The organism is Allobosea eneae (assembly GCF_042657265.1).
GTDB lineage: Bacteria > Pseudomonadota > Alphaproteobacteria > Rhizobiales > Beijerinckiaceae > Allobosea > Allobosea eneae.
Map to the genome: position 1 here is coordinate 51,725 of NZ_JBHSLW010000076.1, position 53,654 is coordinate 105,378.

The following is a 53,654-nucleotide window of genomic DNA, read 5'->3' on the forward strand; positions in this document are numbered from 1 at the left end:
CCCGCAGGCCAGGCCCGTGCTGCTGGAGCCCATCCTGGCGGTCGAGATCGTCATTCCCTCGGATGCGATGTCGCGGGCCTCGGCGATCGTCTCGGCAAGGCGTGGCCAGATCCTCGGCTATGATGCGCGGCCGGGCTGGCGCGGCTGGGACCAGATCAACGCGCTGATGCCGGAGGCGGAGATGAGCGGGTTGATCGTCGAACTGCGCTCGGCGACTGCGGGTGTCGGCACCTTCAGCGCCCGCTTCGACCATCTCGCCGAACTCGCCGGCAAGCCGGCCGACGCGGTGGTCGCGGCGCAGGCGCTGGTGCAGGCACGTTGAGGCCGCGGTCCCATGGCGCTGCATGCTGGAGGGGAAAATCAGGAAAATAGACTAAAGTCTATGAACGAAAAGCGGAGAACGAATTCCGGTCAGGATGTCTCGCCCTGACCGGATCCGCTTCTGGCGATGGCGCGGCGCTTGGCCTGCCAGCTGGTGTAACGCCGCGCCACGCGCAGTTGCAGATTGAAGGTTTATATGTAAACTTTTCAGCGGCGGATGCTTGCGCCCGCCGCTAGGCTTGCGCAGTGTAGCGCAGGACAATCAGAAGGTGCGGAGCGTGATCGGCCGATGCCGAGCGTCCGCCAGCGGGACCCACACCCGGTAACAGGGCGGGCCGCAGAGGGGAGGATGAAGATGACGGCTCTTTCCGCGGTTCAGGCGACATCGGATGCACGCCCCTGGCTGGCGCATTATCCGCCAGCCGTGCCGCCGACCATCGACGAGGCGAAGGTCGGCACGCTGGCCGACCTGATCCGTGGCGCCTACGAGACCTATCCTGATCGCCAGGCCTTCGAGAGCTTCGGCAAGTCGATCACCTTCGCCGAGGTCGGGCGCACGGCGCGAGCTTTTGCCGCCTGGCTGCAGGCGCAGGGCTTCAAGAAGGGCGACCGCATCGCGCTGATGATGCCGAACATCCTCGCCAATCCGGTGACGATCTTCGGCACGCTGCTCGGCGGCTTCACCGTGGTCAACGTCAACCCGCTCTACACGGCCCGTGAGCTGACGCATCAGCTCAACGATTCCGGCGCCCGTGCCCTGGTCGTGATCGAGAACTTCGCTCATGTCGTCGAGGAGGCCCGGCCCAATCTCAAGCTGGAATCGATCATCATCGCCACGGCCGGCGACCTGATGGGCTTCAAGGGCGCGATCGTCAATTTCGTCGCCCGTAAGATCAAGAAGGTGGTCAAGCCCTACAATCTGCCGGGGGCCGTGCCGCTCAAGACCATCCTGGCGCATCCGGGGACGATGAGCCCGGTCACGATCGCGCCCGAGGATGTCGCCTTCCTGCAATACACCGGCGGCACCACCGGCGTCGCCAAGGGTGCGACGCTGACCCACCACAATGTCGCTTCAAATGTTGCGCAATGCGCGCTCTGGCTCGGCTGGGAGCTCGAGGCGCCGCATGGCCGCACCGACTATCAGCACGTCATGGTGACGGCGCTGCCGCTCTATCACATCTTCGCCTTGACCTGCTGCTGCATGTTCATGTTGCGGATCGGCGCCAAGAGCCTGCTGATCGCCAATCCGCGTGACATCGCCGGGTTCGTGAAGATCCTGAAGGGCACCCGGTTCACGCTCTTCTCCGGCGTCAACACGCTCTACAACGCACTCGCCAGCCATCCCGAGATCAAGGAGGTGGATTTCTCGGAACTGCGCTTCGCCATCGCCGGCGGCATGGCGACGCAGGCCGCCGTCGCCAAGCGCTGGAAGGACGCCACCGGCCGGCCGATCATCGAAGGTTATGGCCTGTCGGAGACCTCGCCGGTCGCCTCGGTCAACCGCACCGACATCACCGAGTTCACCGGCACGATCGGCTACCCGCTGTCCTCGACCGACTTCGCCATTCGCGACGCCGAGGGCAACGACGTGCCGGTCGGTCAGCCCGGCGAGATCTGCATCCGCGGGCCGCAGGTCATGGTCGGCTACTGGAACCGGCCGGATGAGACCGCCAAGGTGATGACGGCAGACGGCTTCTTCCGAACCGGCGATGTCGGCGTCCTCCTGCCGGACGGGCAGTTCAAGGTCGTCGACCGGATGAAGGACATGGTCATCGTCTCCGGCTTCAACGTCTACCCGAACGAGGTCGAGGACGTCCTCGCCAAGCATCCCGGCGTGCTGGAATCAGCCGTGATCGGCCTGCCGGACGAGCATTCCGGCGAGGCGGTGACGGCCTTCGTCGTCAAGCGCGATCCGGCTGTGACGGCCGACGAGTTGCGCGCCTTCTGCAAGGAGAACCTGACCGGCTACAAGGTGCCCAAGCAGATCATCTTCCGCGAGACGCTGCCGAAGACCAATGTCGGCAAGGTGTTGCGCAGGGCGCTGCGCGAGGAGGTCGCCGGGCAGAAGGTCTGACCTTTTTGGCTCCACGGCTCTCATCCTGAGAAAGGCCGCGCAAGCGGCCGTCTCACGCGATGATGGCACCGGTCCTTGAGCCACTTACTCCGGCGCGTGGATCGTCGAACGCAGCGCCTTGAACTGCGGCAGCGCAGCGGCGAGGCTCGCCTGATCGGTGACACAGATCAGCGCGGTGCGGCCCTTGGCCGTCTCCATGGTCGAGGTGAACATGCGCACGTTCTGCGCATTCGGCCCGGCCTTGGGGATCACGATCAGCTCGATGCCGGTGAAGCCCTGATGCTCGAACAGCTTGAGATCGGACACGGTGCCGATCGTCTCGAACATGTTGCGATAGAGCTGCTGCCACTCAGGCTTGGCCATCTGCTCGTTGACGATCTCGCGCGTCAGCTGGGCGTTCTGCGCCGCGCGCTTGAAGCCGAGCGTGCAGAGCTGGCCGCTGCTGTTGACCGCCTTGGGCGTGCCCGTCTTCGAACTGATGTCGATCGTCACATCGAATTGCGGATGCCGCCCGCCGGCCTCGGCCTTGAAGCCGGCGGGGGACGCGATCGACAGGCCGCTCGCGGGATCGCCATAGGATTGCGCATTGGCGCCCCAGGCGAACAGGATGGCGGCGAAGGCGGCGGAGAGGTGAAGCGATCTGGTCATGGCGAGGGGCTAGTTCCGGATTGCGACAACAAGGAGACGGATGAATCGCAGTCGGCTATGGGCGGCATGGGCCGGCTGGTCAAGCAGCCAGCAGCGATTTACCGGCCTGGGCATGGGCGGTCACCGGCAGGATCTGGCCGGGTGCGACATGGCTGCCGAAGCGCACCAGCGTGAAATCCTCCGCGCGACCGGTATCGCCACGCTCCGTCAAGACGGAGAGCGGCCGGCCGATCCGGGCCCCGAGATGCCGGGCATGGGCTGCTTCCGCCGCCTCCCGCAGGCGGGCCGCGCGTTCCTTGATTTCGCTGCCGGCGACCTGCGGCATGCGTGCCGCCGGCGTGCCTGGACGCGCCGAGAATGGGAAGCCGTGGACATAGGACAGCCCGCACTCCTCGATCAGGGCGAGCGTGCGCGAGAACATCGCCTCGTCCTCAGTCGGGAAGCCGGCGATCAGGTCGGCGCCGAAGACGATGTCGGGTCTGAGGTCGCGCATCTCCTTGCAGAATGCGACGGCCTCGGCACGGCTGTGACGGCGCTTCATCCGCTTCAGCACGAGATCGTCGCCCGATTGCAGCGAGAGATGCAGATGCGGCATCAGCCGCGGCTCTTCCGCGATCAGGGTTCGCAGCTCGTCATCGATCTCGACCGCGTCGAGCGAGGACAGGCGCAGCCGCTTCAGCTCCGGCAGTGCGGCGAGCATCGCGCCGACAAGCGTGCCGAGTGTCGGGCCGTTCGGCTGCTCGCGGCCATAGCTGGTCAGGTCGACGCCGGTCAGCACGATCTCGCTGGCCCCGTCCGCGACGAGGCGGCGTGCCTGCGCCACAGCCTCGTCGACCGGTGCGGAGCGGGCATTGCCGCGGCCGAGCGGGATGACGCAGAAGGTGCAGCGATGGTCGCAGCCGTTCTGCACCTGCAAAAAGCCGCGCGTGTGCTGGCCGAGCGCCTGCGTGCGGTGAGGGGAGGCATCGCGGGCCTGCATGATATCGCCGACGACGATCTTGCTCGCCGGCTCATCGGTCTGGCCCACAGCCCGCAGGCTGTTCGAGCTTGCAAGAGTTCGCCAATGCGCCGCATCGAGCTTCTCGGCATTCCCCAGCACCCGCGCTACCTCCGGCATGGCGGCGAAGCGTCCGGGCTCGATCTGCGCGGCGCAGCCGGTGACGATGATCGGGCGATCGGGCTTGTCACGGGCGAGCCGGCGGATCGCCTGGCCGGCCTGGCGCACCGCTTCCGCCGTCACCGCGCAGCTGTTGATCACCGCGACGTCGGCTAGGCCGGTGGCCAGCGCCTGCCGCTCGATCGTCTCGCTCTCCACGAGATTGAGCCGGCAGCCGAAGGTGACGAGCTCGACGCCCATCAGGCGACGGCCGCGAAGAGCCCGGGCTCCAGCACGCCGTCCCAGTCGAGCGCGGCCGGCCCGGTCATCAGCACATGGCCGTCGCTCTCGCGCCATTCGATCGTAAGATCGCCGCCGGGCAGGCTGACGGTCGCCTTGCGCACGGAGAGCTCGCGGCGCACCGCCGCGACCAGCGCCGCGCAGGCGCCCGAGCCGCAGGCGCGGGTGATGCCGGCGCCGCGCTCCCAGACGCGCAGCACGATATGGTCCGGCGCCTCGACCGCGGCGAGGCCGATATTGGCGCGGTCCGGGAAGATCGGATGGTTCTCTAGCAGCGGGCCGATCTGCTCCAGGTTGAAGCGATAGGGATCGTCGACGAAGAAGACGGCGTGCGGATTGCCCATGCTGACGGCGCAGGGCGTGTGCAGGATCGGATCGTCGATCGGGCCGATCTGCAATTCGAAGCGGCTGGTGTCCTCGAAGGGCTCGGCCAGCGGGATCTCGTCCCAGGCGAGGCGCGGCGCCCCCATGTCGACGGTGAAGGCGGTCTCCGACAGGCGCGCCACCGGCAGCAGCCCGGCCTTGGTCTGCAGGAGCAGGCCGTCGCGGCCGGCTTGCCCCATCTGCGGGTCGGCGGTCATCGCCCAGGCGACGCAGCGCGTGCCGTTGCCGCAGGCGCCGGCCTCGGAGCCGTCGGTGTTGTAGATGCGGACATAGGCGTCGGTGCCGGACGCCTTGGCGTCGTGCAAGACCATAAGCTGGTCGAAGCGGCTGCGCTCCTGGCTCGCGATCGCGCGTGCCTCGGCTTCGCTGACGACGTGCTTCGTCCCGCGCAGGTCGAGCACGGTGATCTCGTTGCCGAGTCCGTTCATCTTGAGGAACCGGCGATTGGCGAGGGCGTTCATATGGTCACACGTCTTTGATGATGCGGGTATATGAGCCTGACGCCGAAAAAATGCCACCCTTCGCGATCTTCCTGCCGTAACGGGATCGTCGTAGCGTGCGGCACGGCGCGAATCGGTCGTGTCAGCTCGGGATATTCGGGTATGCGGCAGTCGAGATTCAGCGCGCTCCTTCTGGCGCTCGCCTTTGCCTATCCGGCCGCCGCGCAGACGCGCGTCGCGCCGCCCACCGCCGTGGAGAGCGCGCCGCTCGCCGCCCCGCCCGGCACCGCGACGCCCGCGCAGAATGCGCGGCCTGCCCAGCAGGCTCCGACCCAGACTCAGGGCACTCCACCGGCCCCGGCCGAGCCGCAGCCCGTGCAGCCGCCGCCGGCGCCGCAGGCTCCGATCGTGCCGCAGCCGGTCCAGCCTGCGCCGACGCCCCAGACGCCGGTGGAGCCACAGCCGGTCCAGCCGCCGCCGACCCTGCCCGCTCCGCAGCCGGCGCCCCCCGTCCAGCAACAGCAAACCGGCGCGCCCAATCCGAACGCGACGCTCGCCGGCAAGCCGGGCGATCCTTCGGATGTCGACGAGATCCAGCTGGTGGCAAAGCCCGTGCTGATGACGGCAGGACAGTCGAGCTGGGACCAGGGCTTCCAGAAGCTGTCGGAGGCGATCACGCTGCTGCGGGCCGAGGCCGGCAAGGCCGGGCTCAATGTCGCCGGACGGCCGCTGAGTCTGTTCGTCGAAACCGACGACAACGGCTTCAAGTTCGAGGCGATGCTGCCGGTCGACAAGGCAGCGGAAGCAGCCTCTCAGCTGGCTGCCGGCGTGCGCAACGGCCAGTCACCGGCGGGACGCTCGCTACGCTTCGTCCACACCGCGCCCTATGACGACATCGATTCGACCTATGAGACGATCACGGCCTATCTCGAGGCCAAGAACATCGTCGTGAAGGACGCGTTCCTCGAGGAATATGTCAGCGACCTCAAGGACCCCGGCGATCCGAACCTCGAGATCAACGTCTACGTCCAGCCGAAGTAGAGATTGGTCCTATCCCCGTCATGGTCGGGCTTGTCCCGGCCATCCACGTCTTCGCTTCGCCGATCGCGTACCGCGTCCAAGACGTGGATGGTTGCCGCAAGGGCGAGGACGACGGGCAGCCTATGCCTCCCAGACCAGCCCCGGCCGCATCGGCCGGAATCGGTCCGCCGGCAGCCCGGCCTTCTCCAGCGCGACCGTGAGCGCCTCGGGCGGGCGGGTGACGCCCTCGTCGGTGAGCTGGAACGTGCCCCAATGGTGGCCGAGCGCCTGCTCGGCCCGCAGCGAGCGCATGACCTTGACCGCCTCTTCCGGGTTCATGTGGTTGTCGCTCATGAACCAGCGCGGCTCATAGGCGCCGATCGGCAGCGCCGCCAGCCGGAACGGGCCGTGTTCCCGGCCGAGCCGCTCATAGAGCGAGCCGTCATGATAGCCGGTGTCGCCGATATGGAAGAGCTTGCCGGCCGGCGTCTCAATCACGAAGGAGCACCAGAGCGCCATGCGCCGGTCGAAGGCGCCGCGTGCCGACCAGTGATAGCTCGGCACCAATGTGGTCGCGACTTTGTCCGAGAGCTCAAGCCGCGCGCCCCAGTCATGCGCCTCGGCCCGGATGCTCGCCGCGCGCCCCTTGACGATCACGTCGTTGCCGAGCGGCATGATCATGCGCGGATTGTCGCGCGCATGCACCTGCGCCAGCGTCTCGACGTCGAGATGGTCGTAATGGTTGTGGGTGACCAGCACGACGTCGATCGTCGGCAGGTCGGCGAAGGCGACGCCCGGGGCGTTGACCCGCTTTGGCCCGAAGAAGGAGAACGGGCTGGCACGTTCGGAAAAGACCGGGTCGATCAGGATGTTGAGGCCGGCGATCTGGTAGAGGAAGGAGGCGTGGCCGAGATGGACGACGCGCAGGCCCTCGACGCGAGCGGGCGGCTTGTCCTGCGGCGGCGCCTCATACCGTGCCGGGAAGGCCTCGCGCTGGCGCTGCGAGAACTGCCAGCGCAGCACATCGGTGAGTCCCTTCGTGACCGGCCGGCCGTCCGTGAAGACGAGCCCGTCGAAATGGTCGCTGACCGGGCCCTGGTAATAGGGGTTGCGCGAGCGCGCATAGGACGCCCAGGCAAGGCCGGTCGAGCCGAGCAGCGCGGGGATGCCGAGAAGGCGCAGGAGTTTGCGACGGGTCATGGCATCGAGAAGTCGTGCGCGGATCGCAAAGCGTCAAGCCCGGGCTACTGGTTTCAAGACAACTTGATCGCGGCTGACACCCATCGTCAGCCTCGAGCCTTGATCGGTTCGGGAAGACCGGCATAGTCCCGCCACGTCTCGCGAGGCTGCCATGGCTAGGCTCTTCCTGTTCTCGACCCTTTTCCTCGGCCTCGCCGGCAGCGCCGCGCAGGCTTGCGGCGGGCAGGGCGAGCCGTGCAAGGTTCCGCTCGGCGACTATCACGCCGCCGTTCCCACTGTTGCACCGCCGCCTGCCGAGAAGCGCCCGGCCGTATTGTTCTTCCACGGCGCAGGCGGAGGCGGCGATGCGATCCTGGCGGCCGACTCCGTCCTGCGGCCCTTCGTCGAGGCCGGCTATGTTGTGCTCGGGCCGAACGGGCTCGTGATGCCGAACAGCCGCTATGGTCGCGGCTGGTCCTTTCTGCCGGACGCGCCGCAGCAACGCGACGAGCTCGCCTTCGCGCAGCAGGTGCTGGGCGATGCCGTTGCCCGCTTCGACATCGATCGCACGCGCGTCCTCGTCGGTGGTTTCTCGATCGGCGCGTCGCTGACCTGGTATCTCGCCTGCCGGCAGCCCGATCTCGGCGCCGCCTATGCGCCGCTGGCCGGCAATTTCTGGCGGCCGCAACCGGAAAAATGCGCCGGGCCGGTCGACATTCTGCAGACTCACGGCTGGCGCGACGAGGTCTTCCCGCTTGAAGGCCGCCAGCTCGGACCGAAGCACGCGCAGGGCGACGTGTTCGAGGGGCTGCAGCTCTGGCGCGCGACCGACGGCTGCAAGAGCACGCGCCCCGACGCGATCGAGGTACGTGGGCCGGTCTGGCAGCGCTCATGGACGAAGTGCGAGAGCGGCCGCCAGGTCTCGCTGGTGCTCCATGCCGGTGGGCATGAGGACCCGCCGACGGAATGGGCCGAGCTGGCGCGCCACTGGTTCGAGGCGCGCCTGAAAGCCCGGCCGGCAGCGAACTGAAGGCGGCTTCAGCTGCTGCCGGAGCGCACCGCGACGGTGGCGATGCCGGCGCCGATCAGCAATGTGCCACCGGCCTTGTTGAACAGGCCGATCGCGCGGGGATTGCCGACGAGGGCGCGGGCGCGCGAGGCGATCAGCGCATAGCCGAAGGCGTTGGCGAAGGCGAGGGTGATGAAGGTCGCCTCGAAGATCAGCATCTGCGTCCAGAAATCCGCCTTCGGGTCGAGGAACTGCGGCAGGAAGGCGACGAAGAAGGTGATGCTCTTCGGGTTCAGCGCCGTCACCAGCCAGGCATGGCCGAGCATCTTCAGCGCCGAGCTGGCGTCCTTGCGCGGTTCGGCGTCCAGGCTGCCGCCGGCGCGGAAGAGCTTGACGCCGAGATAGATCAGATAGGCCGCGCCCGCCCATTTCAGCGCGGTGAAGATCGTCGCCGAGGTCGCCAGCAGGGCGCCGACGCCGAGCATCGACAAGGTCATCGCCGTGAAGTCGCCGAGCGCGACGCCGATCGCCATCGGCAGCGCGGTGCGCCAGCCCTGGCCGAGCGCATAGGAGATCACCAGCAGGATGGTCGGGCCGGGGATGACGAGAAGGACTGCGGTGGCGGCGGCGAAGGCGGCCCAGGCTTCGAAGGTCATGATGTGAAGGCTCCGCTAAAAACCAGAGCCATCACCAGAGCGGGGCGCTTGTAAAGCGGCTTTTTTCGAACGAGCCGGCAGCGCCATTGCCGGCCTAGAGCGACGGGCCCCAGCGGAAGGTCGTCGTCCCGCTGCCGCGCACCGGCACCAGAGGCCCGGCCGACATCTCCCGGCGTTTCTCCGGGTCGCCCGCCAACACCAGCGTCCACCATGCGCCGTAGCGGGTCTGCGGGTTCTTTGCGAGGGCAAGGCCGATGCGCGTCGCCTGCGGCATCGACAGGTTGGCTTCGTGGCCGGACGATTTCTTCCAGCCGTCGAAGGCCTCTTGCGTCGAGTAGTAGCCAGCGCCGAGATTCTCCGCGGCGCGCACCGTGTCGAGGCCGGCGGCGCTGACGCGGGAATTGAAGCTGCCGGCGGCGCTGTGGGAAAGGTCGTCGCTGGCGGCCATCGCGTCGGACTGGCGCTGCGCCATCGCGGTCAGCGTCGAATCGAGCCGAACCGGGCCGAGGCCCTTGCCGGCGCGATAGGCGTTGAGGATGCGCACCGCCTCGGCCGGGTCGGCCTTCACCGCCGCGAGCCGCTCCTGCTTGCGCGCGCTTGGAGCCGCGGTCTCGCGCTGCGCTCCGGCGCAGCCGGCCAGAAGCAGGGCGATCAGGAGGGCTGTGCCCGAATGCTTCGTCATCTATGGGGGATCCTGTCAGGCACCGTCGGCTGGCGTATCCGCCTAATGGCGGATTCTGGCAGGATTGTCGCGGCGCCTACCTGAGACGAGGCGCCGCGCCCTCGCTTGACTAGCCCTGCGCCCCCGATATGACCCGGCAGAGTGCGTCGCGGATATAGCTCTCCGATGCGACCTGGCCCTGCTGGATGAAGAAGACCGCATCGACCCTTGTGCCGCTGCCGCTCTTGCGCGCGGTGATGCGCAGATGCTGCGGCCGGCCGGAGCCGGAGGTCTCCTGGATCGCCAGCACCGAGCTGGTCGCATTGTCGATCCGCATGTCGGCGAAGCCTTCGGCCGAGACGGCGGCGCCGAGATCCTTCAGCACCCGCGCCGGGGCGCGCTTGGGCACCATGTCCCAGGTCTTGTAGGTCAGGCCGGTCAGCATCGGCGTGCCGACCACCGAGAAATTGCCTTCGCAGGATTGGGCCTGCGCCTGGGTGAGGCCGAGCGCGAACAGCGCGGCGGCAAGGACCGGAAGCTTCATGTCATCTCCGTGATGAGGATCGCGCGCGGCTGGCGCAGCCGCCGCTTGCGCGCTTCAGCTTGACTTTCGCCGCATTTGTCCGCTTTAACGCGCGCAATCGTTTCGCCGACATCGCCGAAACCTCATCCGCCGACCGGGCCGCCTCGCGGCTGTCTGCATCATCCCGAAAAGTGCCTTGCGGTTTTCGGATCAGATGATGCCAGAAAAACGAGCCCGGAGGTCAACGCCCGACAGCGCGTCTGCGCCCTCGGGCGCGAAACCGTTTGGCGGATAGCCCAGGTGATGTCGGCTCTAGAGCCGGATCCGATTAGACTTCAGCCTGATCGGTGAATCCGTCTCTCACTTTGTTGAGGCCAGGCAAAGCAGGACCGCATGTTCGGCACGCTGAGCGACAGACTTTCCGGCATCCTCTCGGGCCTGACCCGCAGGGGCGCGCTGACCGAGGACGACGTCAACGCCGCGCTGCGCGAGGTTCGCCGGGCGCTGCTCGAGGCCGACGTCGCGCTCGAGGTCGTGCGCAGCTTCACCGACAAGGTCCGTGAGCGCGCCGTCGGCGCCGAGGTGCTGAAGTCGGTCACGCCCGGCCAGCAGGTCATCAAGATCGTCAACGACGTGCTGATCGACACGCTGGGCGGCGAGGGCGAGGGCATCACCTTCGACGCCGTGCCGCCGGTGCCGATCCTGATGGTCGGTCTGCAAGGCTCGGGTAAAACCACCTCCACGGCCAAGATCGCCAGGCGCCTGACGGACCGGGACAAGAAGAAGGTCCTGATGGCCTCGCTCGACACGCGCCGTCCGGCCGCGATGGAGCAGCTCGCCATCCTCGGCAAGCAGGTCGGCGTCGAGACACTGCCGATCGTCGCCGGCCAGTCGGCGGTGCAGATCGCCAGGCGCGCCGTCGAGGCCGGCAAGCTCGGCGGCTACGACGTCGTCATGCTCGACACCGCCGGCCGCGTCACGCTCGACGAAGCGCTGATGGCCGAGGTCGCCGAGGTCAAGGCGGCGACCAATCCGCATGAAGTCCTGCTCGTCGCCGACGCGCTGACCGGCCAGGACGCGGTCAACACCGCCCGCGCCTTCGACGGCCGCGTCGGCCTGACCGGCATCGTGCTGACCCGCATGGACGGCGACGGACGCGGCGGCGCTGCGCTCTCGATGCGCGCCGTCACCGGCAAGCCGATCAAGCTCGTCGGCACCGGCGAGAAGACCGACGCGCTCGAGGATTTCCATCCTTCGCGCGTCGCCAACCGCATCCTCGGCATGGGCGACATCGTCGGCCTGGTCGAGAAGGCGGCCGCCACCGTCGACGCCGACAAGGCGCAGGCGCTGGCCCAGCGTCTGGCCAAGGGCAATTTCGATCTCGGCGACCTGCGCACCCAGCTCCAGCAGATGGAGAAGATGGGCGGCCTCGGCGGGCTGATGGGCATGCTGCCCGGCATGGCGCAGATGAAGAGCCAGATCGCTAACGCCAAGATGGACGACAAGGTCATCGCCCGGCAGATCGCGATCATCAATTCGATGACGGCGGCCGAGCGCAAGAACCCCGATTTGCTCAAGAACAGCCGCAAGAAGCGCATCGCCGCAGGCTCCGGCACCTCGCCCGAGGCGATCAACAAGCTGCTCAAGATGCATCGCCAGATGGCGGACATGATGAAGCAGATGGCCCGCCAGAAGGGCGGCATGCTCGGCAAGCTCGGCAGCATGTTCGGCCTCGGCGGCGGCATGGGCAGCATGCCCGCCGGCATGCCCGACCCCTCCAAGATGGATCCCGCCCAGCTCGCCGAACTGCAGAAGCAGCTCGGCGCCGGCGGCGGCCTGCCTTCGCTGCCCCCGGGTGGCTTCCCCGGTCTGCCCAAGGGCGTCACCCCGCCCGCCGGCATGATGCCGAAATTGCCCGGCCTCGGCAGCGGTCTGCCCGGCCTCGGCAACAACCCGTTCAAGAAGAAGTAATTCTACCGCTCGAACCAAAGGAAGAAGAGCAATGTCCCTGAAGATCCGCCTGACCCGTGGCGGCGCCAAGAAGCGCCCGTACTACCGCATCGTCGTCGCCGACGCCCGCTCGCCGCGCGATGGCCGTTTCATCGAGAAGATCGGCGCCTATGACCCGATGAAGGCCAAGGACTCGCCGGAGCGCGTCGTGCTCGACCTCGAGAAGGCCAAGGCCTGGCTCGCCAAGGGCGCCCAGCCGACCGACCGCGTCCTGCGCTTCCTCGACGCCGCCGGCGTCGCCAAGCGCCCGGCCCGCAACAACCCGAACAAGGCCGTTCCCGGCGACAAGGCCAAGGAGCGCGCCGAGAAGAAGGCCGAGAAGGCCGCCGCCCCGGCCGAAGCCGCGGCTGAGTGAGCCTTCGATGTTCAGGGCGTCATTCCCGGGCGAAGCGCAGCGGAGACCCGGGAATTTCCGGCAGGAGATGCTCGGGTCAAGCCCGAGCATGACGCGCTGACATGAGCGACGATCTCGTCCTGCTCGGCATCGTCGGCGCGCCGCATGGCGTGCGCGGCGAGGTCCGGATCAAGGCCTTCACGGCCGATCAGCTGGCGCTCGCAGAGTATGGTCCGCTCGTCGACGAGAAGGGCCGGCGCTTCGAGATCGCCGACATCCGTCCCGCCAAGGAAGTGGTCGTCGCCCGGCTCAAGGGCGTGACCAGCCGCGAGGCGGCCGAGCTGCTGAACGGCGTCAGGCTCCATATCGAGCGCTCGCGCCTGCCGGCGCCCGAGGACGAGGACGAGTTCCTGCAGGCCGATCTCGTCGGCTGCAGCGTCATCGGCCCTGACGGCGCCGTCCTCGGCACCGTCACCGCCGTCGCCAATTACGGCGCCGGCGACCTCATCGACATCGAGACGCAAGATGGCCGCTCGGTGCTGATGCCTTTCACCAAGGCCTATGCGCCGCGCATCGACATTGCGGCCAAGCGCATCGAGGCCCTGCCTCCCGCCGGTCTGTTCGAGGATGACGATGCTGCCTGAGACTCCGGCCAAGGGCCTGATCTTCGACATGGACGGCACCATCGTCGACAATATGCGCTACCATGACGACGCCTGGGAGGGCTGGTACCGCAAATACGGCCTGCCCTTCGAGCGCGCGACCTTCTCGCAGCGCACCGCCGGCATGGCGGTCTCCGACATCATCGGCCCGCATTTTCCCGGCGCCGATGCCGCCGAGCTCCACCGGCTCGCCGAGGAGAAGGAAGAACTCTACCGCGAGACCTACGGTCCGCTGGTCACGCCGCTCGGCGGATTGATCGACCTGCTCGACCGGGCGCGCGATCATTCCGTCCCGATGGCGGTCGGCACCGCTGCCGCGCCCCCGAACATCGCGCTGATCCTCGACACGCTCTCCTTGCGCCAGCGCTTCGCTACCATCGTCTCGCCGAGCCAGGGCTATCCCGGCAAGCCGCATCCCGACATGTTCCTGGCGGCGGCCGAGCGCATGGGTGTCGCCCCGGCCGATTGCATCGTCTTCGAGGATGCGCCGAACGGCGTCGAGGCAGCCCGCCGCGCCGGCATGCGTGCGGTCGCGGTGCTGACCATGCTGCCGGCCGCGGCCTTCGCCGCCTTCGACAACGTCATCGCCAGTGTCGACGACTATGCGGCGCTGGACGGCAATCCGGCGCTGCGCTTTGCTTGAGCGATGGCATTCCGCGCCTCGGTCCTGACCCTCTATCCCGAGATGTTCCCCGGCCCGCTCGGCGCCTCGCTGGCGGGTGAGGGCCTGCGCACCGGGCTCTGGTCGCTGGAGACGCACCAGATCCGCGAGCACGGCATCGGCCGCCATCGCAATGTCGATGACACGCCTGCCGGCGGCGGCGCCGGCATGGTGCTGCGCTGCGATGTGCTGGCGGCGGCAATCGATGCGGCGGTCCCGGCCGGCGATACTCGGCCGCGCCTGTTGATGTCCCCGCGCGGCCGGCCGCTCAGCCAGCGCATGGTCAGGGACTATGTTGCCGGCGAGGGCGTCGTCATCGTCTGCGGCCGCTTCGAGGGCGTCGACGAGCGCGTGATCGAGGGGCGGGGGCTGACCGAGGTCTCGATCGGCGACTACATCCTCTCCGGTGGCGAGATGGCCGCCATGGTGCTGCTCGACGCCTGCGTGCGCCTGATCCCCGGCGTGATGGGCAAGGAAGCCTCCGGCACAGAGGAGAGCTTCGAGAATGGCCTGCTCGAATATCCGCACTACACCCGTCCGCGCGAATGGGAGGGCAGGGGCCTGCCCGAGGCGCTGCTCTCCGGCGACCACGCCCGCATCGCAAGGTGGCGGCGCGAGCAGGCGGAGAGGATCACGAGGGAGAGAAGGCCGGATCTCTTGAACCGTTCTCCCCTCGGGGGAGAAGGTGGCAGCGCGAAGCGCTGACGGATGAGGGAAGGACAGGCTCGACCTGTCCTTGTCTCACCTGGTCGAACCGCCCTCATCCCCTGCCGGACCTTCTCCCCCGAGGGGAGAAGGAAGCGCGTCACGGATAGCTCGTCACCGGCAAGCCTTCCGCCAGCCAACCCTTGTCCTTGGGATTGCCGAGCAGGCCGCCGCGGACGTCGACCAGCTCCTTCCAGCCGCGCGCCGCGAGCGTCTTCTGCAAGGTCGAGGTCCGGTTGCCGGTCCGGCAGATCAGCGCGATCGGCTTGCCGGGATGGTCGAGCTTCAGCGCCGCCAGCCTGACTTCGAAGCCGCTGCCGGTCATGTCGAGCTTGATCGCGCCGTCCGGCACGCCGGTATCGGCCCATTCCTCGGGCGTGCGGATGTCGACGAGGACGAGCTTGCCGGCCTTGGCCGCCTCATGCGCCTCGCGGACGGAGAGCGAGGGCAGGGGTGTCTGCGCCTCGGCGCGGCCCGAGAGCGGGCACAGGGCGGCGAGCAGCAGGAGCGCACGACGGTTCATGCCGGAGCGATACCCCCAAGGCGTGGGCTGCCGCAATTCACGAAGCTTGGAAATGATCGGCGGCGCTCCATAGGCGTTTGACGATCCTCAGCCCTCATCCTGAGGAGCGGACGTCAGTCCGCGTCTCGAAGGATGCTCCAGCGGGTTCGGGAGCCTCCTGGAGCATCCTTCGAGACGCCATTCCCATGGGAATGGCTCCTCAGGATGAGGGCTCGGGGAATTTCGAGTCAGACACTCAGGATGAGGGCTGTGGGCAGCCGGACAGAATTTGTGGGCGCGTCGAGCGAAACCCGGTCCTGTCCGCCTCGGTGATCGCGCGCAGCACCTTGCAGGGCACACCTGCCGCGATCACACCGGCAGGAACATCGCGGGTCACGACGCTGCCGGCGCCGATGATGGCGTCGTCGCCGATGCTGACGCCCTGCATGATCTGGACGCCGCCGCCGACCCAGACCCGGTCGCCGATCGTCACCGGCCTGGCATAGCAGCCGCCGGCGACGCGCTCGGCCGGGTCGATGGCGTGATTGGAGGTGTAGATGCCGACGCGCGGGCCGAGCAGGACATGGTCGCCGATGGTGATCTCGCCGCCATCGAGCATGACGCAGTCGAAATTGGCGTAGAAGCTGTGGCCGATCGAGATGTTGAAGCCGAACTCGCAGCGGACATTCGGTTCGAAATGGGCGCCGGGGCCGACATCGCGCAGGAAAGCGCGCAACAGCGCCTCGCGCTCGGCCTGCGGCTGGCCAAAGCTGCGGTTGTAGGCGTCGGTCAGGCCGACGGCACGCGCGCGCGCCGCGATCAGCTCGGGCGTGAGATCGTCGTACATGCGCCCCGACAGCATCAGGGCACGCTGGTCTTCCAGTGTCATCGCAGATCAGGACGAAGCCGGCAGCCTAAGCCGCCGGCCTCTGTCCAGTCTCAGCGCAGCTCGGCGCAGAAGCGCTGGATGCGGCGGCAGGCCTCTTCCAGCTTCTCGTCCGAGGTGGCGTAGGAGATGCGGAAGTTCGGGCCGAGGCCGAAAGAGGAGCCGTGCACGGCGGCGACCGCCTCGTTCTCCAGCAGGCCCATCACCAGGTCCTCGTCGGTCTCGATCTTTTTGCCGTTCGGCAGGGTCTTGCCGATCAGTTCCGAACAGTCCGGATACACGTAGAACGCGCCTTCCGGCGTCGGGCACTTCAGCCCGCGGGTCTGGTTGAGCATGGAGACCACGAGGTCGCGCCGACGCTCGAACGCCTTCTTGAACACCGGGATGTGCTCCTGCGTGCCGTCGAGCGCCTCGACCGCGGCCCATTGCGAGATCGCCGAGGTGCCGGAGGTCTGCTGGCCCTGGACCAGATCCATGGCGTTGATCAGGTGCTGCGGGCCGGCGGCGTAGCCGATGCGCCAGCCGGTCATGGCATAGGACTTCGAGACGCCGTTCATGGTCAGCGTGCGCTCGTAGAGGCCGGGCTCAACCTGCGCCGGGGTGACGAATTTGAAGTCGCCATAGACCAGGTGCTCGTACATGTCGTCGGTAAGGATCCAGACATGCGGATGGCGCATCAGCACCTCGGTCAGCGCCTTCATCTCGTCATGGGTGTAGGCGGCGCCCGACGGGTTCGACGGCGAGTTCAGGATCAGCCACTTGGTCTTCGGCGTGATCGCGGCCTCGAGGTCGGCCGGCTGGAGCTTGAAGTTGTTTTCGAGGCGCGCCTCGCAGAAGGTCGGGGTGCCGCCGCAAAGGGCGACCATCTCGGGATAGCTGACCCAGTAGGGCGCGACGCAGATCACCTCGTCGCCCGGGTTCAGCGTGGCCAGCAGCGCGTTGTAGATGACGTGCTTGCCGCCGGTGCCGACGATGGTCTGCGAGGCCTTGTAGTCGAGGCCGTTCTCGCGCTTCAGCTTGCGGGTGATCGCCTCGCGCAGCTGCGGGATACCGGGGACCGGCGTGTACTTGGTCTCGCCGCGGCGGATCGCTGCGATCGCCGCTTCCTTGATATTGTCCGGCGTGTCGAAATCGGGCTCGCCGACGGAGAGCGAGATCACGTCCTTGCCCTGCGCTTTCAGATCGCGCGCCTTCTGCGTGATGGTGATGGTCGCAGACGGCTTCACGCGCTTCAGGGCGTCGGCAAGGAAAGCCATGATCCAGATCTCCGGGAGGGCAATGGCGCCCGTCGGGGGCGCGGGGCGTGGTTTAGGCTCCCGGGGCGGGCACTGCAAGCGACAGAGCTTGATATCGGCCAGAAACGACAGGAATGGCAGAAAGGCCGCCTTGCTCAGGCGGCCTCTCGCAAGCGCTCGCGGCGGCGCTGCACCGTCGCGACCGCGACGGCATTCCAGCGCGGTCGGCCGAAACAGGGAAAGCCGCGCCGGTTGAGCCGGCGCGCGATATCGGCGGGATTGCTGATGCCGGCCTCGACGAGCTGGTCGATCAGCGCGCCGGCAGCTTCGAGGAAGATGGCGAGCAGCGCCCGGTCGAGCTCGCGGCTCGCCTTGCTGGCACTGGGCATCCCGTCAATGGATGCCCATGCCATAGCTCGGCTCGACACCGTTCGGCGAGATCAGCACGGCATTGGGGTGGCCGCCCTCGGCGAGGGCGAAGCGCACCGCCTCTTTCTGGTTGCGGAAGATGCCCTCGCTGCGGCCTTCGAGGTCACGGGCGACCCAGAAGCCGTGGCTCGACTGGCCGACAAGGAAGAGATGGCTCTCGCCGGTGAGCGGCTGCAGTGGCTTGAATTGTCCCACGACGGCATCCTCAGTTCGGCAAGGCGAACCAGGCGCGCAGGCCGATGAAGGCGGCGGCGGCCAGTGCGAACACGGCGAGCGCGACCATCTCGGCGCAGAGGATTCCGACGACCGGGCGGCGGCTGGCGACGCTGTCATAGACGGCGCGGGCGCGGCGCTGCTGGCTGGTGCGGAACAGGGAAGTGTTCATCGACATATATATCGACCTCCATCGATGCCGATGATGTAGGTCTGCCCCCGATAAGACCGCCATGCGGAAGGCGTTCTGGCGCATAAGGCCGGCATAAAGGCTTGCGCAGGGCCCGTCCGGCTGCGATGCCGGCGCCATGGACGCTCTCGCCAACACCATCGTGATCTATGTCGACGCCGACGCCTGCCCGGTGAAGCCGGAGATCTACCGCGTCGCCGAGCGGCACCGGCTCAAGGTCTTCGTCGTCGCCAACAGCTTCATGCAGGTGCCGCGCGAGCCCTGGATCGAGCGCGTCGTCGTGCCCGGCAATTTCGACGCCGCCGATGACTGGATCGCCGAGCGCGCCTGCCGTGGCGCGATCGCGATCACCGCCGACATCCCACTCGCGGACCGCTGCATCAAGGCCGGCGCCGATGTGATCGGCCCGACCGGCAAGCCTTTCACCGAGGCCTCGATCGGCATGGCGCTGGCGACGCGCGACATGATGGAGGACCTGCGCGCCATGGGCAGTGTCGGCGGCGGGCCCAAGCCATTCTCGCAGAAGGATCGCTCGGCCTTCCTGCAGGCGCTGGACGTTGCCGTGCAGCGGCTGAAGCGGGCTGGTTTCTCAGCCTGATCGTCATTGCGAGGAGCGCAGCGACGAAGCAATCCAGGGGGACGTGGAGCGCTGCCGCCCTGGATTGCTTCGCTCACGCTCGCAATGACTGTCCCATACTGCGCTCCGCCCGAGAATGACGGCTGCTGTAGCCAGTCGCTGGACGAAAAATCTCTTTGCCCCTAATCCTGCCGCGAAAGCCCGTCTTCGAACCGGGCTCCCCGGGAGGAAATACATGTCGCTGACCCGCCGTTCCACGCTCGGCCTCGTCGCCGGCGCCGTCTTCGCTCCGGCCATCGTCCGGGCGCAGAGCTATCCGTCGAAGCCGATCACCCTGGTCGTGCCCTATCCGGCAGGCGGGCCAACCGATGCGATCGCGCGCTTCGTCGCGCAGGACCTTTCGACCTCGATCGGCCAGAACGTCGTCGTCGACAACCGCGCCGGCGCCTCGGGCGCGGTCGGCACCCGCGCCGTCGCGCATGGCGCCGCCGATGGCCACACCTTCATCTTCGGCAACAACCAGACGCACGGGAACAACATGTTCCTGCTGAAGGAGCCGGGCTATGACGCCGTCAAGGATTTCGCGCCGGTCGCCGGCGTCGGCGCCTTCGAGCACGCCTTCGTCGTCCGCAACGATCTGCCGGCGAAGAACATCAAGGAGCTGATCGCGCTCGCCAAGGCCGATCCGGGCAAGCTCAACTATGGCTCGACCGGCGTCGGCTCCGGCTCGCATCTGGCCATGGAGCTGTTCATGCAGCGCACCGGCATCAAGATGACCCATGTACCGTTCCGGGGCGCGGCGCCGCTGGTGCAGGAGATCATCGGTGGGCGCATCGACATCGCCAATTCGACGCTGCCTTCGGTGCTGGAGCAGATCACGGCCGGCAATCTGCGCGTCATCGCGCTGGCGAGCCCCGAGCGCAACCCGCGCGCCAAGGACATCCCGACCTTGCGCGAGCAGGGCGTGACGAACGCCGACGCTGACAGCTGGGCCGCCTTCTTCGCTCCGGCCGCGACGCCGGCGCCGATCCTCGATACCCTGTCGAAGGCCGTATTGGCTTCGCTCGCCAAGCCGGCGATCGCCGAGCAGATCCTCAAGCTTGGCTTCACCCTCAAGGTCCGCGACCCCGCCGCCTTCCGGCCCTATCACCAGCAGGAAATCGCGACTTGGGAGAAGATCATCAAGGACGCTGGCGTAAAGCCGGAGTGAACCTTCCGGTGGGTGCGTCTGCGCCGCTGCCGCGCCGGCTCGTGCTGGTCGCGCTCGCCACGCTGTCGCTTGTGGCAACTGCGGCGGCGCGCGAGCGCGCGGACGCCCTGTGGGATGCGCTGGCCCAACCCGGGCACATCGCCCTGATGCGTCACGCCGAGGCGCCCGGGGTCGGCGATCCCGCCCAGTTCCGGCTCGGCGACTGCGCGACGCAGCGCAATCTCGACGAGCGAGGTCGGGCGCAGGCCCGCCGGATCGGAGAGGAGTTCCACCGGCGGGCCGTCCGCGTCGTCCTCGTGCTCACGAGCCAGTGGTGCCGGGCGCGCGACACGGCGCAGCTGATGGGCCTGGGGACCGTCGAGGACGCTCCCGAGGCATTGAACTCCTTCTTCGGCCGCCCTGGGGAGCGCGAGGCTGCGACCGCCGCGCTCCGCCGGCGGCTCTCCGGCCTGCCGCCTGATGCCGGCACCGTCGTGATGGTGACCCATCAGGTCAACATCACCGCGCTGACCGGAGTGTTCCCCAGGTCGGGCGAGATCGTGGTGCTGCGTCGCGAGCCCGACGGCGGCACCAGCGTGCGCGGCACGATCCCTGCGCCGTGACGGCGAGCGAGAAAAGGGCGATGCGATGAACCTGATGCCAAAGCTCGCCGCCCGCGCCGAGGTCGGCCGTCCCGTTCGCTGCGCCTTGATCGGCGCCGGCAAGTTCGGCTCGATGTTCCTGGCCCAGGTGCCGCATATCGAGGGCCTGGAGGTTGCGGTGATCGCCGATCTCGACCCAGAGCGGGCGAAGAACGCCTGCCGCACCGTCGGCTGGGACGAGGCCTGCCTCGCCGCCACGCGCTTCGTCGATAGCGGCGTCACCGCGGCCGAAATGGACGGCGTCGAGGTTGTGATCGAGGCGACCGGCCACCCGGCTGCCGGCGCCCGCCATGCGCTCGCCGCGATCGCGGCCAAGCGCCATGTCGTCATGGTCAATGTCGAGGCCGATGTGCTGGTCGGCCCCGTCCTTGCCGCAAGGGCCCGGGCGGCCGGCGTGGTCTATTCCATGGCCTATGGCGACCAGCCGGCGCTCGTCGCCGAGATGGTCGACTGGGCGCGCGCGACCGGATTCACTGTCGCGGCCGCCGGCAAGGGCACGAAATACCTGCCGGCCTATCATCGCGTCACCCCGGACGAGGTCTGGGGCCATTACGGTTTGACGCAGGAGGCGGCCAAGGCCGCCGGCATGAACCCGCAAATGTTCAACTCCTTCCTCGACGGTACCAAGTCCGCAATCGAGATGGCGGCGATCGCCAATGCCTGCGGCCTTGACGTGCCAGAGGGGGGCCTCGCCTTTCCGCCCTGCGGCGTCGACGATCTCGCTCATGTGCTGCGGCCGAAGGCGGTCGGGGGCCAGCTCGAGCATGACGGCATGGTCGAGGTCGTCTCCTCGCTGGAGCGCGACGGCCGGCCGGTCTTCCGCGATCTGCGCTGGGGCGTCTATGTCGTGCTGAAGGCGCCGAACCCCTATGCCGCCGCCTGCTTCAAGCAATACGGTCTGCCGACCGATTCCACCGGCCTCTATGCCGCAATGTACAAGCCGTTCCACCTGATCGGGCTCGAACTCTCGATCTCGGTGCTGAACGCGGCGCTGCGCGGCGAGGCGACCGGCGCGACCCGGAGCTGGCGCGGCGATGCGGTCGCGACCGCCAAGCGCGACCTCAAGGCTGGCGAGATGCTCGACGGGGAGGGCGGCTACACCGTCTACGGGAAGCTGATGCCGGCCGCCGCCAGTCGCGCTGCGACGGCGCTGCCGATCGGTCTGGCGCATGGCGTGGCCTTGACGCGCGACGTTGCCGCCGGCGCGGTCGTCACCAGCGCCGATGTCGCGCTCGACGAAACCTCGCCGATCGCCTCACTTCGGCGTGAGCTCGAAGCAACCGGCGGCTGAATCGTGCATTCTCCCTGAAGTGCTCGTTCCGTCCTGTTCGGGATGGGCTGTACTGTCGTCATGAAGCGGCGGCAGATTGGCTAGCGATTTCAGGAGTTTCGGCATGCGTTCCGCCTTCGTCGCCCTCGCTCTGGCTCTCGCGGTGACGCCCGCCGCAGCCCAGCAGCGCTACCCGTCGAGTGCCGGCGAGCTTGTGGTCGAGACGGTGACGAGCGGGCTGGAGAACCCCTGGGGTCTCGCCTTCCTGCCGGACGGGCGCATGCTGGTGACCGAGCGCCCCGGCCGCCTGCGCCTCGTCGGCAGCGATGGCAAGCTTTCGCCGCCGATCTCCGGCGTACCCAATGTCGTGGCGCGCGGCCAAGGCGGCCTGCTCGACGTCGTGCTCGATCCGAACTTCGCCCAGAACCGCTATCTCTATCTCTCCTTCGCCGAGCCGCGCGCCAATGGCAACGGCACCAGTGTCGCGCGTGCCCGGCTGAACGCCAACGGCACTGCGCTTGAAGGCCTCACCGTGATCTTCCGGCAAATGCCGACGATCGCCAGCAACATGCATTTCGGCTCGCGGCTGGTCTTCGACCGGGCTGGCGCACTCTTCGTCACCGTCGGCGACCGCTACAGCCAGCGCGACCAGGCGCAGAACCCGGAGAACCATATCGGCAAGGTCCTGCGCATCAAGCCCGAAGGTGGCGCGGCGGAGGGCAATCCGAAGAAGCCCGGCTGGCAGCCGGAGATCTGGTCGATCGGCCACCGGAATGTCCAGGGTGCCGCCCTTCACCCGCAGACCGGCCAGCTCTGGACGGCCGAGCACGGCGCGCGCGGCGGCGACGAGATCAACACGCCCAAGGCCGGCCTCAACTATGGCTGGCCGGTCATCACTTATGGCATCGACTATTCCGGCGTGAAGATCGGCGACGGCACGTCCAAGCCCGGGATGGAACAGCCGCTGTTCTACTGGGACCCGTCGATCGCGCCTTCCGGCGCCGCCTTCTACACCGGCGATCGCTGGCCGGCCTGGAAGAACTCGCTCTTCGTCGGCGCCCTCGCGGGCCAATTGCTGTCGCGGCTCTCGACCGATGGCGAGAAGGTCACCGGCGAGGAACGCCTGCTGAGCAATCTCGGCGAACGCATCCGAGATGTCCGGCAGGGGCCGGACGGCTATCTTTACCTGCTCAGTGACGACTCGAACGGCAAGGTGCTGCGGGTTCGGCCTGCGCGCTGAGCCTCACGGCCCGCAATCCCATTCGCGCTCGACGACGAAGACCTTGCGGTTCGCAAGGTGCCCGTTCGTGTCGTAGAGGTCGCCGACATAGTACTCGGTGCCGGCGGCGTCGCGCACGCTGCGGTCGACCTGCAGCGACCAGCCATAGCCGACCCGGCTTCCGCCCTTCCAGTCGCGATGCAGATTGCCCGTCGAGGCCGAGGCGAGGATTCGGGCGCGCTCGTCGCTCGGTGAGCAGGTCGGCCCGGCAAGGGCAGCGCCTGACAGGGCGGCAAGGCACAGGGCGAGCGTCATCGGCTTGAGCAAGGCAGGCATCCTTCAGGGGAATCCGAGCAGAATCAGGTGATCTCGGCGAGCCGCGTATCGAGCGACAGAGTGAGGCACCAATGTGGCTCGAAGTCGGCTCCCAGCGGCCAGATCTGCTCCTTGAAGACCGTCAGCATGGCCGCTTGATAACGCTCGAACCAGTCGCGCTGGCAAAGCACGAACTTGGTCGCGCCGACAATGGTCTCCCGGTCGATGATGCACAGCGGAACGATGCCGGAATTGGCCGAAAGATACTCCTGCACCGCGACCATCAATGTCGGGTAGCCGGGGTGGAGCATGTCGTCGAGCACGATCAGCCCGCCCTCGGCGAGGCATGCGGTGGCGAGCGTGAGGTCCTTGCTTAACGCCGCGCGTGAATGCTCGCCATCGATATGGATGAAGCGCAACTTCTCCCCGCCGGCATGGCCGATCAGCTCGACCGGCGACATCGCGCCGGCATCGGCCTTGATGGTGATGCGGCGCTCCGGGCCGATGCCGTGCCTCTGGCAGTTCGCCTCGAACCGGTCCTGCACCTGCGGGTTCGGCCATTCGAAGATGTCGATGCCCAGAGCGATCTCGCCGGGTTCGAGCGCATGGGCCAGCGCGATGAAGAAGCGGCCTTCGAAAGCGCCGATCTCGGCGATCGGGCCCGCGACGCCTTCCTCCGTCTGCAACCGCAATAGCCGCGCGCAGACAGCCGCCGCGAAGCGCGAGGACATGCCGACGACGCGGTCATAGCCCTCGGTCAGATAGGCCTCGACGGCAGGATGGCCGGAGTGTGGGAGCGGCGCCATCGCATCAGCCCTTGGCGTGGAAGATGAAGAAGGCGCCGGCTGCGATCAGCGCGAAGCCGATCGCATGGTTCCAGGTCAGCTGCTCCTTCAGCCAGAACACGGAGAAGCCGGCAAAGACGCAAAGCGTGATCACCTCCTGCATCGTCTTCAGCTCGGCAGCCGAATAGACCCCGGAGCCGATGCGATTGGCCGGCACGGCGAGCATGTATTCCGGCAAGGCGATCATCCAGCTCGCCAGGATCGCCAGCCAGATCGCCGTGCTCTTGTAGGAGAGATGGCCGTACCAGGCGAAGGTCATGAACACGTTCGAGGCGATCAGCATGCCGATCGGCAAGAGATGGGCGGTGCTGAGAGCTGGCATGGCAGGTTCCGGAAACGTGACGTCGGGGGGAGAAACGGCTCAGCCGTAGCGCAGTTTCATCGTCAGGATGATCAGCACCAGCGCGAGCGTCACCGTATTGGCGCCGATCAGCGGCCAGGAGGCGATCAGCACGCCATAGATCAGCCAGAGCACGATGCCGGTGGCGAAGAGCGCCTGCGTCCACAATGAGATGCCGCTGGTGTCGCGCGTCTTGATCGTCTGCCAGGCCTGCGGCAGCCAGCAGAAGGTGGTGAGCAGGGCGGCGCAGAAGCCGAGCGCTTCGATGGCGGCGGTGGACATGCGGGCCTATCGGCGATTCGCGCGGGAGTGGAGCTTGAGCAGACATAGCCGGTTTCGACGAGCTGCGCGCGCCCCGGGAACGCATGGTTAACCTCCGTTAACCGCAGCGGCCGGCGCGCTTTCCGTTCGACCGGACCGGTCGAACGAGAAGAATTCGCGCCAACTCAATATGTTGGGCATGTTCTGATCGCAAAAGTGGTGCCCACTTTTGCGGAACATGCCCTAGTTTTGCGTCAATCCTGCGATTCGGTGGACTTATGCGCACATTGATCCTGGCCTTGCCAATCGTCCTCACCGCCGCGACCGCGGCCCACGCCGATTTCGACTCCTGCGTCGCCGGCCTGCGGTCTGCCGCAGCCGCCAAGGGCGTCTCCGGCGCCACCTTCGACCGTGCCATGGCGGGCGTCACGCCCGACATGAAGGTGATCGAGGCGATGAACAACCAGCCGGAGTTCAAGACGCCGATCTGGGACTATCTCGGCACGCTGGTCGACGATGAGAAGGTCGCGGAAGGCCGCTCGATGATGCGCCAGCACGCCTCGACGCTCGCCGCCGCCGAGCAGCGCTTCGGCGTCGACCGCCATACGATCGCGGCGGTCTGGGGCGTGGAGAGCGATTTCGGCAAGGCACGGGGCAAGATGCCGCTGGTCCAGGCGCTCTCGACCGGCGCCTGCTTGGCGCCGCGCCGCAATGCCTTCTTCAAAGGCGAATTGATCGCGACCCTGCAGATCATCCAGCGCGGCGACGTCCGTCCCGAGCGGCTGTTCGGCTCCTGGGCCGGCGCCTTCGGCCACACCCAGTTCATCCCCTCGACCTATCTGCGGCTCGCGGTCGATGGCGATGGCGACGGAAGGCGCGACCTGGTCGATTCCATCCCCGATGCACTTCATTCGACCGCGAACTTCATGGACAAGGCCGGCTGGGTCACCGGGGCGACCTGGGGCTACGAGGTCCGCGTGCCCGGTGGCTATTCCGGCCCGACCGGGCGCAACCCGAAGCAGCCGGTCTCGTCCTGGGCGGCGCGAGGCATCGTCAAATTCGACGGCTCGGCGCTGACCGGTTCCGGCAATGCCGGCTTGCTGATGCCGGCCGGCCGTAATGGCCCGGCCTTCCTCGTCTTCAAGAATTATGACGCCGCCTACAGCTATAACGGCGCCGATTCCTATGCCCTCGCGATCTCGCTCCTGTCCGACCGCCTGCGCGGCCGGCCGGGCGTGCAGGGGGACTGGCCGACCGACGATCTGCCGCTCTCGCGCGAGCAGCGCCGCGAACTGCAGCGCCTGCTGATCCAGCGCGGCTACAATGTCGGCGAGCCCGACGGCGCGGTCGGTGCGCTGACGCGGGCGGCGATCAAGGACATCGAGGCCAGGATCGGCATGCCACAGACCGGCCGCCCCGGCGAGAAGGTCCTGCGCGCGCTGAAGGGCGGGCGCGTCTGAGGCGCAGCCGTCCCGTGCTTGCGCACGAACGCTGCGCCCCGTAAGCAGCCAGCGCATTTCCGTTGCGCGAGGCTCAATCGATGGCGAACCACAAGCTCCTGCTGCTCCCCGGCGACGGCATCGGCCCCGAGGTGATGGGGCAGGTCGAGAAGATCGTCTCGTGGTTCGAGAAGCAGGGCCTCGGCTCGTTCTCGCTCGAGCGCGGCCTCGTCGGCGGCGCCGCCTACGACGCCCACAAGCAGGCGATCTCGGAAGGCGACATGAAGCTCGCCCAGGACGCCGATGCCGTGCTCTTCGGCGCGGTCGGCGGCCCGAAATGGGCCGATGTGCCCTACCAGCATCGTCCCGAGGCCGGCCTGTTGCGGCTGCGCAAGGATCTCGGCCTGTTCGCCAATCTTCGTCCGGCGATCTGCTATCCGGCGCTGGCCTCGGCCTCGTCGCTGAAGCCCGAGGTGGTCGAGGGCCTCGACATCCTGATCGTGCGCGAGCTCACCGGCGGCGTCTATTTCGGCGAGCCGAAGGAGATTGTCACGCTGGAGGACGGCAGCAAGCGGGGCGTCGACACCCAGCTCTATACGACCGGCGAGATCGAGCGCATCTGCGCCGTCGCCTTCGAGCTGGCGCGCACCCGCCGCAACAAGGTCTCCTCGGCCGAGAAGCACAACGTCATGAAGACCGGCGTGCTCTGGAAGCAGACGGTCACCGCACTGCACGCCAAGAGCTACAAGGACGTCGAGCTCGAGCACGTGCTGGCCGACAACTGCGCCATGCAGCTGGTGCGCTGGCCGAAGCAGTACGATGTCATCGTCTGCGACAACCTCTTCGGCGACATCCTCTCCGACGTCGCGGCGATGCTGACCGGCTCGCTCGGCATGCTGCCCTCGGCCTCGCTCGGCGCCGAGGATCCGGCGACCGGCAAGCGCAAGGCGCTCTACGAGCCCGTCCACGGCTCGGCGCCCGACATCGCCGGCAAAGGCCTCGCCAATCCGATCGCGATGATCGGCTCCTTCGCTATGGCGCTGCGCTATTCCTTCGGTGCGGGTGAAGCCGCCGACCGGCTTGAGGGCGCGATCGCCGATGTGCTCGGCGCCGGCACCCGCACCAAGGACATCGCCGCCCCCGGCGCCAACGCTGTCTCGACCACCGAGATGGGCGACGCCATCGTCAAGGCGCTCGAAGCGCGCGGCTGACCCGGATCGCCACCGGCACAGGAAGCGGGTGGTGACCTCCGAGGGATTACGGTTTCCTCGCATCTGCGGCTGCTTCGGCCGCAGATGCGAGGTTTCTCATGAATACCGATGCTGGCGGACTCTCTGCCATGGAGCTGCTCGAACGCATGTTCGCGATCGAGCTCCGTTTCCTGCAGCAGGACGAGGCCGATCTCGGTCTGCTCGCCACGGCCTTCCATCCCGATGTCATCGTGCATGAGCCGGCATCGCTGCCCTATGCCGGCGACTGGTGTGGGCTAGACGGGATCGGGCGCTTGTTCAGGGCGATGCGCGAAACCTGGAGCGATCTGTCTGTCGATGGCCTGCAGGCGGCCAGGTTGGGCGATATGGTCGTCATGACCTGCACCTTGCGGCTCACGGCGCGTAGCAGTGGCAGGACGCTCACGCAGCCTTTCGCCGAGGCGCTGCGCTTCGAGGATGGCCGCCTGATCGAGGGCACGCCGTTCTACTTCGATACGGCGGCGATCAAGGCGGCGCTCTCCTGAACTCGCAATCGGAACGAGCTGACGGTGCTTGACGGTATCGACGAAAGAACGAATAGTGAACATATGTTCATGTCGGGTATGGCGATGGGAGGGGTGGTCATGTCGATGGAATTGCTTGTCGGATTGCCGGCTGGAGCGACGGCCGATGGTGTGAAGCTCTCAGCTCAAGCCAAGCAGCTGGGCTTCGAGCTTTCATTCAATGGTCCGTTCTCGCTCGACAGCGCCGACGGCTTTCAACCGGGCAAGCTGGCTGGTTTCGAAGCTGGGATCGAAGTCGACATTGTCGGACGAGATGAGATCGACGAGATATCGGAGCTATTTGGCGAGCAGGCGAACAAGCTGGAGAAAGTGATCGCCTTCTATTGGGGCGGAAGCTTTGTCGAGGGTGCCTTCGCTTTTGCCGTCGCCGCGGCGCTGGTCGCAGCCTGCAATGGCGTCTGTTTCGACCCTCAGGAAGATGAGCTGTTGTCGCTGGAGCAGGTAAGACAGGAAGCAGAAATCCTTCTGGACGAGGCTCGCAGGCAACCGGCCGGCTGATTGCCTCTCAGCTCGCCCTGCCGCCATACTGCGCCTCGTGCAGGCGTCGGTAGATGCCGGGCCGCTGTACCAGCTCCTGATGCCGGCCCTGCTCGGCGACGCCGCTCTCGTCGATGACGATGATGCGGTCGGCATCCTGGATCGTCGCCAGGCGATGCGCGATGACGAGCGTCGTCCGGCCCTTCGAGAGCTCGGCGAGCGAGGCCTGGATGGCGCGCTCGGTCTCGGTGTCGAGCGCCGAGGTCGCTTCGTCGAGGATCAGGATCGGCGGGTTCTTCAGGAACATGCGGGCGATCGCGAGGCGCTGCTTCTGACCGCCCGAGAGCTTGACGCCGCGCTCGCCGATCACCGTGTCGAGCCCGTCGGGCAGGCGCGCGATCATCTCGTCCAGCCGCGCACGCCGGGCGGCCTCGACGATCTCGTCCTCGCTCGCGCTCAGCTTGCCATAGGCGATGTTCTCGCGGAGCGTCCCGGCGAAGAGGAAGACGTCCTGCTGGACGATGCCGATCTGGCCGCGCAGCGAGGCCAGCGTCATCTGGCGGATATCGATGCCGTCGATCGTAATCTTGCCGCCATCGACATCGTAAAAGCGCGGCAGCAGCGAGCAGATCGTGGTCTTGCCGGCGCCTGACGGCCCGACGAAGGCGATGGTCTCGCCGGCGCGGATCGCAAGGTCGATCCCCTTCAGGATGGTGCGGTCCGGCGTATAGCCGAAGCTGACATTCTCATAGGCGATGTCGCCCTTGAGGCCGGAGACCGCGATGGCGCCCGGCAGGTCGGCGATGTCGGGCCGCGTATCCAGGAACTCGGTGTAGCGCCGGAAGCCGGCGATGCCCTTCGGATAGGTCTCGATCACCGAGTTGATCTTCTCGATCGGCCGGAAGAACACCGTCACCAGCAGCAGGAAGCCGACGAAGCCGCCGGCGCTGAGATCGCCGATCAGCACGTAATAGGCGCCGGCGATCATCACCGCCATCTGGGTCAGGCGCATGCCGAAATAGGAGAGCGAGGTCGAGGCCGCCATCAGCCGATAGGCGTCGAGCTTGGTGCGGCGATAGCGCTGGTTGTCGACCGCGAACAGGCTGCGCTCGTGCTCCTCGTTGGCGAAGGCCTGGACGACGCGGATGCCGCCGACATTCTCCTCGATCCGGGCGTTGAACGAGCCGACGCTGCCGAACAGTTTTTGCCAGTTCGCCGTCATCCGCCGGCCATAGCGGCTGGTCAGCCAGGCGATCAGCGGCACGATCGTCGCGGTGATCAGGGCGAGCGGCGGATGCACGCTCAGCATCAGCGCGAAGGCGCCGATGAAGGTCATCACCGCGATGAACAGGTCTTCCGGCCCATGATGGGCGACCTCGCCGATCTCTTCGAGGTCCTTGGTCAGGCGCCCGACCAGATGGCCGGTCTTCTGGTTGTCGAACCAGCCGAAGGACAACTTCTGCAGATGGTCGAACGCCTTGCGGCGCATCTCGGTCTCGATGTTGATGCCGAGCATGTGGCCCCAATAGGTCACCACCACCATCAGGCCGGCATTGATCAGGTAGATCACCAGCAGGCCGAGCGAGGCCAGCACGATCAGGCTCCAGTTGCCGCTCGGCAGGAGCTGATCGACGAACAGCTTCACCGCGATCGGAAAGCCGAGCTCGAGCAGGCCCGAGATCACGGCGCAGCCGAAGTCGAGCAGGAAGAGGCCGCGATGGGGGCGATAGTAGGCGAAGAAGCGGGCGAGCATGGCGGCCTGTTAGCACATTGGCGAGGTGCCGGTCAGGTGGCGAGGTACGGAGCGTCACGCGCGGGTTGCATTGCGGCGATCGAGCGAGGCGGCGCGACGGAGGTACCAATCTTGCCTTGTTGACACGCGCGGGACGGAGATCACGATCGGTTCCTTTCGGAGGGGCGGGCCGTGGTCAGACTGGTGTTCATTGTTGCTGCGCTGGCGTCGTTCGCCATGCTTGCCGGCGGTCCGGCATCCGCGCAGGATGGTTGCAAGCAGGTCACCAGCTCCTGCTCTGCAATGTTCAAAAGCTGCGAGCAGAACTGCAACAAGGTCAGCAACAACGCGTCCGCCTGCATCGCCCGCGTTTGCAGCCAGCCGCTCGAAGGCTGCAAGGCGAACGGTGTCTGGCGCAGCGTCCAGAGCGGCTCGGCCTGCTGGGCGACGAAGAACAGGTCCTGAGCGGTTAGCCGCCCAGCCGATACTTCACGAAGCCTTCGCCGGCATCGCCGATCGGCTGCGCCTTCAGCGTTTCCGGCTTCTTGTTGACGGCGGCAGGGGAGGTCGGGAAGGTGACGTTGACGTTCGCCGGCAGCGGCTTCAGCGACCAGTTGCCGTCGGCGGCCGGGTTGATCGTCTTCTTCTCGATGATGCAGCGCACGATCACGTCGCGATTGAGGTCGGGCGCCTCCAGCACCACCGTCGTCTTGGTGCCCGGGAAATTGCCGCCGCCGGAGGCACGGTAATTGTTGGTGACGACGATGAACTCAGCCTTCTCGTCGATCGGCTTGCCCTGATAGGCGAGCTCGACGATGCGATGGGCGCCTGGCGCCACCAGCTTGCCGTCGCCGTCATAACGCGAGGCCTGCGTCACGTCGATCTGGTAGCTGACGCCGTCGATCACGTCGAAATTGAAGGCTGGGAAGCCGGGATTGATCAGCGGCTGCTCCTCGGTCCTGGCGATGTCGATCCGGTTGAAGATGCCGGCCGAGCGCTCCAGCCATTCGCGGATCTGCGCGCCGCTGACTTTCACGACCTGCACCGTGTTCGGATAAAGATAGATGTCGGCGACGTTCTTGATCGCGATCGGCCCGGCCGGGATATCGGTGAAGAAGGCCGGCCCGGCGCGCCCGCCCGATTTGAAGGGCGCTGCGGCCGACAGGATCGGCAGGTCCTTGTACGGCGTCTGCGCCAGCAAGGGCTTGGCGTAGGCGATCTGCGCCTCCGCCACGATCTGCACGGAGGGATCGTCGGCGACGAGGGCGAAATAGCTGTTGATCGGGGCGCTGGTCGTGCCGACCGGCTCGCGCATGTAATTCAGCGTCGCTTCATGGTCGGCCTTCACCGTCGCCAGCACGGCGGCCTCGACCTCGGCCTTCGGCACGATCTTGCGGTCGGGCGTGCGCTCATAGATCGGCTTGGGATCGACCTTGAAGTCGGCGATGCGCCAGCGCCCGTCGCGCTTCTCCAGCTCGAGGTCGACGATGCCGACATGCGAGCCCCAGAAGCCGGGCTGGCAGGCCGGCTTGCCATGCAGCGAGCCCTTCTTGTTGTCGACGCCGGGAATGCCGTCGAAAGCCTTGCCGCCGGGGAAGACGAGATGCTGATGGCCGGTCAGCACGACATCGATGCCGTCGAGCTTGGCGAGGTGCAGCGCCGCATTCTCCTCCCCGCCCTTGCGCTCGCCGCCGGCGATGCCCGAGTGGCAGAGCGCGATGGTCAGGTCGGGATGGGCCAGCGCGATCTCCGGAAGGTATTTCTGCGCGGCATCGACGATGTCGATTGCGGTGACCTTGCGGTCGAGATTGCCCTTGTCCCATTGCATGATCTGCGGCGGCACGAAGCCAATCACCGCGATGTTGAGGACATGCTTCGTGCCGGCCTCGTCCTCGAAGCTCTGCTCGAAGATGCGCCAGGGCTCGATCAGCGTGCCGCCGCCGACCCGGTCGACATTGGCGCAGACGATCGGGAATTCGGCGCGGGCGAGGCCGTTCTCGAGGAATTCGAGCCCGTAATTGAACTCGTGATTGCCGAGCGTGCCGCACTGATAGGGCAGGGCGTTCATCGCGGCGATCATCGGATGGGTCTCGCCGGCCTTCAGCCCCTTCTTGTAGGCGACGAAATCGCCGAGCGATGATCCTTGCAGGAAGTCGCCATTGTCGAAGAGCAGGCTGTTCCTGGCTTCCGCCTGCGCCGCCTTGATCAGGTTCGCCGTCTTGGCGAGGCCGACCGTGTCGTCGGGCGCGTCGCGGAAGTAGTCGTAAGGCACGACGTTGACGTGCAGGTCGCTGGTCTCCAGCAGGCGGAGCTTGAGCTTGGCCGGAGCCTGCGCGGCGAGGGGGCTGGCGAGCGCGCCGGCTGCGGCGATGGCGGCCCCGGCCTTGAGCGTGTCACGGCGGCTGAAACTGCGGGCGCGGTCCATCATCGGCTCCTGAAGCAAGGTGCGGCGAAAGACGCTAGCACCATGTCAGGACCGTGACACGGGGGTAACGTCATGCTCGGGCTTGACCCGAGCATCTCAGACCGGAAGAGGCTGCCATCAGCGCCTTCTCGTCATGAGATTCTCGGATCTGCGCTTCGCTCCGTCCGAGAATGACGCTCGTGTTACCGGCTCACGCCCTCCATCCGCACCCGCCCGTCGGCGCCCTCTGTCCAGGCGGCGATGGCGCCGTCGCCCAGCCGCTTCGCCTTCACCTGGAAGGCCTCGCCGGCGATCAATGGCGCGAGCCCGCGATAGTCGAGCCGGATCGGCTCGCTGCCGGAAAGGGTGGCGATGATGTTCATGATCAGCGTCGCCTGGATCGGCCCGTGCACGACAAGCCCGGCATAGCCCTCGACGCCGGTGACATAAGGCTGATCGTAGTGGATGCGGTGGCTGTTGAAGGTGATCGCCGAATAGCGGAACAGCAGCACCGGATCGGCCTCGACCGTCCAGGTCAGGTCGGCCGGGCGCCGCTCGGCCGGAGCGGCGGCTGCTGGCGGCTCGGCGCCCGGCTTGGCCGCCTCGCGATAGACGATGTTGTGCCGCTCGCGCAGCGCGACGCCCCGCGATGTGACCAGCTCATGATCGACCGCGACGAAGCAGAGCGGGCCGCTGCGGCCTTCCTTGTAGGAGACGTCGCCAATGGTCGAATGGCGGGTGACCTCGTCGCCGGTCCGCAAGGGCGTGATCGTCTCGATGCGCCCGCCCGCCCACATCCGCCGCGGCAGTTCGACCGGCGGCAGGAACTCGCCCTTGGCGGCGTGCCCATCCCGGCCGAGCGCGGCCATCGGCGAGATCGGCGGCGCGAGGCACCAGTGCAAGGCGAGCGGCGCTTCGCCCTGCGGGTATGGTGCGAGGTGAGGAGAGAACGTCGCCTCATAGCTGGCGACCAGCCGCGGCGTGATCAGGTCGGAGGACTGCTCGCTCTTGCCGATCCAGGACTTCAGATGGTCGATGTTCATTGGGCTCAGTAGCTTCTGGGCATGCCAAGCACGTGCTCGGCGAGATAGGACAGGATCAGGTTGGTCGAGATCGGCGCGACCTGGTAGAGCCGCGTCTCCCTGAACTTGCGCTCGATGTCGTATTCCTCGGCGAAGCCGAAGCCACCATGGGTCTGGATGGCGGCGTTGGCAGCCTCGAAGGAGGCGTCCGCCGCCAGCATCTTGGCCATATTGGCTTCCGCGCCCGGATTGGCCCCGGCCTCGTAGAGCCGGATCGCCTCGCGCACCATCAACTCCGCCGCGCGCATGTTGGCGTAAGCCCTGGCGATCGGGAACTGGATGCCCTGGTTCTGGCCGATCGGCCGCCCGAAGACCTGGCGCTCCTTGGCGTAGGTCGAGGCCTTGTCGATGAACCATTTGGCATCGCCGACGCATTCGGCCGCGATCAGGATGCGCTCGGCGTTCATGCCGGAGAGGATATAGCGGAAGCCCTTGCCCTCCTCGCCGACGAGGTTGGCCGCCGGCACCTTCACATTGTCGAAGAAGACCTCGTTGGTGGCGTGGTTCATCATCGTGCGGATCGGCCGGATCGTGAGGCCATCCTTCAAGGCTTCGCGCATGTCGAGGATGAAGACCGAGAGCCCTTCGGTGCGCTTCGCGACCTGATCGCGCGGCGTGGTGCGGGCGAGCAGCAGCATCAGGTCCGATTGCGCTGCCCGGCTGGTCCAGATCTTCTGGCCGTTGACGACGTAGTGATCGCCTTCGCGGCGGGCGGTGGTGCGCAAGGCGGTGGTGTCGGTGCCGCTGGTCGGCTCGGTGACGCCGAAAGCCTGCAGGCGCAGTTCGCCCGAGGCGATCTTCGGCAGATAGCGCTGCTTCTGGTCCTCGCTGCCGTGCCGGAGCACCGTGCCCATCACATACATCTGCGCGTGGCAGGCGGCGCCATTGCAGCCCTGACGCTGGATCTCCTCCATGATCGCCGCCGCGGCCGAGAGCGTGAGTCCTGCGCCGCCATACTCCTCCGGGATCAGCGCAGAGAGGAAGCCGCTCTGCGTCAGCGCCGTCACGAACTCGCTGGGATAGGCCATCTCGCGATCGAGCTTGCGCCAGTACTTGCCGGGGAAATCGGCGCAGAGCCTCGCCACCGCCTCGCGGATGTCGGAATGGTCGTTGGATGTCGTCATGCTCATCTCAGGCTGATCGGACCGTCTTCGCCGCGAACTCGCTGCGCAACGCTTCGTCATGCTCGCCGAGGCCGGGCGGCGCCCGCATCGGCACGCGTTTGCCGTCGACCAGCACCGGCGGCGCCAGCACCTCGATCGGGCCGTTCGGGGTCGGGACGGGCAGGGTCGTCGCGGCCGGATGGTCGATCAGGTCGGCCATGGTCGAGACCGTGCCAAAGGCGATGCGGGCGGCATCGAGCCCGGCCGCCGTCTCGGCATAGGTTCGGGTGGCGAGCGTCGCCTGGATCGCGGCATCGAGGGCAGGGCGGTTGCGCACGCGCAGCACATTGCTGGCAAAGCGTGGGTCGTCGAGCAGGCCGTCATTGTCCAGCACGTCGCGGGCCAGAATCTGCCATTCGCGCTCGCTCTGGATCGAGATCAGCACCTCGGCATCGGCGAGGCGGAACACGCCATAGGGCGCGATCGAGGGGTGGGCTAGACCGAGCCGCGGCGGTTCGATCCCGCCATAGCGCCGGGTGAGATAGGGCACGTTCATCAGATCGGCGATGGTGTCGAACAGCGAGAGCTGGATGCGCGACCCTTCGCCGGTGCGACCGCGCCGGATCAGCGCTTCGAGGATCGCGGCATAGGCGGCATTGCCGGTGGCGATGTCGGCGATCGAGATACCGATCCGCGTCGGGCCGGAGTCGGGGCTGCCGGTCACGGCGGCAAGGCCGGCTTCCGCCTGGATCAAGAGATCATAGGCCTTCTTGGTGTAGTGCGGCGTACCGGGCGCATAGCCGGAGATGTCGCAGGTGATCAGCCTGGGATGGCGCTGGCGCAGCGCCTCGCTGCCGATCCCGAGCCGGTCGGTCGCGCCGGGCGCGAAGTTCTGGATGAAGACATCGGCCTCAGCCAGCATCGCTTCGACCAGAGCGAGGTCCTTCGGATCCTTGAGGTCGACCCGGCAGGATTCCTTGCCACGGTTGATCCAGACGAAATAGGAGGACAGGCCTCCGGCATAGTCGTCATAGCCGCGCGAGAAATCGCCTTCCTCACGCTCCAGCTTGATGACGCGGGCCCCGGCATCGGCGAGCCGGCAGCTCGCCAGCGGAGCGGCCACGGCCTGCTCCAGCGCCACCACCAGGATTCCGTCGAGAGCATTCGTCATCTTTGGTCTGCTTCGTCCGCCAAGCGCCGTCTTCATCTTCCAAGAGCCCTCATCCTGAGGAGCGAGCAAAGCTCGCGTCTCGAAGGATGCTCCAGTGTGCTCTGGAGCATCCTTCGAGACGCAGCCTGACGGCTGCTCCTCAGGATGAGGGCTGAGGATGTCGCGAAAGACCGCTGTCGTGCGCCTCAAGTCAAATAGCGTTTCGCGATGGCGGCCATAGCGCCCGGCTCCATAGAAAAACCCTATGGCCTTCATCGCTTTATCCTTCTTGTCCGACTGCGGCCTCTATGCGCCCCTTTTTGCCGGACGAGGCGCCGCTCAAGAGCGCCCGATGTCATGCGAGGTTCAGGGAGGATGCTCATGAAGACGATGAAACTGGCGGCGGCCGCATTGGCCGGCGCGCTGCTCGCAAGCTCGGCTCTGGCGCAGGACAAGCCGAAGGAACTGGTGGTCGGCATCGCCACCTTCCTGTCGGGACCCGCCTCCGTGTTCGGCGTACCCGGCCGCAACGCCGCCGACCTCTTGATCGAGGAGATCAACGCCAAGGGCGGGGTGCTCGGGGTGCCGCTGAAGCCGGTCTATGTCGACGAGGGCGCCGGCACCAACCAGCTCCTTTCCGAATATCGCCGCGTCGTGCAGGAGCAGGGCGCGCAGGTGATGCTGGGCGCGATCTCGTCCGGCTCCTGCAACGCGCTCGCCCCGGTCGCCGAGGACCTCAAGGTCGTCAACGTGATGTGGGATTGCGGCACGCAGACCATCTTCGAAGACGGCAAATGGAAATACTCCGTCCGGACGCAAGGACATGCCGGCGCCGAGATGATGGCGACGCTGCTCTACTTGATGAAGGTGAAGCCCGACTTCAAATCGGTCGCGGTCGTCAACCAGGACTATGCCTGGGGCCGTGAATCCTGGGCGCTGCTGCAGGCCGGCCTCAAGGCGCTGAAGCCCGATGTCCGCGTCGTCGCCGAGCTCTTCCCGAAATTCGGCGCGCCGGATTTCTCGACCGAGATCACAAGGCTGTCGGCGCTGCGGCCCGATGTCGTGATCTCGACCTCCTGGGGTGGCGATCTCGACACCTTCGTCCAGCAGGCCGCGGCGCGCGGGCTCCTGAAGCAGTCGACCTTCGTGCTGCCGCTGGCCGAAAGCTCGCTGGAGCGGCTCGGCCATGTCCTGCCGGAGGGCGTGATCGTGGGCAGCCGCGGCGATCATTACTGGCGGCACCCCAAGCACAAGGACACGCCGGAGATGCAGGCCTTCGTGAAGAAGTACAGGGACAAGACCGGCGTCTATCCGATCTACCCGACCTTCCACATGCAGCAGGCCCTGACCGGGTTGACCAAGGCCTATGAGAAGGCCGGCGCCGGCGGCAAATGGCCGAGCAAGGAAGAGGTCATCGCCGCCTTCGAGGGGCTGGAATTCAAGTCGCTGACCGGCACGATCACCATCCGCCAGGACCATCAGGGGCTGGAAGACCAGCTGCTCGGCACGACCAAGCGGGTGCCGGAATTTCCCTTCGCCGTCTACGACAAGATGGCGCTCTACCCCGGCAAGCTGGTGACCACGCCGCTCGGCGAGAAGTCGCTCGACTGGTTCGCCAAGGTGAAGCCGGACCTCGTCACCGACAAGTCGATCGAGACCTTCGACTACGCGAAGTGACCCTGCCTTCCCCGCACTGGTCGTCCCGGACAAGCCGCGTCAGCGGCGCCGATCCGGGACCCATGCCGGAACGGTTCAGGCATGGGTCCCGGGTCTCCCTTCGGTCGCCCGGGACGACTCGTGCTGACAGCAGCCGTCCAACTCAGAATCTGAAGAACGGACCGCATGCCTCCTGAAATGCTCCTCCTCGCCGCCCTCGACGGCCTGGCCTATGGCTCGCTGATCTTCCTGGTCGCGGTCGGGCTGTCGTTGATCTTCGGCGTGCTCGGCATCGTCAATGTCGCCCATGGCTCGTTCTACGCGATCGGCGCCTATGTCGCCGCGGCTTCCGTGCTCGCGCTTGGCGCCGCCGGCCTGCCGACCTGGCTCGCCTTTCCAACCCTGCTGCTTGCCGCCGCGCTGGTCGGCATCCTCGTCGGCGGCCTCGTCGAGATCGCCCTGCTGCGCCGCGTCTACGGCAAGGAGGAGGTGCTGCAGCTCATCGTCACCTTCGCCGTCTTCATGATCCTGGAAGACGCGCAGAAGGTGGTCTTCGGCGTGCAGCCCTATTTCGCCAACGCGCCGATGAACTGGCTCGGCACGGTCGAGGTCTTCGGCATCTTCTACACGACCTACCAGCTCATCCTGATGCCGCTGGTCGCAGCTGCGGTGCTTCTGGGTCTGCGTTTCTTCCTCCGCCGCACCAGCTTCGGCCGCGCCATCGTCGCGGTGACGCAGGATCGCGAAGCCGCGACCGCGATGGGCATCGACGCGGCGCGGGTCTACCTGATCACCTTCATCATCGGGGCATCGCTGGCGGCGCTTGGCGGCGCGCTCGCCTCGGCAACGACCTCGCTCACCCCCGGCATCGGCGCCGGCACGCTCGTCCTCTCCTTCGCGGTGGCCGCGACGGCCGGGCTCGGCCGCATCGAGGGCGCGGCGGTGGCGGCGCTGCTGATCGGGCTCGGGCGCTCGGCCGCGGTCTATTTCGCGCCGGAATTCGACGTGCTGATCCCCTATCTCATCATGATGCTCGTGCTGCTGGTCCGTCCCCAGGGCCTGTTCTCGACCGTGCAGACGAGGAAGGTGTGATGGCGCGCCAGCTCGTCTTCGGCCTCGCGCTGATCGCGGCGCTCGCGGTCTTCCCGCTGTTCTCGCCCTGGTCGACGGTGATCCTGACCGTGGCGCTGTGCGAGGGCCTCGCGGCGCTCGGCATCATGGTCTTGCTGCGCGCCGGCCAGGTCTCCTTCGGCCATGGCCTGTTCTTCTCGTTCAGCGCCTATGCGGTCGCCTTCCTGGCGGCGGCCAAGCTCGGGCACGAGGCGCTGATCCTGATCCCGGTCGGCATGGCGGCCTCGGGGCTGCTTGCGGCGATCGTCGGCCTCTTCGTCGTGCGCTACCGCGCGATCTTCTTCGGCATGCTCAACCTCGCCATCTCCATGGTGTTCTTTTCCTTGCTGGAGAAGCTCTTCCCGATCACCGGCGGCGCCGACGGCAAGCGCGTGCCCCGCCCGAGCTTCGCCGGCATCGAATTCGGCCGCGAGCAGTTCGAGCTCGCCACCTTCTACGTCACGCTGGTGCTCTGCATCCTCGCCGCGCTTTTCGTCGCCCGTTATCTGCTTTCGCCCGGCGGCAAGGCGCTTGAGGCGATCAAGTCGAACGAAACCCGGCTCGAATATCTCGGCGTCTCCCCGCGCAAGGTGCTCTACGGCGCCTATCTGCTCTCCGGCCTGTTGGCGGGACTGGGCGGCGCGATCATCGCGCTCGTCTCCGGCCATGTGACGCCGGAGTTGGCCTATTGGGTGCGCTCCGGGGAATTCGTCTTCATCGCGATCCTGGGCGGCATCGGCGGCGTCGCCGGCCCCTTCCTCGGCGCGCTGATGTTCCAGATCATTCGCGGCTATGCGGCGGTCTACGCGCCCGAGACCTGGCATGCGGTGCTTGGCGTCATGCTGCTGGTCATCATCTTCTTCGCCCCGGCGGGCCTCTACGGCATCGTCGCCGGCAAGAGCAGGCCGCAGCGCGAGGAGGGCCGGCGATGAGCGGCGTCATCCTCGAGGCGGATGACCTCCACCTGCGCTTCGGCGGCGTGCAGGCGGCGAATGGCGCCTCGCTCAAGGTCGCGGCGAACGAACGCATCGCCATCATCGGCCCGAACGGCGCCGGCAAGACCACCTTCATCAATCTCTGCACCGGGTATCTCAAGCCGCAATTCGGCCGAGTGGTCTTCAACGGTCAGGACGTGACGAAGTTGTCGCCGCAGGCGATCACCCGCCTCGGCATCGGCCGCTCCTTCCAGATCCCGCAGCTCTTCCTCGACAACACCGTGATCGAGAACCTGCTGCTGGCGCTCTCCGCCCGTGAGGGTTCCTGGTCGCCCTTCCTCGCCATGCAGCGCCATCCGAAGGCGCAGGAGATGTGGGCGCTGCTCGATCTGGTCGGCCTGAAGGCGACCGGCAACCGCATCGTCCGCGAACTGCCCGAAGGCATGCGCAAGCTGATCGACATCGCCGTCGCGCTCGCGCTCGAACCGAAGCTGATCTTCATGGACGAGCCGACCAGCGGCGTGTCCTCGACCGAGAAATTCCAGGTGATGGACACGCTGACCCACGTGCTCGACGCCCGCGCCACCACCGCGGTCTTCGTCGAGCACGACATGGATGTGGTCGCCCGCTACGCCAATCGCGTCGCGGTCTGGACGGGCGGGCGCATCGCCCATCAGGGCACGCCGGAGGAGATCCTTAGCCATCCGGAGGTGCGTGAGACCGTAATCGGGGTGGGGGTCTGATCATGCGGATTTCATATGGAGCCACCTCCGTCTTTCCGGGGCTTCGCGCAGCGAAGAGCCCGGAATCCATGGCCACTGACGGCGCAGGATTTGCGCTGCCATCGCCGCGCCCGGCCTCATGGCGCCGTGTTCATGGGTTCCGGGCTCGGCCCTGCGGGCCGCCCCGGAATGACGGGGCGGCTCCTCTCGACCATGGCAGGGTCTAGCTCATGCTGGAGATCAGGGAGCTCTCGGCCGAGATCGAAGGCGTGCAGGTGCTGCGCCGGGCCTCGCTGTCGCTGGAGGAGGGCGCGACCGTCGCGCTGATCGGCCGCAACGGCGCCGGCAAGACCAGCCTGCTGCGCGCCATCATGGGCTTCATGACGGTGACCGGTGGCGCGATCAGCTTCGACGGCAAGCCGCTCGACAGCGTGAAGGCGCATGAGCGGCCGCGCCTCGGCATCGGCTATGCGCCGGAGGATCGCCGGCTGTTCTCGACCTTCACCATCGAGGAGAACATCCGCCTGCCGGCCGAGGTGATGAAGCTCGGGGAGGCCGAGATCGAAAGAAGGTTGGAGCGAATTTACGCGGTGCTGCCCGAGCTCGCCGATCTGCGTCAGCGCCCGGCGGCGGGGCTCTCCGGCGGGCAGGGCAAGATGGCGGCTCTTGCCCGGGCGCTGATGATCGGCAGCCGCGTCATCCTGCTGGACGAGCCCTTCCAAGGGCTTGCCCCGGTTCTGGCCAACCGCTATGCCGCCGCACTGCGCGCCCTGCGCGACAGCCATCCCGACATCGCCTTGCTGATCACCGAATCCAACCCCAGTCTGCTGCGCAACTTCGCGGGCCGGGCCTATGCGATCGAGCGCGGCGAGGTCAGCGAAACCCAATTGGCCGAAAGCTCGCTCGCCGCGGCCGGGCTGCATTGAATGCCACGGGATAAGCCCTCCCCCTTGCGGGGGAGGGTTGGGAGGGGGGTATGCCAGGCGCTGCCCCGGATGATTTGCCGTGCGGCGGATGCAACGCGTCCGACCGCGCGGCTGACTACCCCCCTCTCAAGCTCTCCCCCACAAGGGGGGAGAGGACAGGTCGAGGTTCGCTTCGAAGCATTTGGAAGGACGGCTACATGACCCAGCACTTCATCAACGGCCGGCATGTCGCCGGCCGCACCGGCGAGACCATGGCGGTGCTCGCTCCGGCGACCGGCGAGGAATTCACCCGCATCGCCTGCGGGAATGCCGAAGACATCGATGATGCGGTGCGGGCTGCCCGCGCCGCCTATGAAGGCGCCTGGGGCAGATTGACCGCCGCCGAGCGCGGCCGGCTGATCTCCAGGCTCGCCCTCAAGGTCCAGGATCATTTCGACGAATTGGCGAAGATCGAGGCGCAGGACACCGGCAAGCCGATGGCGCAGGCGCGCGCCGATATCGAGGCGACCGTGCGCTATTTCGAGTTCTATGGCGGCGCGGCCGACAAGGTCCACGGCCACATCATCCCGTTCCTCAACGGCTACAATGTCAGCGTCATTCACGAGCCCTATGGCGTCACCGGCCATATCCTGCCCTGGAACTATCCGGCTCAGATGTTCGGCCGCTCGCTGACCGCCTCGCTCGCAATGGGCAATGCGGTGGTGCTCAAGCCGGCCGAGGATGCCTGCCAGACCGCGCTGCGCCTCGCCGAACTCGCCACCGAGGTCGGCTTCCCCGATGGCGCCATCAACATCGTCACCGGCCGCGGCCATGAGGCGGGCGAGGCGCTCTGCCGCAATCCCGGCGTCGGCTTCATTTCCTTCACCGGTTCGCCGCAGGTCGGCCAGATCATCCAGAAGGCCTGCGCCGACAATTTCATCACCTGCACGCTCGAGCTCGGCGGCAAGTCGCCCCAGATCGTGTTCGACGACGCCGATTTCGACGCCGCCGTGCCGATCGTCTGCAAGGCGATCGTCCAGAACACCGGGCAGACCTGCTCGGCCGGCAGCCGCGTGCTGGTGCAGAAGACCGTCTATGACGATTTCGTCGGCGCCGTCGCCAGGCAGTTCTCCAAGCTGCGCGCCGGCACGCCCGAGATGGATCTCGATTGCGGACCGGTGATCAACGCCAAGCAGCGTGGCCGGGTGCAGAGTTTCGTCGATCAGGCCCGCGAGCAGGGCGTCCCTGTGCTCGCCGAGGGCGCGATCGCGCAGGGCGTGCCCAATGGCGGCTTCTACGTGACCCCGACCCTGTTCGGCCAGGTACCGCGCGGCAACCGGCTGGAGCAGGAGGAGGTCTTCGGGCCCGTCCTCGCCGCCTTCTCCTTCGACGACGAGGAGGATGCGGTGAAGCTCGCCAATTCCACGCCCTATGGGCTCGTTGCCGGCGTCTGGACCAATAACGGCGGACGCCAGCAGCGTGTCGCCAAGCGCGTCCGCGCCGGCCAGGTCTTCATCAACGGCTATGGCGCCGGCGGCGGCATCGAACTGCCCTTCGGCGGCACCGGCAAGAGCGGCCATGGCCGCGAGAAGGGCTTCATGGCGCTGGAGGAGTTCGCCGTCGCCAAGACGATCGTGCACAAGCACGGGTGACGGGGAACGCGTAGAGCGCGGCCAGGTTGTCATCCGTAAGGAGTAGCTTGGGATCGTGCGGGAGCAGGGCTTGCGCCCGGTAGCGGGCGCAAGCATTGATTGACCCATGTGGACGCTGCCGGCAGGCGATACCGTCGATATCCTGGGAGGATTACTTGCGCCCCTGCAGGGCCGGCGCATCCTCGATATCGGCTGTGGCCGGGGCAGCCTGCTGCAGGCGCTGGCCGAGCGAGGCGCCAGCGTCGCCGGGCTCGATCCGGACGAGGCGATGCTGGAGGTCGCGCAGACGCTCGTGCCGAAGGCGGTGCTCAAGCAGGGCTGCGCTCAGCTTCTGCCCTTCGGCGATACCAGCATGCACGCCGCGATTTTCCTCAACAGCCTGCACCATATTCCCATCCCCGACATGCTTCTGGCGCTGGAGGAGGCCGCCCGCGTCGTCGGCAAGGGTGGCAGCGTCATCGTCGTCGAACCCCTGTCGGAAGGATCGTTCTTCGATGCGCTGCGGTTGATCGAGGACGAGACCGAGGTCCGGCAGGCGGCGCAGGATGCGATCGTCAGGGCAAGGCGGCTCGGCATCGTCAGCGAAATCAGGCAGATCGAATACGACCGCATCGAAACGTTTGCCGATGCCGAGGCCTTCCTCGAGCGTGCCGTCGTGATCGATCCCGCGCGCGAGAAGCGGGCGCAGGCAGCGCGCGGCAAGCTGCTCGCGCGCTTCGAGGCGCTGTCGGACCATGACAAGGGCGGCTATGTCCTGCACCAGCCGCTGCGGCTGCATCATCTCAAGGTGCCATTCGCGGCCAAGCCGGCGAGCACCTCCGCCATGTTCGGCTGAGGCTCAGCCCGCGCCGGCTGGGGCCGGCAGCCGAGGGGCCTTCACCCGCCCTGGCCATTCGCCGGTGATGCCAGGCTGGACCGGCCGTTCCAGGTAGGTCGAGAGCACGACATAGCTGCGCGTCGCGGTGACGCCGGGCACGTCGTAGATCTTCGCCAGCAGGCCCTCGAGCGCGTGCGTGCTCTGCGTGCGCACCTTCAGCATCATGCAGGTGTCGCCGGCGACCGAATGGATCTCCTCGACCTCGGGATGGGCCTCGATCGCCAAGAGCGTCGTCGTCTTGCCCCAGCCGGTGGTATCGACATGGACGAAGGCGAGCAGCGTCTTGCCGGTCGCCTCCGGCTCGATCAGCGCCGCAACCCGCTTGATCGCGCCGCAGCGCCGCAACCGCTTCACCCGCTCATGCGCCGCCGGAGGCGACAGGCCGACACGCTCGCCGAGATCGGCGTAGCTGATCGTCGCGTCCTCGACCAGGACGCCTAACAGCTTTCGGTCCATCGCATCGAGTTCGCGCTCGGACCCGCGGTTGCGCCGAACGCTATCTGTTTTTTCGAGCATTCGTCGATCTCCAATTGAACCGGAATTTCATTCGGTCATTCTGTAGAAATGACGAATGCAAATCAAACAACTTCGGAAGCGCCCCGTATTCCAGCCGCAGCCTATGCACTTTGCCTGTGCATCGGCCTCGTCGGCGCCAACTCGCTGGCGTTGGGGCCGATCGCCCCGCGCGTGGCGGAGAGCTTCGCCTCCGGCGTGCCGGCGTTGATGACGGCCTCGGCCGCCTTCGGCATCGGCACCGCGGCGAGCGCTCTGCTGCTCGCCGGGCTGATCGACCGCTTCGGCGCGGGCCGGGTCCTGCGCTACGCGTTGCTTGCCTTTTTGGCGGCCCTCGCGGCGAGCGGGGCGGCACCAGCCCTGCCGGCTTTCGTCGGCGCGCAATTGCTGGCCGGGCTCGCCGCCGGCCTCGCATTGCCGTCGATCTATACGCTCGCCGCGCTGGCGGCGCCGGCCGGCCGCGAAAGCGATACGCTCGGCATCGTCCTGTTCGGCTGGACGCTGAGCATGGTCGCCGGTGTCTCGCTCTCGGCGGTGATCGCCGACCTCTTCGGCTGGCGCATGGTCTACGGCATCGTCGTCGTCGTCGGCCTCGCCGCCATGGCCGGGACCACAAAGCTGACCGCGGGTGGAACTGCGACCGGACGCGCCGCGCCGTCGCCGCTTTTGGCCCTGCGCGTTCCCGGCATCGCACCGCTGCTGCTCGCCTGCGCCGCCTTCATGGCCTCGTTCTACGGCGTCTATGCCTATGTCGGCGACCATCTGCATCGCGGGCTCGGCCTGCCGGTCAGTGCCGGTGGCCTGCTGGCACTGTGCTATGGCCTCGGCTTCGGGGCGACGACCTTCCTCGACCGCTGGATCGACCGGCTCGGTCCCGCCCGATTGCTGCCGCTGTTCTTTGCGGTGGTCGGTGCTGTCTATCTGGCGATGACCGCTGCCTCCGCCTCCTATCCGGCCCTGCTCGCCGTCGTCTTCTGCTGGGGGATGGCCAATCACGCCGCGCTGAACGTGCTGATCCTGCGGCTCGCGGCGCTCGATCCCGGCCGTCGCGGCGCGATCATGGGGCTCAACAGCGGCGTCACCTATCTCGCGCTGTTCGCCGGGACGACGGGCTTCGGGCCGCTCTATGCCAGCGCCGGTTTCGCAGCGCTCGCCGGGCTTGCGGTCGCGCTCATGCTGGCGGCGGCGCTTGCCGCCGCGCTTGCGCCGCGCGCGGCAACGGCAAGCGCATGATCCCTACATCTGGATGACGTGCCGGATCGTCCGGCCTTCGTTCAGCGCGTCGAAACCCTCATTGATGCCGTCGAGTGGGCTCGAGCTGGTCCAGAGCTTGTCGACCGGCAGCCGGCCGCGCTGGTAGAGGTCGATGAAGCGCGGGATGTCCCGCACCGGGATGCAGGAGCCGACATAGGAGCCCTTCAGTGTCCGCTCTTCGCCGACGAGCCGGACCGGCGCCAGCGCCATCGTATGGGCGGGATTGGCAAGGCCGGCCGTGGTCGTCGTGCCGCCGCGCCGCGTGATCTGGTAGGCGAGCTCCAGCGCCTTCACCGAGCCGGCCATTTCGAGTCCATGGTCGACGCCCCCCTTCGTGGCGGCGCGGATCGCCTCGACGACATCGGGCGCGCCGGCATTGAAGGTGTCGGTCGCGCCGAGCTCGCGGGCGATCTTCAGCTTCTCGTCCGAGAGGTCGACGGCGATGACGCGCGAGGCGCCGCAGGCGACCGCGCCGAGCAATGCGGAGAGGCCGACGCCGCCGAGCCCGACGACCGCCGCCGTCTCGCCGGCGCGGACCTTGGCGGTGTTCACGGCGGCGCCGACGCCTGTCAGCACGGCGCAGCCGAACAGCGCCGCGATCTCATGCGGGATATCGGCCTCGATCTTGACCAGCGAATGGCGCGACATCACCGTGTGCTCGGCGAAGGCGGAGACGCCGACATGATGGTGCACCGGCTGGCCGTTCTGCGAGAGCCGGCGCCCGCCCGCCATCAACTCGCCGACGCCGTTGGCGGCGTTGCCGGGTTCGCACAAGGCAGGGCGCCCCTCGCTGCACGGCGCGCAATGGCCGCAGGAGGGTACGAAGACCATGACGACGCGGTCGCCCTTCCTGAGGTCGGTGACGCCGGGGCCGACCTCTTCGACCTCGCCGGCGGCCTCATGGCCGAGCACCATCGGCACCGGGCGCGGCCGGTTGCCGTCGATCACCGAGAGATCGGAATGGCAGAGGCCCGCGGCCCGAACCCTGACCAGCACCTCGCCCATCGTCGGCGGGGCGAGCTCGACCTCCTCGATCCGAAGCGGTTTCGACTGCGCATAGGGCGCGGTGACGGGGCTGGCGTGCAGCACGGCGGCGCGAGTCTTCAAGGCGTATCCTCGTGAGCTGATTTGACGGCGAGTGTTCGGCTCGCCGCGCCGCCTGTCAAAGACGAAATCCCGATCAGCCGTATAAGGCGGGCGGATCGGTCTCGTCGCCCAGCGTCGCGGTCCAGCGCTCGTCGGCGACGAGGCCGCGCAGAATCTCCCAGGAGAGCTGGCCGATGGCGCGGGCCGCGGCCGTCATCGGCCGCTCGGTCGAATAGGCCAGGTAGACCTTGCGATAGAGCGAAGGTTCTTCCAGTGGCCAAGTCTGGAAGATGCCGGCCTTCTCCTGCGCCCTCACCGCCATGCGCGGCAGGATGCTGTAGCCGAGGCCGCGCTCGGCCAGGCGCTTGATCTGCGTATAGGATTCGATCTCGACCGCGGCATGGACGGTGGCGTTGATGCCCGCTGCCGCTTCGTCGATCTGGTCGCGCAGGCCATGGCCCGGCCCGGGCAGGATCAGGTCGAGCCCGGCGGCCTCGGTCAGCGTCACCGCCTGGCCGGGTGCGGTCTTCAGTGCCGTCAGAGCCGGGATGCCGAAGAGGCAGAGCTCCTCGGTCAGGACATGGTGGATGCCGAGCCCCTTCGGATCGGAGGTCGAGTAGATCACCGCAAGATCAACCTCGCCCTTGCGCAGCCAGTCGAGCACGAAGCCGCTCATAGCCTCGGCGACGCGGATGCGTACATCGGGAAAACGCTCCTGCGTCGCCTCGATCAATGGCACGCTGAACTGCTCGCTGACCGTACCTGGCAGGCCGATCCTGACCTCGCCGGCCGGCGCCGCCTGCTCGCCGCGCACGCTGTCGCGCAGTTCGGCGAATTCGGCGAGGATGATGCGGGCCTTGGCGAGCAGGCGCTCCCCCGCCTCGGTCGGCTGCACGCCGCGCGTGCCGCGATGCAGCAGGGCGACGCCGAGCTCGTCCTCCATATGGCGCAGATGCTGGCTCAGCGCCGGCTGCGCCACCCTGAGCTTGACTGCCGCCTTGGAGAACGAGCCCTGTTCGACGATGGCCGTGAAATAGCGCAACTGGCGCAGATCCATCGTCGTCCCGTTCCCCTTCATTGGCCCGCGAGCGCGAGCTTTCGCTTATGCAGACTAGAGCGAAGCCTTATTGGCCGTCCACTGCGCGGGCGTGCATCTTTCCTGTCCGGCAAGGCCTGACGCGACGCAAGGCTGCCCGGCGAAGAAGACGGCGCCTGACGCCGCTCCCTTTCCACCCGGAGGAACGCCATGTCGAACCTGCTCATCCCGTTCACCAGCCGCCGCGGCTTCCTCACCGGCGCGGCCGCGCTCGCCGCCGGCGCGGCCTGGCCCGGCGGCGCCGTCGCCAAGGCCCCGCTCGCGAACAGCCAGGTGCCCTATTACTACCGCTTCGCGCTCGGCCAAGCCGAGGTCACGGTGGTCTCGGATGGGCCGTTGCCGCTGGGCGATCCCGGTTCCAGCTTCCTCGGCCTGCCGAAGGAGCAGGTCTACGGCCTTCTCGAGGCGAATTTCCTGGCGAAGGACAATGTCGTGCTCGAGCAGAACATTCCGATCGTCAATTTCGGCGACCGGCTTGTGATGTTCGACACCGGCATGGGCTTCTCCAAGGCCTTCGGCCCGACGACAGGGCGCTTGCTCAAAAGCATGCAGGAGGCGGGCATCGACCCGGCATCGATCGACGCCATCGTCTGCAGCCATGCTCATATCGACCATACCGGCGGCATCTGCTCGGCGGAGGGCAAGCCGAACTTTCCCAATGCGCAGATCTATATCAGCCAAGTCGATCATGACTTCTGGCTTGACGACGCCCGGCTCGGCACGCCGTTCAAGGCCTTCGGCGAACATGCCCGCGCCAATCTCCGCCCGGTGCGTGACCGCGTCGTCTTCTTCAAGGATGGGCAGGAGTTCCTGCCGGGCATCACCGCGATCTCGGCGCCGGGCCACAGCCCCGGCCACACCATCTTCAACGTCTCCTCGGGCGGAAAGTCCTTCGTCTTCCTAGGCGATCTCACCCACCACCCGATCCTGCTGACCGAGAATCCACGCGTCGAATTCGCCTATGACTGGGACCCGAAGATGTCGGTGCAGTCGCGGGTGAAGCTGCTGACCATGCTGGCCGAGCAGAAGACGCCAGTGATGTCCTATCATTTTGCCTGGCCGGGCTTCGGCAATCTCGCCAAGGCCGGCGATGGTTTCCGCTATTATCCCGCTGCGATGCAGATGCTGCGCGGCTGAGCTGGTCCTCCCCAAGGCTCAGTCCGGGCGGCGGCCATGGGTGCCTGGGCGCGGCCCCGGGCACCCATGGCCACAATCATCGTCAGACAATGGCCGGCGCTGCGGGGCGTCAATCCTCATGCAGCGGGCGCGGCACCGTCACCGGCCGCGCCTCGCGCGCCTGTGCCGCCAGCCTGACCGGCGCATTGACCGCGCCGAAGCCGGCATAGCCGCCGCGCCGCTCGACGATCTCGAAGAAGAAGCGCTGGGCGAAGACGTGGGTGTAGACCTGCAGGAACTCGGCCTCGCCGTCGCGGTCATAGAGGATGTGGTGCTCGCGCAAACGGTCGAGGAATTCCGGCTCCAGCCCGTAGCGGGCTTCGAGGTCGTCGTAATAGTTCTCGGGGATATCGAGGAAATCGAGCCCGGCGGCGCGCATCGCCGCCACCGCTGCGAAGATGTCAGGCGAGGTGAAGGCGATGTGCTGCACGCCCGAGCCGAAATGCTCGGAGACGAAGCGCGAGGACAGGGTCCGCGTCGCCTGCGAGCCGTTGAGAATGAGGCGCACCGAGCCGTCCGCATTGACCAGCGGCCGGCTCTGCACCAGCCCGGCCGGATCGGCGATGGCGAGCTGCGGGATGCGGTCGAGCGCGAAGAGCGAGGTGTAGAACAAGAGCCAGGACAGCATCTCGTCATAGTCCATCGACTGCGAGATGTGATCGACTTCGGTGAGCAGGGCAGGGGCGTTTGCGCCGTCGCCGGTGGCGATGAAGTCGTCATGCCAGCTCTGGGCGCCGTCCGGGCGCGGTTCGGTGAAGTAGATCAGGCTGCCGCCGACGCCGCGGATCGCCGGGATCTCCATCTCGCCCGGCCCGACCGATTGCTCGAAGGTCGTGTCCTTCAGCGCCCGGGCGCGCGCCATCGTCGCCGCGACATCGCCGACGCGCAACGCCAGCGCGCAGACGCCGGGCCCGTGCATGATCGCATGCGACTGCGCGAAGCCGTCCTTCTCGGTATTGACGATCAGGTTGATGCCGCCCTGGCTCCAGCGCGTCACGGACTTGCTGCGATGCTCGCCGCTCTTGTGGAAGCCGAGCGCGCTGAACAGGCTTGCCAGCGCCTGCGCCGGCTCTTCGTCGAGCGCGAACTCGATGAACTCGACACCGAGCAATGGCGCCCGGTCCGGCATCTCCGCCTTGGCCGGATCGTTCAGTCGCGCCGTCTGGTCGGCGAGCTGGATCAGCGAGCGCAAACCGTCGACCGCGACGCGCTTGGCCGAGCCGGCGCGGAACTGGTCGTTGAAGATTTCGAGCGAGAGCGGGCCTGCATAGCCGGTCGCCTCGACCGCACGAAGAAAGTCGGCGACCGGCAGGTCGCCCTGGCCGGGGAAATTGCGGAAATGCCGGCTCCAGCTCAGCACGTCCATGTCGAGCAGCGGCGCGTCGGCGAGCTGGACCAGCTCGATCCGGTCGCCGGGGATCGAGGCGATCGGCTCCAGCGGCGAGCGCCGCGCCAGCGTGTGGAAGGAATCGAGGATCAGGCCGATACGGTCATGATTGGCGCGGCGCACGATCTCCCAGGCATCGCGATAGTCGTTGACGTGGCGGCCCCAGGCTAAGGCCTCGAAGCCGACGCGCACGCCATGTTTCGCTGCGAGATCGCCGAGCTCGTTGAGATCGTGGGCGGCGCGGTCGATGCCCCCGAGCGATTGCGGCGAGACGTTCGAGCAGATCAGCATCAGCTTTGCGCCGAGCTCGTTCATCAGTTCGAACTTGCGCCGCGCCCGCTCGAAGGTGCGCCCGCGCAGCGGCTCCGGCATGCCCTCGAAATCGCGGAAGGGCTGGAAGGCGACGATGGCGAGGTTGAGGTCGGTGATCATCTTGCCGACATCGCGCGGATTGCCGTCGAAGGTCAGGAAGTCGTTCTCGAAGACCTCGACCCCGTCGAAGCCGGCGGCAGCGATGGCGCGCAGCTTGTCGGCGAGATCGCCGGAGAGCGAGACGGTGGCGATCGAGGTCGGGTTCATATGGGCTCCGTAGTCAGATCGCGTGGTCCGTCATTGCGAGGAGCGTAGCGACGAAGCAATCCAGGAGGACGTAGAGTGCTGCCGCTCCTGGATTGCTTCGCTACGCTCGCAATGACGACGAGACGCCATCACGCCGCTTCCGTCATCGCGCCGCCGAGGAAGAGCTGGCGGACGCGTGGATCAGCGAGGATGTCAGCCGCTGGCCCCTGCATGCGGGTGCGGCCGAGCTCCAGCACCAGGCCTTCATCCGAGATTTCCAGGGCCGAGCGGGCATTCTGCTCGACCATCAGGATGGTGACGCCCTTGGCGCGCAACTCCTTCAGGATGTCGAAGGTCTCCTGCACCATCATTGGCGAGAGCCCGATCGAGGGCTCGTCGATCAGCACCAGCTTGGGATCGAGCAGCAGGCCGCGCACGATCTCGAGCTGCTTCTGCTGGCCGCCGGAAAGCGTCGAGGCCTGGACGTCCGCCTTGGCCCGCAGCGACGGGAAGCGGTCGAGCGCCGCCTCGATCCGCCTGGGCATGTCGGTGATGTGGCTGCCGGCTGCGACCGCGCCAAGCTCGATATTGTGGCGCACCGAGAGCTCGGGGAAGATGTTGCGGCCCTGCGGCACATAGCAGATGCCGGCTTCCAGCAGCCTGCGCTGGTTCCAGTTCGTGATCTCCTGGCCTTCCAGCCGGATATGGCCCTCGCGCACCTTGAGCAGGCCGAAGATCGCCTTGAACACGGTCGACTTGCCGGCGCCGTTCGGGCCGATCACCGTGGTGATCGCCGCGCGCGGTACCTTGAACGTCGTCCCGTTGAGGATGGTCATGGCGCCGTAGCCGCCGACCACGCCGTCGAGTTCGAGGATGGGAGTGGTCATGGCGTCGCTCCTCAATGCCCGAGATAGGCTTCGATCACGGCCGGATTGGCGCGGACCTCGGCCGGGGTGCCCTCGGCCAGGACCTTGCCTTCGGCCAGCACGATGACGCGCGAGCACAGCGACATCACGAAATCCATGTTGTGCTCGATCACCACGAAGGTCGCGCCCTGCTCGGCATTGATGGCGCGCAGGCGCTCCTTGACATCGCCCAGCATGGTGAGATTGACCCCGCCGGCCGGCTCGTCGAGCAGGACGAGGCGCGGCCCGGCCATGAAGGCCATGGCGGCGTCGAGCAGCTTCTGCTGGCCATAGGAGAGCCCGCCGGCCTTGGCGTCGGCAAGGTGGCCGAGCTTGAAGAAGCCGATCATCTGCTCCGCCTTGGCCGAAAGCCCGGCATCGCGCGCCCCGAAGAAGCGCGACAGCATCGTGCCCTCGTGCTCCTGCCCGGCGAGGATCAGGTTCTCGCGTACCGAGAGCTCGGGGAAGACCTGCAGCAGCTGGAAGGTCCGGCTGACACCGAGCTTGTTGAGCTCCGAGGGACGCATGTTCGTGACGTCCCGTCCGTCGAGCTTCACCGCGCCCTCGGTCGGCTCGAGCTGGCCGAGGATGCAGTTGAACAGGGTTGACTTGCCGCAACCGTTCGGGCCGATGATGCCGAGGATCTCGCCTTCGTTGACCTTGAAGGAGACGCCGTTCACCGCCTTGATGCCGCCGAAGGCCTTGTGGAGGTTGGAGACTTCGAGGACCTCGGTCATCGCGCGCCCTCCTTCTTGCCGGTAAGCCGGTTCCAGCCGCGTTCGAGCAGACCGCTCATGCCCTGCGGGCAGGCGATCAGCAGCAGCATGACGATCGCCGCGAAGATGATCAGGTAGAGCGAGCCGGCAAAGCGCAGCCATTCCGGCAGCACGACGCCGAGCAGCGCCCCGATGAACGGGCCGAGCAGGTAGCCGGCGCCGCCGGCGACCACCATCAGCAGCAGGAAGAAGCTCTGCGACAGCGAGAAGGGCGAGGGGTCGATGAACTCGACCAGCGGCGCATAGAGCGCCCCGGCGAAGCCGGCATAGGCCGAGCCGATCGCGAAGGCGAGCAGCGTGTACATGCGGGTGTCGATGCCGAGGCTCGCGGCGCGGATGGGGTTCTCGCGCAGCGCCGTGAAGGCGCGGCCCCAGGGCGAGCGGATCATCCACCAGAGCACGACGGCGAGCAGGAAGGTGACCACGACGACGAAGCGGTGGAAGGCGAGCGCGCCGTCGAGCTTGAGCCCGAAGAAGCTCGGCCGCGGGATGTTGGACAAGCCGAAGACGCCGCCGGTCAGCCATTGCTCATTGCGAAGGATCAGCCAGATCAGCGTCGAGAAGGCCAGCGTCACGAAGGCGAGGTAATGCGCCTTGACCCTGAGCGCCGGGAAGCCGAGCACGAGCCCGACCGCGAAGGTGATGAGACCGGAGATCGCGAAGGAGGCGTACCAGTTGAGCCCGACCTTGCTGGTCAAAAGCGCCGTCGCATAGGCGCCGATCCCCATGAAGGCGGCCTGCGCCAGCGACTTCAGGCCGGCATAGCCGAGCGTCAGGTTGAGCCCCATCACCGCGACGCTCATCACCAGCCAGAGCGAGAGCACATAGGTGCCGTAGCGGCCCATGCCGGAGGGAGCGAACCAGAGGATGATCGCGGCGGCGACGAGCGTCAGCAGCGTGCCGTCGATGAAGCCGGGCAGGGGCAGGCGGCGCGCCGCGGAGGTCGCGGCGCTGTGGGTTGCGGGCGCGGTCATACCCGGCGCTCCTCTTTGCGGCCCATCAGGCCTTCCGGCTTGACGAGGATGACGATGACCAGGAGCACGAGCGGCACGGCGAGCCGGTAGGAGGT

The 53,654-nt window shown here is 67.2% G+C and carries 58 protein-coding genes (2 of these 58 running past the window's edge); 28 read left to right on the top strand and 30 right to left on the bottom strand.

Annotated features, from left to right (window positions below; genetic code table 11):
- On the top strand, positions 1 to 322 hold the 3' end of the coding sequence (locus ACFPOB_RS27910) for an elongation factor G (RefSeq protein ID WP_377801523.1). Its footprint begins 1,757 nt before the window's first position; the window shows 322 of its 2,079 coding nt (coding positions 1,758–2,079); the start codon falls outside the window, past its left edge; it ends in the stop codon at positions 320 to 322.
- Between the two features lie 354 nt (positions 323 to 676).
- The gene (locus tag ACFPOB_RS27915) at positions 677 to 2,395 is read left to right on the top strand and encodes an AMP-binding protein (RefSeq protein ID WP_377801524.1); all 1,719 of its coding nucleotides are present in this window, start codon (positions 677 to 679) and stop codon (positions 2,393 to 2,395) included.
- A gap of 84 nt (positions 2,396 to 2,479) precedes the next feature.
- Here ACFPOB_RS27915 and ACFPOB_RS27920 read toward each other — a convergent pair whose 3' ends face one another.
- The 3 genes from ACFPOB_RS27920 to dapF all read right to left on the bottom strand — a co-directional run bounded on the left by ACFPOB_RS27920 (position 2,480) and on the right by dapF (position 5,284).
- The gene (locus ACFPOB_RS27920) at positions 2,480 to 3,043 is read right to left on the bottom strand and encodes a hypothetical protein (protein WP_377801525.1); all 564 of its coding nucleotides are present in this window, start codon (positions 3,041 to 3,043) and stop codon (positions 2,480 to 2,482) included.
- 79 nt (positions 3,044 to 3,122) lie between these two features.
- Positions 3,123 to 4,400 carry a tRNA (N(6)-L-threonylcarbamoyladenosine(37)-C(2))-methylthiotransferase MtaB gene (gene mtaB, locus ACFPOB_RS27925; protein WP_377801526.1) on the bottom strand — a complete coding sequence of 426 codons (1,278 nt, stop codon included), beginning with the start codon at positions 4,398 to 4,400 and terminating at the stop codon, positions 3,123 to 3,125.
- Entirely contained in the window at positions 4,400 to 5,284 is an 885-nt protein-coding gene (gene dapF, locus ACFPOB_RS27930; protein WP_377801527.1) for a diaminopimelate epimerase, read from the bottom strand. Before dapF ends, mtaB begins: the two co-directional genes overlap by 1 nt.
- Positions 5,285 to 5,425: 141 nt before the next feature.
- Between dapF and ACFPOB_RS27935 the strand changes: the two genes are divergently transcribed.
- Complete coding sequence (locus tag ACFPOB_RS27935; RefSeq protein WP_377801528.1) at positions 5,426 to 6,304, top strand: GyrI-like domain-containing protein; 879 nt, start codon at positions 5,426 to 5,428, stop codon at positions 6,302 to 6,304.
- Positions 6,305 to 6,424: 120 nt separating this feature from the next.
- Here the strand turns inward: ACFPOB_RS27935 and ACFPOB_RS27940 are convergent, their stop codons facing one another.
- Entirely contained in the window at positions 6,425 to 7,483 is a 1,059-nt protein-coding gene (locus ACFPOB_RS27940; protein WP_377801529.1) for an MBL fold metallo-hydrolase, read from the bottom strand.
- 151 nt (positions 7,484 to 7,634) lie between these two features.
- Here ACFPOB_RS27940 and ACFPOB_RS27945 point away from each other — a divergent pair, with 151 nt between their 5' ends.
- Complete coding sequence (locus tag ACFPOB_RS27945) at positions 7,635 to 8,492, top strand: CE1 family esterase (protein ID WP_377801530.1); 858 nt, start codon at positions 7,635 to 7,637, stop codon at positions 8,490 to 8,492.
- An 8-nt stretch (positions 8,493 to 8,500) separates the two neighbouring features.
- On the opposite strand, the gene ACFPOB_RS27950 is transcribed toward ACFPOB_RS27945, so the two are convergent.
- The 3 genes from ACFPOB_RS27950 to ACFPOB_RS27960 form a co-directional block, all read right to left on the bottom strand.
- A complete protein-coding gene (locus tag ACFPOB_RS27950; protein ID WP_377801531.1) occupies positions 8,501 to 9,127 on the bottom strand; it encodes a LysE family translocator in 627 nt (208 codons plus the stop codon).
- A 94-nt stretch (positions 9,128 to 9,221) separates the two neighbouring features.
- On the bottom strand, positions 9,222 to 9,809 hold the full coding sequence (locus tag ACFPOB_RS27955) for a CAP domain-containing protein (protein WP_377801532.1): 588 nt from the start codon (positions 9,807 to 9,809) through the stop codon (positions 9,222 to 9,224).
- A 109-nt stretch (positions 9,810 to 9,918) separates the two neighbouring features.
- Entirely contained in the window at positions 9,919 to 10,332 is a 414-nt protein-coding gene (locus ACFPOB_RS27960; protein ID WP_377801533.1) for a hypothetical protein, read from the bottom strand.
- 372 nt (positions 10,333 to 10,704) lie between these two features.
- On the opposite strand from ACFPOB_RS27960, the gene ffh reads away from it, so the two are divergent.
- The 5 genes from ffh (at position 10,705) to trmD (ending at position 14,683) form a co-directional block, all read left to right on the top strand.
- Positions 10,705 to 12,282, top strand: a complete 1,578-nt coding sequence (gene ffh, locus ACFPOB_RS27965; protein ID WP_377801534.1) for a signal recognition particle protein — start codon at positions 10,705 to 10,707, stop codon at positions 12,280 to 12,282.
- 31 nt (positions 12,283 to 12,313) lie between these two features.
- Complete coding sequence (gene rpsP / locus ACFPOB_RS27970) at positions 12,314 to 12,676, top strand: 30S ribosomal protein S16 (protein WP_377801535.1); 363 nt, start codon at positions 12,314 to 12,316, stop codon at positions 12,674 to 12,676.
- Between the two features lie 101 nt (positions 12,677 to 12,777).
- Positions 12,778 to 13,299, top strand: coding sequence for a ribosome maturation factor RimM (gene rimM, locus ACFPOB_RS27975; protein ID WP_377801536.1), 522 nt, complete (start codon positions 12,778 to 12,780; stop codon positions 13,297 to 13,299).
- On the top strand, positions 13,289 to 13,960 hold the full coding sequence (locus tag ACFPOB_RS27980) for an HAD family hydrolase (protein ID WP_377801537.1): 672 nt from the start codon (positions 13,289 to 13,291) through the stop codon (positions 13,958 to 13,960). The genes rimM and ACFPOB_RS27980 overlap by 11 nt, the downstream gene beginning before the upstream one ends.
- 3 nt (positions 13,961 to 13,963) lie before the next feature.
- A complete protein-coding gene (gene trmD, locus ACFPOB_RS27985) occupies positions 13,964 to 14,683 on the top strand; it encodes a tRNA (guanosine(37)-N1)-methyltransferase TrmD (RefSeq protein WP_377801538.1) in 720 nt (239 codons plus the stop codon).
- Positions 14,684 to 14,783: 100 nt separating this feature from the next.
- On the opposite strand, the gene ACFPOB_RS27990 is transcribed toward trmD, so the two are convergent.
- The 6 genes from ACFPOB_RS27990 to ACFPOB_RS28015 all read right to left on the bottom strand — a co-directional run bounded on the left by ACFPOB_RS27990 (position 14,784) and on the right by ACFPOB_RS28015 (position 18,126).
- Positions 14,784 to 15,206 (bottom strand): rhodanese-like domain-containing protein, encoded by a 423-nt coding sequence (locus ACFPOB_RS27990; protein WP_377801539.1) that lies wholly within the window; start codon positions 15,204 to 15,206, stop codon positions 14,784 to 14,786.
- Between the two features lie 235 nt (positions 15,207 to 15,441).
- The gene (locus ACFPOB_RS27995; RefSeq protein ID WP_377801540.1) at positions 15,442 to 16,074 is read right to left on the bottom strand and encodes a sugar O-acetyltransferase; all 633 of its coding nucleotides are present in this window, start codon (positions 16,072 to 16,074) and stop codon (positions 15,442 to 15,444) included.
- A gap of 50 nt (positions 16,075 to 16,124) precedes the next feature.
- Positions 16,125 to 17,327 (bottom strand): pyridoxal phosphate-dependent aminotransferase, encoded by a 1,203-nt coding sequence (locus tag ACFPOB_RS28000; protein ID WP_377801541.1) that lies wholly within the window; start codon positions 17,325 to 17,327, stop codon positions 16,125 to 16,127.
- A 134-nt stretch (positions 17,328 to 17,461) separates the two neighbouring features.
- Positions 17,462 to 17,695: a hypothetical protein gene (locus tag ACFPOB_RS28005; protein ID WP_377801542.1), complete on the bottom strand. Its 234-nt coding sequence runs from the start codon at positions 17,693 to 17,695 to the stop codon at positions 17,462 to 17,464.
- Between the two features lie 4 nt (positions 17,696 to 17,699).
- Positions 17,700 to 17,930, bottom strand: coding sequence for a hypothetical protein (locus tag ACFPOB_RS28010; protein WP_377801543.1), 231 nt, complete (start codon positions 17,928 to 17,930; stop codon positions 17,700 to 17,702).
- A gap of 10 nt (positions 17,931 to 17,940) precedes the next feature.
- Complete coding sequence (locus ACFPOB_RS28015) at positions 17,941 to 18,126, bottom strand: hypothetical protein (protein ID WP_377801544.1); 186 nt, start codon at positions 18,124 to 18,126, stop codon at positions 17,941 to 17,943.
- Between the two features lie 130 nt (positions 18,127 to 18,256).
- Between ACFPOB_RS28015 and ACFPOB_RS28020 the strand changes: the two genes are divergently transcribed.
- From ACFPOB_RS28020 to ACFPOB_RS28040, 5 genes are all read left to right on the top strand, one after another.
- The gene (locus ACFPOB_RS28020; RefSeq protein ID WP_377801545.1) at positions 18,257 to 18,736 is read left to right on the top strand and encodes a YaiI/YqxD family protein; all 480 of its coding nucleotides are present in this window, start codon (positions 18,257 to 18,259) and stop codon (positions 18,734 to 18,736) included.
- A gap of 214 nt (positions 18,737 to 18,950) precedes the next feature.
- Positions 18,951 to 19,925: a Bug family tripartite tricarboxylate transporter substrate binding protein gene (locus ACFPOB_RS28025; protein ID WP_377801546.1), complete on the top strand. Its 975-nt coding sequence runs from the start codon at positions 18,951 to 18,953 to the stop codon at positions 19,923 to 19,925.
- An 8-nt stretch (positions 19,926 to 19,933) separates the two neighbouring features.
- Complete coding sequence (locus ACFPOB_RS28030) at positions 19,934 to 20,527, top strand: histidine phosphatase family protein (protein ID WP_377801547.1); 594 nt, start codon at positions 19,934 to 19,936, stop codon at positions 20,525 to 20,527.
- A 25-nt stretch (positions 20,528 to 20,552) separates the two neighbouring features.
- The gene (locus tag ACFPOB_RS28035) at positions 20,553 to 21,857 is read left to right on the top strand and encodes an NAD(P)H-dependent oxidoreductase (protein ID WP_377801548.1); all 1,305 of its coding nucleotides are present in this window, start codon (positions 20,553 to 20,555) and stop codon (positions 21,855 to 21,857) included.
- Between the two features lie 103 nt (positions 21,858 to 21,960).
- Positions 21,961 to 23,076: a PQQ-dependent sugar dehydrogenase gene (locus ACFPOB_RS28040; RefSeq protein ID WP_377801549.1), complete on the top strand. Its 1,116-nt coding sequence runs from the start codon at positions 21,961 to 21,963 to the stop codon at positions 23,074 to 23,076.
- Positions 23,077 to 23,079: 3 nt separating this feature from the next.
- Here ACFPOB_RS28040 and ACFPOB_RS28045 read toward each other — a convergent pair whose 3' ends face one another.
- Genes ACFPOB_RS28045 through ACFPOB_RS28060 form a run of 4 tightly spaced genes read right to left on the bottom strand, consistent with a single transcriptional unit; the run spans position 23,080 to position 24,837 of the window.
- Positions 23,080 to 23,382 (bottom strand): hypothetical protein, encoded by a 303-nt coding sequence (locus tag ACFPOB_RS28045; RefSeq protein ID WP_139219089.1) that lies wholly within the window; start codon positions 23,380 to 23,382, stop codon positions 23,080 to 23,082.
- Positions 23,383 to 23,414: 32 nt separating this feature from the next.
- Complete coding sequence (locus ACFPOB_RS28050) at positions 23,415 to 24,176, bottom strand: class I SAM-dependent methyltransferase (protein ID WP_377801550.1); 762 nt, start codon at positions 24,174 to 24,176, stop codon at positions 23,415 to 23,417.
- Positions 24,177 to 24,180: 4 nt separating this feature from the next.
- On the bottom strand, positions 24,181 to 24,537 hold the full coding sequence (locus ACFPOB_RS28055) for a DMT family protein (RefSeq protein WP_092159292.1): 357 nt from the start codon (positions 24,535 to 24,537) through the stop codon (positions 24,181 to 24,183).
- Positions 24,538 to 24,576: 39 nt separating this feature from the next.
- Entirely contained in the window at positions 24,577 to 24,837 is a 261-nt protein-coding gene (locus tag ACFPOB_RS28060) for a SemiSWEET family sugar transporter (protein WP_091831449.1), read from the bottom strand.
- Positions 24,838 to 25,094: 257 nt separating this feature from the next.
- On the opposite strand from ACFPOB_RS28060, the gene ACFPOB_RS28065 reads away from it, so the two are divergent.
- The 4 genes from ACFPOB_RS28065 (at position 25,095) to ACFPOB_RS28080 (ending at position 28,527) form a co-directional block, all read left to right on the top strand.
- Positions 25,095 to 26,276: a lytic murein transglycosylase gene (locus ACFPOB_RS28065; protein ID WP_377801551.1), complete on the top strand. Its 1,182-nt coding sequence runs from the start codon at positions 25,095 to 25,097 to the stop codon at positions 26,274 to 26,276.
- Between the two features lie 80 nt (positions 26,277 to 26,356).
- Entirely contained in the window at positions 26,357 to 27,466 is a 1,110-nt protein-coding gene (gene leuB / locus ACFPOB_RS28070; protein WP_377801552.1) for a 3-isopropylmalate dehydrogenase, read from the top strand.
- 98 nt (positions 27,467 to 27,564) lie between these two features.
- A complete protein-coding gene (locus ACFPOB_RS28075) occupies positions 27,565 to 27,990 on the top strand; it encodes a nuclear transport factor 2 family protein (protein WP_377801553.1) in 426 nt (141 codons plus the stop codon).
- Positions 27,991 to 28,014: 24 nt separating this feature from the next.
- Positions 28,015 to 28,527 (top strand): hypothetical protein, encoded by a 513-nt coding sequence (locus ACFPOB_RS28080; RefSeq protein ID WP_377801554.1) that lies wholly within the window; start codon positions 28,015 to 28,017, stop codon positions 28,525 to 28,527.
- Between the two features lie 7 nt (positions 28,528 to 28,534).
- Here the strand turns inward: ACFPOB_RS28080 and ACFPOB_RS28085 are convergent, their stop codons facing one another.
- A complete protein-coding gene (locus tag ACFPOB_RS28085) occupies positions 28,535 to 30,259 on the bottom strand; it encodes an ABC transporter ATP-binding protein (protein WP_377801555.1) in 1,725 nt (574 codons plus the stop codon).
- A gap of 171 nt (positions 30,260 to 30,430) precedes the next feature.
- Here ACFPOB_RS28085 and ACFPOB_RS28090 point away from each other — a divergent pair, with 171 nt between their 5' ends.
- Positions 30,431 to 30,703, top strand: coding sequence for a hypothetical protein (locus tag ACFPOB_RS28090; protein WP_377801556.1), 273 nt, complete (start codon positions 30,431 to 30,433; stop codon positions 30,701 to 30,703).
- Between the two features lie 4 nt (positions 30,704 to 30,707).
- Here the strand turns inward: ACFPOB_RS28090 and ACFPOB_RS28095 are convergent, their stop codons facing one another.
- From ACFPOB_RS28095 to ACFPOB_RS28110, 4 genes are all read right to left on the bottom strand, one after another.
- Complete coding sequence (locus ACFPOB_RS28095; protein WP_377801557.1) at positions 30,708 to 32,666, bottom strand: bifunctional 2',3'-cyclic-nucleotide 2'-phosphodiesterase/3'-nucleotidase; 1,959 nt, start codon at positions 32,664 to 32,666, stop codon at positions 30,708 to 30,710.
- 179 nt (positions 32,667 to 32,845) lie between these two features.
- Positions 32,846 to 33,685 (bottom strand): HTD2 family dehydratase, encoded by an 840-nt coding sequence (locus tag ACFPOB_RS28100; RefSeq protein ID WP_377801558.1) that lies wholly within the window; start codon positions 33,683 to 33,685, stop codon positions 32,846 to 32,848.
- A gap of 5 nt (positions 33,686 to 33,690) precedes the next feature.
- Entirely contained in the window at positions 33,691 to 34,848 is a 1,158-nt protein-coding gene (locus ACFPOB_RS28105) for an acyl-CoA dehydrogenase family protein (protein WP_377801559.1), read from the bottom strand.
- Positions 34,849 to 34,855: 7 nt separating this feature from the next.
- Positions 34,856 to 35,998: a CaiB/BaiF CoA transferase family protein gene (locus tag ACFPOB_RS28110; protein ID WP_377801560.1), complete on the bottom strand. Its 1,143-nt coding sequence runs from the start codon at positions 35,996 to 35,998 to the stop codon at positions 34,856 to 34,858.
- A gap of 360 nt (positions 35,999 to 36,358) precedes the next feature.
- On the opposite strand from ACFPOB_RS28110, the gene ACFPOB_RS28115 reads away from it, so the two are divergent.
- The 7 genes from ACFPOB_RS28115 (at position 36,359) to ACFPOB_RS28145 (ending at position 43,792) form a co-directional block, all read left to right on the top strand.
- Positions 36,359 to 37,654 (top strand): ABC transporter substrate-binding protein, encoded by a 1,296-nt coding sequence (locus tag ACFPOB_RS28115; RefSeq protein WP_377801561.1) that lies wholly within the window; start codon positions 36,359 to 36,361, stop codon positions 37,652 to 37,654.
- Positions 37,655 to 37,819: 165 nt separating this feature from the next.
- On the top strand, positions 37,820 to 38,725 hold the full coding sequence (locus tag ACFPOB_RS28120) for a branched-chain amino acid ABC transporter permease (protein ID WP_377801562.1): 906 nt from the start codon (positions 37,820 to 37,822) through the stop codon (positions 38,723 to 38,725).
- Positions 38,725 to 39,675, top strand: coding sequence for a branched-chain amino acid ABC transporter permease (locus tag ACFPOB_RS28125; RefSeq protein ID WP_377801563.1), 951 nt, complete (start codon positions 38,725 to 38,727; stop codon positions 39,673 to 39,675). The genes ACFPOB_RS28120 and ACFPOB_RS28125 overlap by 1 nt, the downstream gene beginning before the upstream one ends.
- The gene (locus ACFPOB_RS28130) at positions 39,672 to 40,421 is read left to right on the top strand and encodes an ABC transporter ATP-binding protein (RefSeq protein WP_377801564.1); all 750 of its coding nucleotides are present in this window, start codon (positions 39,672 to 39,674) and stop codon (positions 40,419 to 40,421) included. The genes ACFPOB_RS28125 and ACFPOB_RS28130 overlap by 4 nt, the downstream gene beginning before the upstream one ends.
- A 209-nt stretch (positions 40,422 to 40,630) precedes the next feature.
- Positions 40,631 to 41,326 carry an ABC transporter ATP-binding protein gene (locus ACFPOB_RS28135; protein ID WP_377801565.1) on the top strand — a complete coding sequence of 232 codons (696 nt, stop codon included), beginning with the start codon at positions 40,631 to 40,633 and terminating at the stop codon, positions 41,324 to 41,326.
- Between the two features lie 197 nt (positions 41,327 to 41,523).
- Complete coding sequence (locus ACFPOB_RS28140; protein WP_377801566.1) at positions 41,524 to 42,957, top strand: aldehyde dehydrogenase family protein; 1,434 nt, start codon at positions 41,524 to 41,526, stop codon at positions 42,955 to 42,957.
- Positions 42,958 to 43,063: 106 nt separating this feature from the next.
- Complete coding sequence (locus ACFPOB_RS28145) at positions 43,064 to 43,792, top strand: class I SAM-dependent methyltransferase (protein WP_377801567.1); 729 nt, start codon at positions 43,064 to 43,066, stop codon at positions 43,790 to 43,792.
- A 3-nt stretch (positions 43,793 to 43,795) separates the two neighbouring features.
- Here ACFPOB_RS28145 and ACFPOB_RS28150 read toward each other — a convergent pair whose 3' ends face one another.
- Positions 43,796 to 44,350 carry an Lrp/AsnC family transcriptional regulator gene (locus tag ACFPOB_RS28150; RefSeq protein ID WP_377801568.1) on the bottom strand — a complete coding sequence of 185 codons (555 nt, stop codon included), beginning with the start codon at positions 44,348 to 44,350 and terminating at the stop codon, positions 43,796 to 43,798.
- 48 nt (positions 44,351 to 44,398) lie between these two features.
- On the opposite strand from ACFPOB_RS28150, the gene ACFPOB_RS28155 reads away from it, so the two are divergent.
- Positions 44,399 to 45,580 (top strand): MFS transporter, encoded by a 1,182-nt coding sequence (locus tag ACFPOB_RS28155; RefSeq protein ID WP_377801569.1) that lies wholly within the window; start codon positions 44,399 to 44,401, stop codon positions 45,578 to 45,580.
- Between the two features lie 3 nt (positions 45,581 to 45,583).
- Here ACFPOB_RS28155 and ACFPOB_RS28160 read toward each other — a convergent pair whose 3' ends face one another.
- Together ACFPOB_RS28160 and ACFPOB_RS28165 are read right to left on the bottom strand one after the other, a co-directional pair.
- Positions 45,584 to 46,708 (bottom strand): zinc-dependent alcohol dehydrogenase family protein, encoded by a 1,125-nt coding sequence (locus tag ACFPOB_RS28160; RefSeq protein WP_377801570.1) that lies wholly within the window; start codon positions 46,706 to 46,708, stop codon positions 45,584 to 45,586.
- A 73-nt stretch (positions 46,709 to 46,781) separates the two neighbouring features.
- Positions 46,782 to 47,744, bottom strand: a complete 963-nt coding sequence (locus tag ACFPOB_RS28165; RefSeq protein ID WP_377801571.1) for a LysR family transcriptional regulator — start codon at positions 47,742 to 47,744, stop codon at positions 46,782 to 46,784.
- 189 nt (positions 47,745 to 47,933) lie between these two features.
- On the opposite strand from ACFPOB_RS28165, the gene ACFPOB_RS28170 reads away from it, so the two are divergent.
- Entirely contained in the window at positions 47,934 to 48,920 is a 987-nt protein-coding gene (locus ACFPOB_RS28170; RefSeq protein ID WP_377801572.1) for an MBL fold metallo-hydrolase, read from the top strand.
- A gap of 109 nt (positions 48,921 to 49,029) precedes the next feature.
- On the opposite strand, the gene ACFPOB_RS28175 is transcribed toward ACFPOB_RS28170, so the two are convergent.
- The 5 genes from ACFPOB_RS28175 to ACFPOB_RS28195 form a co-directional block, all read right to left on the bottom strand.
- Entirely contained in the window at positions 49,030 to 50,925 is a 1,896-nt protein-coding gene (locus ACFPOB_RS28175) for a bifunctional sugar phosphate isomerase/epimerase/4-hydroxyphenylpyruvate dioxygenase family protein (RefSeq protein WP_377801573.1), read from the bottom strand.
- A gap of 128 nt (positions 50,926 to 51,053) precedes the next feature.
- Positions 51,054 to 51,791, bottom strand: coding sequence for an ABC transporter ATP-binding protein (locus ACFPOB_RS28180; protein WP_377801574.1), 738 nt, complete (start codon positions 51,789 to 51,791; stop codon positions 51,054 to 51,056).
- 11 nt (positions 51,792 to 51,802) lie between these two features.
- Entirely contained in the window at positions 51,803 to 52,546 is a 744-nt protein-coding gene (locus ACFPOB_RS28185) for an ABC transporter ATP-binding protein (protein ID WP_377801575.1), read from the bottom strand.
- Positions 52,543 to 53,559, bottom strand: a complete 1,017-nt coding sequence (locus ACFPOB_RS28190; protein ID WP_377801576.1) for a branched-chain amino acid ABC transporter permease — start codon at positions 53,557 to 53,559, stop codon at positions 52,543 to 52,545. The genes ACFPOB_RS28185 and ACFPOB_RS28190 overlap by 4 nt, the downstream gene beginning before the upstream one ends.
- Positions 53,556 to 53,654, bottom strand: the end of a protein-coding gene (locus tag ACFPOB_RS28195; protein ID WP_291673793.1) for a branched-chain amino acid ABC transporter permease. It continues 780 nt past the right edge of the window; the window shows 99 of its 879 coding nt (coding positions 781–879); its start codon lies off the right edge, out of view; it ends in the stop codon at positions 53,556 to 53,558. Before ACFPOB_RS28195 ends, ACFPOB_RS28190 begins: the two co-directional genes overlap by 4 nt.

Excerpts from the sequence above, each read along its gene's own strand:
- ACFPOB_RS27915 (WP_377801524.1), top strand. The coding sequence starts at position 677 with ATGACGGCTCTTTCCGCGGTTCAGGCGACATCGGATGCACGCCCCTGG.
- ACFPOB_RS27920 (WP_377801525.1), bottom strand. The coding sequence starts at position 3,043 with ATGACCAGATCGCTTCACCTCTCCGCCGCCTTCGCCGCCATCCTGTTC.
- mtaB (WP_377801526.1), bottom strand. The coding sequence starts at position 4,400 with ATGGGCGTCGAGCTCGTCACCTTCGGCTGCCGGCTCAATCTCGTGGAG.
- dapF (WP_377801527.1), bottom strand. The coding sequence starts at position 5,284 with ATGAACGCCCTCGCCAATCGCCGGTTCCTCAAGATGAACGGACTCGGC.
- ACFPOB_RS27935 (WP_377801528.1), top strand. The coding sequence starts at position 5,426 with ATGCGGCAGTCGAGATTCAGCGCGCTCCTTCTGGCGCTCGCCTTTGCC.
- ACFPOB_RS27940 (WP_377801529.1), bottom strand. The coding sequence starts at position 7,483 with ATGACCCGTCGCAAACTCCTGCGCCTTCTCGGCATCCCCGCGCTGCTC.
- ACFPOB_RS27945 (WP_377801530.1), top strand. The coding sequence starts at position 7,635 with ATGGCTAGGCTCTTCCTGTTCTCGACCCTTTTCCTCGGCCTCGCCGGC.
- ACFPOB_RS27950 (WP_377801531.1), bottom strand. The coding sequence starts at position 9,127 with ATGACCTTCGAAGCCTGGGCCGCCTTCGCCGCCGCCACCGCAGTCCTT.
- ACFPOB_RS27955 (WP_377801532.1), bottom strand. The coding sequence starts at position 9,809 with ATGACGAAGCATTCGGGCACAGCCCTCCTGATCGCCCTGCTTCTGGCC.
- ACFPOB_RS27960 (WP_377801533.1), bottom strand. The coding sequence starts at position 10,332 with ATGAAGCTTCCGGTCCTTGCCGCCGCGCTGTTCGCGCTCGGCCTCACC.
- ffh (WP_377801534.1), top strand. The coding sequence starts at position 10,705 with ATGTTCGGCACGCTGAGCGACAGACTTTCCGGCATCCTCTCGGGCCTG.
- rpsP (WP_377801535.1), top strand. The coding sequence starts at position 12,314 with ATGTCCCTGAAGATCCGCCTGACCCGTGGCGGCGCCAAGAAGCGCCCG.
- rimM (WP_377801536.1), top strand. The coding sequence starts at position 12,778 with ATGAGCGACGATCTCGTCCTGCTCGGCATCGTCGGCGCGCCGCATGGC.
- ACFPOB_RS27980 (WP_377801537.1), top strand. The coding sequence starts at position 13,289 with ATGCTGCCTGAGACTCCGGCCAAGGGCCTGATCTTCGACATGGACGGC.
- trmD (WP_377801538.1), top strand. The coding sequence starts at position 13,964 with ATGGCATTCCGCGCCTCGGTCCTGACCCTCTATCCCGAGATGTTCCCC.
- ACFPOB_RS27990 (WP_377801539.1), bottom strand. The coding sequence starts at position 15,206 with ATGAACCGTCGTGCGCTCCTGCTGCTCGCCGCCCTGTGCCCGCTCTCG.
- ACFPOB_RS27995 (WP_377801540.1), bottom strand. The coding sequence starts at position 16,074 with ATGACACTGGAAGACCAGCGTGCCCTGATGCTGTCGGGGCGCATGTAC.
- ACFPOB_RS28000 (WP_377801541.1), bottom strand. The coding sequence starts at position 17,327 with ATGGCTTTCCTTGCCGACGCCCTGAAGCGCGTGAAGCCGTCTGCGACC.
- ACFPOB_RS28005 (WP_377801542.1), bottom strand. The coding sequence starts at position 17,695 with ATGCCCAGTGCCAGCAAGGCGAGCCGCGAGCTCGACCGGGCGCTGCTC.
- ACFPOB_RS28015 (WP_377801544.1), bottom strand. The coding sequence starts at position 18,126 with ATGTCGATGAACACTTCCCTGTTCCGCACCAGCCAGCAGCGCCGCGCC.
- ACFPOB_RS28020 (WP_377801545.1), top strand. The coding sequence starts at position 18,257 with ATGGACGCTCTCGCCAACACCATCGTGATCTATGTCGACGCCGACGCC.
- ACFPOB_RS28025 (WP_377801546.1), top strand. The coding sequence starts at position 18,951 with ATGTCGCTGACCCGCCGTTCCACGCTCGGCCTCGTCGCCGGCGCCGTC.
- ACFPOB_RS28035 (WP_377801548.1), top strand. The coding sequence starts at position 20,553 with ATGAACCTGATGCCAAAGCTCGCCGCCCGCGCCGAGGTCGGCCGTCCC.
- ACFPOB_RS28040 (WP_377801549.1), top strand. The coding sequence starts at position 21,961 with ATGCGTTCCGCCTTCGTCGCCCTCGCTCTGGCTCTCGCGGTGACGCCC.
- ACFPOB_RS28050 (WP_377801550.1), bottom strand. The coding sequence starts at position 24,176 with ATGGCGCCGCTCCCACACTCCGGCCATCCTGCCGTCGAGGCCTATCTG.
- ACFPOB_RS28055 (WP_092159292.1), bottom strand. The coding sequence starts at position 24,537 with ATGCCAGCTCTCAGCACCGCCCATCTCTTGCCGATCGGCATGCTGATC.
- ACFPOB_RS28060 (WP_091831449.1), bottom strand. The coding sequence starts at position 24,837 with ATGTCCACCGCCGCCATCGAAGCGCTCGGCTTCTGCGCCGCCCTGCTC.
- ACFPOB_RS28065 (WP_377801551.1), top strand. The coding sequence starts at position 25,095 with ATGCGCACATTGATCCTGGCCTTGCCAATCGTCCTCACCGCCGCGACC.
- leuB (WP_377801552.1), top strand. The coding sequence starts at position 26,357 with ATGGCGAACCACAAGCTCCTGCTGCTCCCCGGCGACGGCATCGGCCCC.
- ACFPOB_RS28075 (WP_377801553.1), top strand. The coding sequence starts at position 27,565 with ATGAATACCGATGCTGGCGGACTCTCTGCCATGGAGCTGCTCGAACGC.
- ACFPOB_RS28085 (WP_377801555.1), bottom strand. The coding sequence starts at position 30,259 with ATGCTCGCCCGCTTCTTCGCCTACTATCGCCCCCATCGCGGCCTCTTC.
- ACFPOB_RS28095 (WP_377801557.1), bottom strand. The coding sequence starts at position 32,666 with ATGATGGACCGCGCCCGCAGTTTCAGCCGCCGTGACACGCTCAAGGCC.
- ACFPOB_RS28100 (WP_377801558.1), bottom strand. The coding sequence starts at position 33,685 with ATGAACATCGACCATCTGAAGTCCTGGATCGGCAAGAGCGAGCAGTCC.
- ACFPOB_RS28105 (WP_377801559.1), bottom strand. The coding sequence starts at position 34,848 with ATGACGACATCCAACGACCATTCCGACATCCGCGAGGCGGTGGCGAGG.
- ACFPOB_RS28110 (WP_377801560.1), bottom strand. The coding sequence starts at position 35,998 with ATGACGAATGCTCTCGACGGAATCCTGGTGGTGGCGCTGGAGCAGGCC.
- ACFPOB_RS28115 (WP_377801561.1), top strand. The coding sequence starts at position 36,359 with ATGAAGACGATGAAACTGGCGGCGGCCGCATTGGCCGGCGCGCTGCTC.
- ACFPOB_RS28120 (WP_377801562.1), top strand. The coding sequence starts at position 37,820 with ATGCCTCCTGAAATGCTCCTCCTCGCCGCCCTCGACGGCCTGGCCTAT.
- ACFPOB_RS28125 (WP_377801563.1), top strand. The coding sequence starts at position 38,725 with ATGGCGCGCCAGCTCGTCTTCGGCCTCGCGCTGATCGCGGCGCTCGCG.
- ACFPOB_RS28130 (WP_377801564.1), top strand. The coding sequence starts at position 39,672 with ATGAGCGGCGTCATCCTCGAGGCGGATGACCTCCACCTGCGCTTCGGC.
- ACFPOB_RS28135 (WP_377801565.1), top strand. The coding sequence starts at position 40,631 with ATGCTGGAGATCAGGGAGCTCTCGGCCGAGATCGAAGGCGTGCAGGTG.
- ACFPOB_RS28140 (WP_377801566.1), top strand. The coding sequence starts at position 41,524 with ATGACCCAGCACTTCATCAACGGCCGGCATGTCGCCGGCCGCACCGGC.
- ACFPOB_RS28145 (WP_377801567.1), top strand. The coding sequence starts at position 43,064 with ATGTGGACGCTGCCGGCAGGCGATACCGTCGATATCCTGGGAGGATTA.
- ACFPOB_RS28150 (WP_377801568.1), bottom strand. The coding sequence starts at position 44,350 with ATGCTCGAAAAAACAGATAGCGTTCGGCGCAACCGCGGGTCCGAGCGC.
- ACFPOB_RS28155 (WP_377801569.1), top strand. The coding sequence starts at position 44,399 with ATGACGAATGCAAATCAAACAACTTCGGAAGCGCCCCGTATTCCAGCC.
- ACFPOB_RS28165 (WP_377801571.1), bottom strand. The coding sequence starts at position 47,744 with ATGGATCTGCGCCAGTTGCGCTATTTCACGGCCATCGTCGAACAGGGC.
- ACFPOB_RS28170 (WP_377801572.1), top strand. The coding sequence starts at position 47,934 with ATGTCGAACCTGCTCATCCCGTTCACCAGCCGCCGCGGCTTCCTCACC.
- ACFPOB_RS28175 (WP_377801573.1), bottom strand. The coding sequence starts at position 50,925 with ATGAACCCGACCTCGATCGCCACCGTCTCGCTCTCCGGCGATCTCGCC.
- ACFPOB_RS28180 (WP_377801574.1), bottom strand. The coding sequence starts at position 51,791 with ATGACCACTCCCATCCTCGAACTCGACGGCGTGGTCGGCGGCTACGGC.
- ACFPOB_RS28185 (WP_377801575.1), bottom strand. The coding sequence starts at position 52,546 with ATGACCGAGGTCCTCGAAGTCTCCAACCTCCACAAGGCCTTCGGCGGC.
- ACFPOB_RS28190 (WP_377801576.1), bottom strand. The coding sequence starts at position 53,559 with ATGACCGCGCCCGCAACCCACAGCGCCGCGACCTCCGCGGCGCGCCGC.